40 protein-coding genes and 1 pseudogene (1 of these 41 running past the window's edge) are annotated in these 57,671 nt (G+C 68.5%); 14 read left to right on the top strand and 27 right to left on the bottom strand.

The features are described 5' to 3' along the window. Positions 1–190, bottom strand: partial view of an NPCBM/NEW2 domain-containing protein gene (locus IEY96_RS24265; protein WP_189197134.1) — the 5' end (the start) only. Its footprint begins 2,312 nt before the window's first position; the window shows 190 of its 2,502 coding nt (coding positions 1–190); its start codon is at positions 188–190; its stop codon lies off the left edge, out of view. 181 nt (positions 191–371) lie between these two features. On the opposite strand from IEY96_RS24265, the gene IEY96_RS24260 reads away from it, so the two are divergent. Next, positions 372–1,211, top strand: coding sequence for an SDR family NAD(P)-dependent oxidoreductase (locus IEY96_RS24260; protein WP_189197133.1), 840 nt, complete (start codon positions 372–374; stop codon positions 1,209–1,211). Between the two features lie 966 nt (positions 1,212–2,177). After that, positions 2,178–2,495 (top strand): cold-shock protein, encoded by a 318-nt coding sequence (locus IEY96_RS24255; RefSeq protein WP_189197132.1) that lies wholly within the window; start codon positions 2,178–2,180, stop codon positions 2,493–2,495. A 669-nt stretch (positions 2,496–3,164) separates the two neighbouring features. Here IEY96_RS24255 and IEY96_RS24250 read toward each other — a convergent pair. Then, positions 3,165–3,530, bottom strand: coding sequence for a DMP19 family protein (locus IEY96_RS24250; RefSeq protein ID WP_189197131.1), 366 nt, complete (start codon positions 3,528–3,530; stop codon positions 3,165–3,167). Between the two features lie 14 nt (positions 3,531–3,544). Further along, positions 3,545–14,581, bottom strand: a complete 11,037-nt coding sequence (locus IEY96_RS24245) for a LamG-like jellyroll fold domain-containing protein (RefSeq protein WP_189197130.1) — start codon at positions 14,579–14,581, stop codon at positions 3,545–3,547. Between the two features lie 107 nt (positions 14,582–14,688). Between IEY96_RS24245 and IEY96_RS24240 the strand changes: the two genes are divergently transcribed. The 8 genes from IEY96_RS24240 to IEY96_RS24210 all read left to right on the top strand — a co-directional run bounded on the left by IEY96_RS24240 (position 14,689) and on the right by IEY96_RS24210 (position 20,813). After that, positions 14,689–15,279: a type 1 periplasmic-binding domain-containing protein gene (locus tag IEY96_RS24240; protein WP_189197129.1), complete on the top strand. Its 591-nt coding sequence runs from the start codon at positions 14,689–14,691 to the stop codon at positions 15,277–15,279. Between the two features lie 110 nt (positions 15,280–15,389). After that, positions 15,390–16,049, top strand: a complete 660-nt coding sequence (locus IEY96_RS24235; RefSeq protein WP_189197128.1) for a hypothetical protein — start codon at positions 15,390–15,392, stop codon at positions 16,047–16,049. Positions 16,050–16,232: 183 nt separating this feature from the next. Further along, a complete protein-coding gene (locus tag IEY96_RS24230) occupies positions 16,233–16,775 on the top strand; it encodes a hypothetical protein (protein ID WP_229791852.1) in 543 nt (180 codons plus the stop codon). Between the two features lie 943 nt (positions 16,776–17,718). Further along, a complete protein-coding gene (locus tag IEY96_RS24225) occupies positions 17,719–18,300 on the top strand; it encodes a DUF5317 family protein (protein ID WP_189197127.1) in 582 nt (193 codons plus the stop codon). Between the two features lie 100 nt (positions 18,301–18,400). Further along, positions 18,401–18,679, top strand: coding sequence for an RICIN domain-containing protein (locus tag IEY96_RS33405; protein ID WP_373293643.1), 279 nt, complete (start codon positions 18,401–18,403; stop codon positions 18,677–18,679). Between the two features lie 137 nt (positions 18,680–18,816). Further along, the gene (locus tag IEY96_RS33400) at positions 18,817–18,951 is read left to right on the top strand and encodes a CbrC family protein (protein ID WP_373293635.1); all 135 of its coding nucleotides are present in this window, start codon (positions 18,817–18,819) and stop codon (positions 18,949–18,951) included. Positions 18,952–18,961: 10 nt separating this feature from the next. Beyond that, the gene (locus IEY96_RS24215; protein ID WP_373293642.1) at positions 18,962–19,387 is read left to right on the top strand and encodes a CbrC family protein; all 426 of its coding nucleotides are present in this window, start codon (positions 18,962–18,964) and stop codon (positions 19,385–19,387) included. A gap of 364 nt (positions 19,388–19,751) precedes the next feature. Beyond that, positions 19,752–20,813, top strand: coding sequence for a hypothetical protein (locus IEY96_RS24210; protein WP_189197125.1), 1,062 nt, complete (start codon positions 19,752–19,754; stop codon positions 20,811–20,813). A gap of 132 nt (positions 20,814–20,945) precedes the next feature. Here IEY96_RS24210 and IEY96_RS24205 read toward each other — a convergent pair whose 3' ends face one another. The 3 genes from IEY96_RS24205 to IEY96_RS24195 all read right to left on the bottom strand — a co-directional run bounded on the left by IEY96_RS24205 (position 20,946) and on the right by IEY96_RS24195 (position 24,732). After that, complete coding sequence (locus IEY96_RS24205; RefSeq protein WP_189197124.1) at positions 20,946–21,944, bottom strand: hypothetical protein; 999 nt, start codon at positions 21,942–21,944, stop codon at positions 20,946–20,948. Positions 21,945–22,997: 1,053 nt separating this feature from the next. Next, positions 22,998–23,369 carry a DUF4145 domain-containing protein gene (locus IEY96_RS24200; protein ID WP_189197123.1) on the bottom strand — a complete coding sequence of 124 codons (372 nt, stop codon included), beginning with the start codon at positions 23,367–23,369 and terminating at the stop codon, positions 22,998–23,000. Positions 23,370–24,477: 1,108 nt separating this feature from the next. Further along, positions 24,478–24,732 carry a hypothetical protein gene (locus tag IEY96_RS24195; RefSeq protein WP_189197122.1) on the bottom strand — a complete coding sequence of 85 codons (255 nt, stop codon included), beginning with the start codon at positions 24,730–24,732 and terminating at the stop codon, positions 24,478–24,480. A gap of 930 nt (positions 24,733–25,662) precedes the next feature. Here IEY96_RS24195 and IEY96_RS24190 point away from each other — a divergent pair. The 3 genes and pseudogenes from IEY96_RS24190 to IEY96_RS24185 form a co-directional block, all read left to right on the top strand. After that, a pseudogene (locus IEY96_RS24190) lies at positions 25,663–26,151 on the top strand (helix-turn-helix domain-containing protein); the annotation flags it as partial. A 674-nt stretch (positions 26,152–26,825) separates the two neighbouring features. Beyond that, positions 26,826–26,927, top strand: coding sequence for a hypothetical protein (locus tag IEY96_RS33280; RefSeq protein ID WP_194500083.1), 102 nt, complete (start codon positions 26,826–26,828; stop codon positions 26,925–26,927). Then, the gene (locus tag IEY96_RS24185; RefSeq protein WP_194500082.1) at positions 26,896–27,747 is read left to right on the top strand and encodes an IS630 family transposase; all 852 of its coding nucleotides are present in this window, start codon (positions 26,896–26,898) and stop codon (positions 27,745–27,747) included. The genes IEY96_RS33280 and IEY96_RS24185 overlap by 32 nt, the downstream gene beginning before the upstream one ends. A 40-nt stretch (positions 27,748–27,787) precedes the next feature. On the opposite strand, the gene IEY96_RS24180 is transcribed toward IEY96_RS24185, so the two are convergent. From IEY96_RS24180 to IEY96_RS24080, 21 genes are all read right to left on the bottom strand, one after another. Beyond that, positions 27,788–29,302 (bottom strand): hypothetical protein, encoded by a 1,515-nt coding sequence (locus IEY96_RS24180; protein ID WP_189197121.1) that lies wholly within the window; start codon positions 29,300–29,302, stop codon positions 27,788–27,790. Next, a complete protein-coding gene (locus tag IEY96_RS24175; RefSeq protein ID WP_189197120.1) occupies positions 29,299–32,745 on the bottom strand; it encodes a hypothetical protein in 3,447 nt (1,148 codons plus the stop codon). Before IEY96_RS24175 ends, IEY96_RS24180 begins: the two co-directional genes overlap by 4 nt. Beyond that, the gene (locus IEY96_RS24170) at positions 32,742–34,049 is read right to left on the bottom strand and encodes a hypothetical protein (protein WP_189197119.1); all 1,308 of its coding nucleotides are present in this window, start codon (positions 34,047–34,049) and stop codon (positions 32,742–32,744) included. The genes IEY96_RS24175 and IEY96_RS24170 overlap by 4 nt, the downstream gene beginning before the upstream one ends. Continuing rightward, positions 34,046–35,410, bottom strand: coding sequence for a hypothetical protein (locus IEY96_RS24165; protein ID WP_189197118.1), 1,365 nt, complete (start codon positions 35,408–35,410; stop codon positions 34,046–34,048). The genes IEY96_RS24170 and IEY96_RS24165 overlap by 4 nt, the downstream gene beginning before the upstream one ends. Then, positions 35,389–37,467 (bottom strand): ATP-binding protein, encoded by a 2,079-nt coding sequence (locus IEY96_RS24160; RefSeq protein WP_189197117.1) that lies wholly within the window; start codon positions 37,465–37,467, stop codon positions 35,389–35,391. The genes IEY96_RS24165 and IEY96_RS24160 overlap by 22 nt, the downstream gene beginning before the upstream one ends. Next, positions 37,460–39,049 carry a hypothetical protein gene (locus tag IEY96_RS24155; RefSeq protein ID WP_189197116.1) on the bottom strand — a complete coding sequence of 530 codons (1,590 nt, stop codon included), beginning with the start codon at positions 39,047–39,049 and terminating at the stop codon, positions 37,460–37,462. The genes IEY96_RS24160 and IEY96_RS24155 overlap by 8 nt, the downstream gene beginning before the upstream one ends. After that, on the bottom strand, positions 39,046–41,235 hold the full coding sequence (locus tag IEY96_RS24150; protein ID WP_189197115.1) for a phage tail protein: 2,190 nt from the start codon (positions 41,233–41,235) through the stop codon (positions 39,046–39,048). The genes IEY96_RS24155 and IEY96_RS24150 overlap by 4 nt, the downstream gene beginning before the upstream one ends. Further along, entirely contained in the window at positions 41,229–43,424 is a 2,196-nt protein-coding gene (locus IEY96_RS24145) for a putative baseplate assembly protein (protein ID WP_189197114.1), read from the bottom strand. The genes IEY96_RS24150 and IEY96_RS24145 overlap by 7 nt, the downstream gene beginning before the upstream one ends. 1 nt (position 43,425) lies before the next feature. After that, positions 43,426–43,830 carry a GPW/gp25 family protein gene (locus IEY96_RS24140; protein ID WP_189197113.1) on the bottom strand — a complete coding sequence of 135 codons (405 nt, stop codon included), beginning with the start codon at positions 43,828–43,830 and terminating at the stop codon, positions 43,426–43,428. Continuing rightward, positions 43,827–45,548 carry a hypothetical protein gene (locus IEY96_RS24135; protein WP_189197112.1) on the bottom strand — a complete coding sequence of 574 codons (1,722 nt, stop codon included), beginning with the start codon at positions 45,546–45,548 and terminating at the stop codon, positions 43,827–43,829. The genes IEY96_RS24140 and IEY96_RS24135 overlap by 4 nt, the downstream gene beginning before the upstream one ends. Next, positions 45,545–46,189, bottom strand: a complete 645-nt coding sequence (locus tag IEY96_RS24130; RefSeq protein WP_268247164.1) for a phage baseplate assembly protein V — start codon at positions 46,187–46,189, stop codon at positions 45,545–45,547. Before IEY96_RS24130 ends, IEY96_RS24135 begins: the two co-directional genes overlap by 4 nt. A gap of 17 nt (positions 46,190–46,206) precedes the next feature. Beyond that, the gene (locus tag IEY96_RS24125) at positions 46,207–47,292 is read right to left on the bottom strand and encodes a phage late control D family protein (RefSeq protein ID WP_189197111.1); all 1,086 of its coding nucleotides are present in this window, start codon (positions 47,290–47,292) and stop codon (positions 46,207–46,209) included. After that, complete coding sequence (locus tag IEY96_RS24120) at positions 47,285–47,461, bottom strand: hypothetical protein (RefSeq protein ID WP_189197110.1); 177 nt, start codon at positions 47,459–47,461, stop codon at positions 47,285–47,287. The genes IEY96_RS24125 and IEY96_RS24120 overlap by 8 nt, the downstream gene beginning before the upstream one ends. After that, positions 47,461–48,726: a CIS tube protein gene (locus IEY96_RS24115; RefSeq protein WP_189197109.1), complete on the bottom strand. Its 1,266-nt coding sequence runs from the start codon at positions 48,724–48,726 to the stop codon at positions 47,461–47,463. The genes IEY96_RS24120 and IEY96_RS24115 overlap by 1 nt, the downstream gene beginning before the upstream one ends. Then, positions 48,726–49,214, bottom strand: coding sequence for a phage tail protein (locus IEY96_RS24110; protein ID WP_189197108.1), 489 nt, complete (start codon positions 49,212–49,214; stop codon positions 48,726–48,728). The genes IEY96_RS24115 and IEY96_RS24110 overlap by 1 nt, the downstream gene beginning before the upstream one ends. Beyond that, positions 49,207–51,276: a phage tail sheath subtilisin-like domain-containing protein gene (locus IEY96_RS24105; protein ID WP_189197107.1), complete on the bottom strand. Its 2,070-nt coding sequence runs from the start codon at positions 51,274–51,276 to the stop codon at positions 49,207–49,209. The genes IEY96_RS24110 and IEY96_RS24105 overlap by 8 nt, the downstream gene beginning before the upstream one ends. A 13-nt stretch (positions 51,277–51,289) precedes the next feature. Further along, complete coding sequence (locus tag IEY96_RS24100; protein WP_189197106.1) at positions 51,290–51,742, bottom strand: phage tail protein; 453 nt, start codon at positions 51,740–51,742, stop codon at positions 51,290–51,292. 16 nt (positions 51,743–51,758) lie between these two features. Then, positions 51,759–53,591, bottom strand: a complete 1,833-nt coding sequence (locus tag IEY96_RS24095) for a phage tail sheath family protein (protein WP_189197105.1) — start codon at positions 53,589–53,591, stop codon at positions 51,759–51,761. 10 nt (positions 53,592–53,601) lie between these two features. After that, a complete protein-coding gene (locus IEY96_RS24090; RefSeq protein ID WP_189197104.1) occupies positions 53,602–54,480 on the bottom strand; it encodes a hypothetical protein in 879 nt (292 codons plus the stop codon). After that, positions 54,477–55,097 (bottom strand): Pvc16 family protein, encoded by a 621-nt coding sequence (locus IEY96_RS24085; RefSeq protein ID WP_189197103.1) that lies wholly within the window; start codon positions 55,095–55,097, stop codon positions 54,477–54,479. Before IEY96_RS24085 ends, IEY96_RS24090 begins: the two co-directional genes overlap by 4 nt. 448 nt (positions 55,098–55,545) lie before the next feature. Further along, positions 55,546–56,442 (bottom strand): helix-turn-helix domain-containing protein, encoded by an 897-nt coding sequence (locus tag IEY96_RS24080; protein ID WP_189197102.1) that lies wholly within the window; start codon positions 56,440–56,442, stop codon positions 55,546–55,548. 185 nt (positions 56,443–56,627) lie between these two features. On the opposite strand from IEY96_RS24080, the gene IEY96_RS24075 reads away from it, so the two are divergent. Further along, positions 56,628–57,296 (top strand): hypothetical protein, encoded by a 669-nt coding sequence (locus tag IEY96_RS24075; RefSeq protein WP_189197101.1) that lies wholly within the window; start codon positions 56,628–56,630, stop codon positions 57,294–57,296. The last annotated feature ends 375 nt before the right edge of the window (positions 57,297–57,671 follow it).

The raw sequence follows: 57,671 nt of genomic DNA, 5'->3' as shown, positions 1-57,671 counted from the left end.
GCGTCGATGCGCGCACGAAGCGGCTCTCGGCGGCGAGGTCGCGGCCACCGACGGTCACCCCCAGGCGGATCCGCAGGACGGTGCGGGAGCCGCGGAGGGTGGTGAGTCTCAACCCCGCGTCATTGGCCGCGACCAGGACGCGGAGCCCGCTCGCGACCAGCTCGGCAAGCGGCAGGGTGTCAGTGACCACATCGTCTCCATCCATGCTCGGGTGCCTGGCGCCGGGTGGCCTGGCCCAGAGACTTCGCTGGTCGAGACTAGGGTGTGTCGGACCTGCACGGTATGACGCTTCGCTCTGCCGACCTGGATGTTTCGACAGTCCTTGTGCGTCCTACATCCACTAAAATCGCTATTCTGCCTATCCCTGATGGATGAATCGTCACTCCGCCCGATCGGCGGCGCGGCACTCCAGCCGACGTCCAGGGCACGTCCAGGGGCATCCAGCGGAGGCGGAAATTAAGGCAACCGCCCGTCGCGGCTGGAACGTCGCTGCGACCCTGCGCGATCCGCCGAAGGCCGACCCGTCCTTCGCCGAACTCCCCGGTGTGCTCGTGCTTCCCCTCGACGTCACGAAGCCGGAGACGATCCGCGCCGCCATCAGCGCGGCCACCGAACGGTTCGGCCAGCTCGACGCCGTGGTCAACAACGCCGGGTACGCGCAGCTGGGGACGGTGGAGGAGGTCTCCCTCGACCAGTGGCGCGACCAGTACGAGACCAACGTTTTCGGCGTGGTGGCCGTCATCCAGGCGATCCTGCCCCAGATGCGTCAACGGCGGGCCGGCCACATCCTCATCACCTCGTCGATGGGCGGCCAGGTCAGCCTGCCGACCATGTCCAGCTACACCAGCTCGAAGTTCGCCGTCGAGGGCATCGGTGAGGGCCTGGCGAAGGAGGTCGCCCCGCTCGGCATCGACGTGACCATCGTCGAACCGGCCGGGTTCACCACCCCGTTCTTCCAGAACCTGCGCCAAGCCGCGACGCCCCTGGACGACTACGACCCGGCCCGGGACGCTATGGCGGCGTTCGGCAAGACCTCGGTGCGCGCCGACGTCGAGAAGTCGATGTCCGCGATCGCCGACATCACCGGCATCGAGAACCCGCCATTGCGCTTGGCCCTCGGCAGCTTCGGCCTCACCATGGTCCGCGGCAAGCTCGCCGAGCTGGCGGAGAACTACGCGGCCTACGAGGAAATCACCCGCGCCGTCGACTGAGCCGCCGGCACGGGAAGGCGACTATCCGATTAGTGGATCAGTAGCGCGGCGGCGGGGACACCAGCCCGGCCCTCGGTCCCGCGACCTGGCCAAGCTGATTCCTTCGGGCGCGCCGAAGAGGTCACCGGAGTGGAATCCCTGGCCAGGAGGTTGCCGGTGGGATTCGTGTCTCAGCCCCCGGGATGTATACCGGCGCCGCCACGGCGGATGCCAGAGCCGTAGGTCGATGCAGCACGACCTCGCGAGCGGCGTCAACGAGCCCCCGGCCGACAGCGGGCACTAGCGAGACCGGGAGCAGCGAACCTTGACCACTTCGGTGTTCTCTGGGAGGTCACGCCGCACCGCTCGACCGCATCACCGCAGGTCAAAGCCTCGCCCCTGTCCGGTGTCGGTGAGCACTTCGGGCGCGGTGACCGCTTCACCGGCCTGCACCCAATCTGCTCCCAAGCGCAAGGCCAGGCCGTCCAGCCGCTCCTTACTGCTGCGACCTGCGCATACTCCCCTGCCAGGCAACATAGGACGCCGTCGACTGCTGCGCGAAACCGCTGAGCACTCCGTGTGAAGCAGGACGCCGCACCCACTCTGACCTGCAAAAACGCGAAGCCGCAGGCAGAGGTGGGTGCAGTTGCGTGCCGTCCGGTGCCGTTCGGTGCGGTTGAGGGCCGTTCAGTACACCCTGTTGCTCCCAACCTGCTCCCCGAGCCAGGGCTTACCCGGCTGCTGCGGCCAAGCTGAGACGGACCGTCCTGCAGGTCGTTCGTTAGAGATCGTGGCCCCTTGCCCGAGCGGCACTGGCTAACGCCGACGCCCGCCCAGCAACCCGTTAGGCTCAGTCGCTCCCGCCCCGCTCCCAGGGCCCGATCGTCGACCGGACGTGCTCATGAATGCCGCGCCTTATCAGCGGCAGTTGATGATGCCGGCGGGGCATTGCTCTTCGCGAATGTCGGCTCGAGACAGAATCAAGGGATGGCAAGCTCGGGAGTCGTACGGACCTATCACAGCGACGAGGGATGGGGCATCATCGACGGTCCGGGTGTGCCCGGCGGGTGTTGGGTCCACTTCTCGGTGATCGCCGTGAACGGGCTTAGGCAGCTCGCCGCCGGGCAGAGGGTCTCGTTCCTGGCCGAGGCTGAGACCCAGGATGGGTTCGCGCACCGGGCGGTGAAGGTGTGGACGGGCAACACTGAGCCAGACGGCAAACGACGAGAAGGCACCCAATCCTCCGCCTTCCACAGCACCCTGACGCTGACCTTCGACGAGCCGCCGGAGCCCAGCGGGCGCTGACAGCGAGAGCCCCTTTCTGGCTCCGCCCTTGGCTACGTGCAGACCAGTCCGGTGACCTGCCGAGCGCTTCGCGGCATGTGCGTGCGCCCGCAGGGCTGGGCCGTTCCGTCTGAGGCTAGGGCCAGCATCCACTCCACGCCGTCGCGGGCGGCGGCAATGCCTGGCTCGCGGGACTGCGGTTGCCGGGCGCGGGCGTGGCCTTTGGCGAGCCAGGTTTGGTAGAGGGCGGTTTCGCGGGTGCGACTGTGGTCGTAGCCGGCCGGTGCGCGGCGCAGTAAGGGTTCGGCGGCGTCCTGGGTGCCGAGTCGGGTGTGGGTCGAGGGTGCGGCGGGTGATGTCGACGTCGTGACAGCGGTCGGGCGGCCCAGGGGAGGCATTCCAGCAGCAGCGCGCGTACGACGGGGGTGGCATCGATTGCGACGGTGACGGCGGACGCAACCCTTGTCGCCTCGCTTGCCGGCAACCCTGATGGCAACATGGACGGAACTCCGCACACCGCAGCAGGCGAAGGCATCGCCTCAACACGGAGCGCGTTCACCGAGAAGGGGACAGACCCACCGCATCGACGGCCCGGACGGTGGATCACTCATCGCGGCCCCCTTGCACCTCCAAGCAACTGTCGGATTGCAGAAGCGGTCCACACAACCAGCCAAACACGGGGTCGAGGCATCAAAGCCCAAAGTCGGATGGTTCTTCGGCCGCCTTTCGTCGATAGGCATCCAGAACCAAGGCGCTCTGGTTGATTAACGCATCAAAGGACTCTTCCTTGCGCTCGTCGTAGCTGGATTCGCCATAGCTCCTAACTAATTCAGCTAGCAGGTCCGCAACCTCGACGAGGTTCAGGTACCGGAAACCGTCAATCGCGCGTTCGAACTCATCGGGTTCGATGACTTCCATCGCAAAGCCGAAGCCACCGCCCATAATTGCATTGAAGACCCGATGGACATGGGCAAGCTTGGCAACCCCGAGTGGCGCGTCGGCCGGCACCACGCCTTCAACTCCATAGTCAACTGCCAGGTTGTATACGCTGTCCATAGATCTCATGATTTCTACACATCTCCCACTAGACCCGATTTCCCACGTGTCCTGAGCGTGTTATTTACGTACATCCCAAAGTCCCATTGCTGATGGAAAGGCATATCCGCAAGCATATCCCGGATCGGCTTTCCACCCGTCCAGTTGAAGGTTTTCGCATAGTACCCATTCTTGGCAAAATTTATGCTTTGATCTTGAAGGAACATATTATCAGCGTTATTGATCCACTCCTGCGGAAAGTTGGACCTCCCTGGCCCCTGCTTTCCTTGACTTTGCTCAACGACGTGCTCCCAGTTCAATTTAGGCCCGCCCGGCGTCGCGTAGTTTCTGGCCGGCCCATGCACCTGCAACCAGCCACCAGCTTTGTCATAGCTGGAGTACCCGTCAGCAGAATTCGGCGTCCATGAATTCGCGCCACGGCCGACTGGGCATGACTCGCCACCGGAGACGCCGAGGTTGATAAAGCCGGGGTCGTTGTTATGTACCAGGACCGGAGCACTGCCAGCGATCACATAGTACGTGTGGGTGGTGGCGACGGTGAGGTCGCGCATCACCTCGGCGCCGGTGAAGTTGCGGACGGCGGTAACGTACTGGATCTGTCCGTCGGGACCGACCAGCATCGATTCGCCGGGAGTCAGATCGGCAGCGTCGACCCACTGACCGGTGCTGGCGTCCCAAAACGGGTGGTGCGCGGTGGTGTGCAGCACCGACCGGGTCGGTCCGCGGGTGCTGCGTTCCCCGTCGCCCTCACCGGTGGGTCGCGCCGCCTGGTCGACAGGCACGACAGGCACGACAGAAACGGTCACGTCGGTCAGCTCGGTGTCCCGGTTGGCGTGCAGCAGGGTCACCTGCTGGTCGCTGTGCTTGCCCGTCGACGGGTCTGTGGTAGCCACGGTGTCACCGACGTTGACCTCGGAGATCGGCCGCGTGCTGCCGTCGGCCATCAACACCCGCGTGTTCGGGTCGAAGCTGTGCGTCCGCAGGTCCCCACTGCATGACGTCGGTTCAGGCTCCTTGTCCTGAGCCGGATCAGAGTCACGACGCCGCTCCGGCCGGTTCTGCTCGGGCCGGTTCTGCTTCGGCGCGGTCCTGTCCGGCTTCTCCTGCCGCTTCGGCGACTGCTTCGCCTTCGGTGGTGTGGCTGGCTTGGACGGTTTGGGCTTGGGCTTGGGCTTGGGCTTCGGCTTGGGCTTGGGCTTGACCGGCGGCTTGGGCTTCTTCTTGGGCGGTTTGGGCTTCTTCGGAAGCTTCTGCATGAGGTCGTTGAGGTGCTTGCGCGCCTGATTCATCAGGTCCTGCGCCCGGCGCATGATTGTGCGGGCGCCCTCGACGATCCGTTTCCACATTCGGTACCCGCTGAAGGCGCGGTCGACAGCCCGATACAGCGACTTGCCGATCTTGAGTGCCTTGATTGGTCCGAGGAAGTTGGTGGCGAGGTCGATGCAGTCCCAGACGCCTCCGTCGAGGCATCCCATCAGCGACGTCCAGCCGATCATGTCGAGGAGCATCCCGACGCCGACCTGGAGCAGGATGTCGAACAGCGAGGTTTGGCTCTCCCGCTCCGCCCGCTGGTACTCGGCTTCCTGCCGGGCGATCTCCTCGCCGGCGAACTTGACGTCTCGCTGGTGCTGCGTGAGGTCACGGGTGTATTGGGCGATCGCGGCGTCGTACTTCTTCAGCTCGCACGCGTAGTCGTACTCGCCGCACTTGCCGTCCACCGCATGCCCGGTGGTGTCGGTGTTGCCCACCGGGTCCGCCTCGGCGTACGCGAACCTGTTCGCCGCCCCCGACGTGGGGGTGGGGTTGAGCGTGACATCGTCACGGGTGTCGAATGCGCCCGTCTCCGGGTCGTACCACCGTGCCCACATGTTGACCCGGCCGGTGCCCTGGTCGGTCCACTCCGACTGGTAGCCGAGCTTGCCGATCATCCCGGTGCTGGACAGCACCTTGCCCCACGGGTCGTAGGCCACCGATGCGGTCAGCGCCGTGCCCGTGCCGCTGAACTCGCCCACCACGTCGGTGTGCAGATCGGTCCAGGCGTAACGCTGCGTACCGCCGGATGCGACACCCACGAGCCCGTCCGCGGCGTCCCGCACGTACACGGCGCCACCGTCGCCGGCCACCGTGTTGCCCAAACCGGTGTACGTCAGGTTTGGCTGGATCAGCCGACCCAAGCCGTCGTAGGTGTAGGTAGACGCCACACCACCGGCCGCGCCCTGAGACTCCACCTGGTTGAACGCGTCCGTGACGGTGTCAGTGTCCTGGCCGCCGGACCTGGTGCGCGCGAGCGTGCCCCGCGGCGTGTATTCGTAGCTCGCGCCGTCCGACGATGACAGCAACTGGTTGCGGGCGTCATAGGCGAACGTCTTGCTGCCCGCCTGCACCCGGTTGCCGGACTTGTCGTACGCGTACACCACCGGGGTGGTGCCGTTGTTCCAGCCGATCAGCCGGTCGGCCAGGTCGTAGGTGTAGGTGTTGGCCGCCGCGCCGGTGAGCCCGGTGGTCGTCTTCGAGGTGACGTTGTCGTTGAGGTCCCACCCGTACTGGATCTTGGCGATGCTGGTGCCGCCGCTGGTCTTCAGCTCGTCGGACGTCACCCGGTGCAGCTCGTCGTAGCCGAACGACCGGACGTTACCGCCCGCGCCGTACGTGATCGACGACACCTGTGACAGGGTGTTGTACCCGTAGGACAGGTTCGTCCCCGCGGTCGGGTTGACCACCGTGGCGGGGCGGCCAGCGGTGTCGTAGGTGTACGACGTCGTCCCGGCCGCATCCGTACGGGAGGTCAGCGACCCGTCGCCGTTGTAGGCATACGACGAGGCCCCGGATACGCCACCGATCGTCACAGGCAGGCTGCGGTCGTCGTACTCGACGGTGGTCTCGCCCGCCGAGCCGACGAACGACGTCATCCGGCCCGCCGCGTCGTAGCCGAACGTGCGGTCCACCGTCGTCGCCTGCGCGCCGGCGCCGGAGCTGCGCACCAGCCGGCCCAGGTCGTCGTACTCCGAGGTGACGCTCACCCCGCCCGGCGAGTCCAGCCGTACCAGCTGACCCGCCGCGTCGTACGACATGGTGAACGTGCGGTCGGCGAGCGTCGGGTAGGCGGTCGTGGCGGGCTCGATCTGCGACTCGACCAGGCCCCACGGGTTGTAGGTTGTGATGAACCTGTTGCCGCGGCCGTCGGTGAACCGGGTCTGCCGGCCGGCTAGGTCGTAGCCGAACGTCGTGACGATCTGGTCGGATCCGCTGATCGGCTCGGTCTGCGACACCAGCTGCCCGGCCGCGTCGAAGGCGAACGTCTTCGTCGTGCCCCGCGCGTCGGTGGCCGCCACCAGGTTGCCGGCCGTGTCGTACTGGCTGGACACCGTACGCAACAGCACGTCGTCGGCCGGCGCGCTGGTCGCGCCGGGCGAGTACGACTTGGCGCTGATCGCCCGCCCGGCCAGGTCGTAGGCCATGGTCTGGTAAGTCTGGTCGGGAGCGGTGACCCTGACCGGACGGCCGGCGCCGTCGTACTGCGTGGTGGTGGTGTTGCGGGCCGCGTCGGTCACCGAGGTCTGCTCACCGGCGGTGTTGTAGTCCTGCCTCGTGACCACGCCGGTCGGCGAGGTGATCGACGTCGGCCACGGGGAAGACACGTACCCGAATGTGGTTGTGTGCGCCTGCCCGGTTTGGCGCACCACCTCGGTGGAGGTCAGCGTCCGGCCCAGGTAGTCGTAGGTGGCGGTGCCCTTCGCCCCGGTCGGGTCGGTCTGTGAAAGCAGGTCGCCGTTGAGGTTGTACTCGAAGCGGCTCACGCCTCCGTCGGGTGCGGTGACCTTCGCGGCGCGACCCAGCTGGTCGTAGACGATCGAGGTTTCCGCGCCGAGCGGGTCGGAGGTGGACACCACCTGTCCCACGGCGTTGTACACGTTGGTTGTCTTCGCCGCGATCGGGTTGGAGGAGCCCGGCGGGGTGTACGCGGGCAGTTGCGTCTCTACCGGCTGGCCGGCGGCGTCATAGCGGACGACGGTGACGTTGCCATTGGGGTCCTGCTGTTCGGTCAGCTCGCCGAAGGTGTTGTAGCCGAGCCGAACCGTCGACACCGCGGTGACCGGTGCCTGCTCTCCCACCACGGTGCTCACCGCCGGGGAGGTGGTCACCACGGCGCGGCCCACCTCGTCGTTGGTCACGTAGGTGGTGTTGCCCCTCGGGTCCGTCGTCGACGTGATGGAGCCGTCCACGTCCAGGGTGTAGCTCGTGCGGATGACCCGAGCATCCGCGGCAGGCAGGGCGCCGGAGTGCACCTGGCCCACCTCGCTGCCGTTCAGCGGCCGCGAGTAAATCTGCACGTCGTCGACCCGGCCCTGCCAGAAGTTCTCCAGCACGCCGTTCCAGGTGCCGGCGCCGATGAGCACAGACTTGCGCGGCGTCAACGCCGCGGTCGCGGTGGCGGTGTGCTTGAGCACCCCGTTGACGTACAGGCTCATCGTGCCGGAGGCGGGATCGTAGGTGCCCGCCAGGTGGGTCCAGGTGTTCAGCTGCCCCGACGCCGATGTCTTGGCGGCCTTGCCCGCCGATCCGGTGGTGTCGGAGTCCTTCATGTTGAACCGCCACTCGGTGGTGGCGTCGTCGAAGCCGAGCGAGAAGGCGTCCTGCAGCGCGCCGCGTGCGGCGACGGCTTTGTGCTTGGCGGTGCCGTCGGTCAGGTAGACCCATGCGGCGACGGTGAAGCCCGCAGTGGCGTCCACCGCCGGGCCCGCCGTCTCGATGGCGGTGGTGCCGGTGAACTGCGCCGATCCGCCGTGGTCGGTGGACCAGCTGACCCCGCTGGCCGGCAGCGTGCCGGCGTTGTTGCCGGTGGAGTCCACGGCCGTGCCGCCGGTGGTCTCGTCAAGTTTCCACCGGCCAACCGGGGTCGCTCCGCCGCCGGTGTACGTCGTGCTCGACAAGACCCGGCCTAGCGGGTCATACAGTGCCTCCGAGGCGCCTACCAGGGTGCCGCCCTGGGTCAGGGTCGTGGACAGCACGTCGTCGTTTGCCGAGTAGGTGTGGCTGGTGGTGCGGTTGAGTCCGTTCGGGTCGAGGGTCGCGGTCCGGCCGCGGCCGACCGCGTCGTACGTACGGTCGGTCCGCGTCAAACCGTTGTTCGTGGTCTGCGAGACCAGGTTGCCCGCGGCGTCGTAGCTGTTGTTCTCCTGCACGAAGGACGCGCCGGTGCTGGGGTCGCGCCGGGTCACCGTGGCGAGCAGGTTGTTGTCGGTGTAGGTGTACTCCGTCTTCCAGCCCATCGCGTCGGTCACCGACGCCAGGCGGCCGCCCGGGTCGTACGCCATCGACTTGACGACCAGGTCCGTCGGCGCCGAGGGATTGTTCGGGTCCCCGGTGTAGTCCTCCACCACCACGGCGAGCTCGTTACCAAGGGCGTCGTAGTCGGTGCGCACGATGCTGCCGTCGGCGTGGGTCTGTCGGTCCACCCGGCCATACGGGTCGTAGCCGAGGGTCAGCGTCTTGCCCCTGGCGTCGGTCTCGGTCACCCGCCGCCCGTGGCTGTCGTAGCCGTAGGTCACGGTGCGCGGCGCGTCCCCGCCGGTGCTGTCCGACACGGTCTCCGATACCGGCAGGCCGTCCTCGTTGTAGGCGACGGCGGTGACCGGGGTATGCGTCGCGCCGGTGACCTGGTTGGTGGTCGCCGGGTCCGTCCGCTCGACCACCCGGTCCAGCGCGTCGTGCTTGAAGGCGGTCGTCGAGCTGGGCACGCCTCCGACGACGTCGATTTCCTTGGTGGTGCGGCCCAGCTGGTCGTACTCGTACCGAGTGACCAAGCCTGCCGGGTCGGTCACCTCCGCGATGTCGCCGTTCGCGAAGTAGACGATGCGTACCACGCCGCCGCCCGGCTTGGTGATCGTCGATGGCAGGCCGGGCGGGGCGAAGCCCCCGCCGAACGCCGCGACGGTGGTGCCGTCGGTGTAGGCGATGGTTGTCCTGCGCCCCAGGGGGTCGGTGGTCGCGGTGCGGTTGCCGGTGACGGGGTCGTACGTGTAGGTGGTCAGGTAGGTGTTGTCAGACGCCGACGTCGACCCTGCTTCCCGCTTCTCGAGCAACCGGTCGTTGAGCACGTTCGCCGGCGGGGTCTGAGTGGTGGCATCCGGGTAGTAGGTGGAGTAGCTCGTTGAGCACTTGTTCGCCGACCGGTCCTGGCAGGTGGTGGTGGAGACCACGTTGCCGCGCACGTCGTGCTCGTTGATGGTCATGTTGCCGTTGGGGTCAGTGACCGTGCGCAGGTAGCCCTTGCTGCTGTAGCCGAATCGGGTCGTGAAGCCGCGGACGTCGATCTCGGCGACCTTGCGCCCGGCCTGCAGGTCGTGCACGTCCTTGCTCTGGGCGTCGTCCGGGTGCACCACGGTGTAGGTAACCCCCGGCACGGCCGCGGCCTTCACCGCGTCCCGGGCCTTGAACTGCGCCTCGACGTGCTTCGCGTCCAGTGACGAGCGGTAGAACGCGACCTCGGCGATCTGCCCGTTGAAGTAACCGTTGAGGTTCGTCGGCGTGGACGGCCAATGGGTGCTGACCTTGCCCGCGCCAATGTAGCCGTAGTCCAGGGTGCGGGTCTCCGTCGACGTGGTCGTCTTGGTGCCGATCTGCTTGCCGTCCAGGTACAGGGCCTGGCCGGTGGCCGTGCGGGTCAGCACCGCCGAGTGCCATTTGCCGTCGTTGACCGTGGTGGTCGAGGTCATCGCACCGGCGCCGGTGCAGTAGCAGAAGGTCCCGCGCAGCTTTCCGTCGACACCGATGTACAGCGCGGGAAGCCACTGGAGGTCCCCACTCTGCCCGAGCGCGTAGGTCTGGAACCCGGCCAGGACCCCACCTGCTGAACTGCTGGTCTTGAACCACAGACCGACCGAACGGTCATCGGCCGTCGCCGGCGGGATCTCCGCGCCCGGCAACCTCAGGTAAGAGGACGTGCCGTTGAACGATGCCGCCGGAGCGGACGGTCCGAACGGGCCGGGCGTCCCGCCGAGCGTTACTGAGCTGTAGCTGGCGATGTCCCCGTTGACCTCATTGACGGCGTCCACCGTGCCGGTCTCCGCCAGCCGCCAGTAGTTCGACGGCGCGCCGCCCAGCACCGTGCTCTCGTAAATTTTCGTGGTGCCGGCCACGGACGCGGGGAGCGGACGCCACACTCCTCCGTTGCCGTCGGTCATCTGGCTGACCCGGCCGGTCACGCCGTCGTAGGCGACCTGTGCGGTCGCGTTGCCGGACGGGCGCCGAACCGTTGTCAGCGGTGTCACCGGGGTCCTGGCCCGGTAAATGTCGCCGACCATCTGGTCGGTGACCGGCGTGTCGAACAGCGCGACCTCGGCCACCGATCCCGTGAAGTGGTCCCGGGCGCCAAGATTGCTGATCGTGCTGCCGTGCGACTGGTTCGGCCAGCCTCCGCCGAGGAAGCCGGTTCCGATATAGGAGTAGACCGGGCTCATGTCCTGGACGGCGACGCCGGTCTGCTGCGCCACCTGGACGCCGTCGACGAACATCTGCTGCTTGTTGCCCGATGCCGACAGCACGACGTGGTGCCACTGGTTGTCCGCGACGCTGGCCGCTGATTGCATCGGGTTGTGCGCTCGCGCCACGAACGACTGGTCGGTTTGGTTCGCCCGGCCGCATGCCCAGATTTGCATCTCCGCGCCGTTTTGCGAGCCGTCACCGACCGAATCCAGGCACTTGGTGGAGTTGTCGTTGATGATCTGGCCGTTGGCTCGCACGTCCCACTTCTGGTCGACCGCACCGGTGCAGGACCAGGTCACGACGTCCACGCCGTTAGCGATGCCGCCGCCAGAAACGCCCGCGCACTTGACCGCGCCTCCGCTGGTTACCCGCAACTCCCGGTCCGCTGTCCATGTCCACTGCTGGTTTGCCGCCCCGGTGCAGGGGCCCAGCGCCAGGATCACCCCGTTCGCCGAGGAGTTCCCGGGTACCTCCAAGCACTGTCCCTGCCCGTAGGCGATCAGGCTTCCGATGGAGGTGCCCAGGGTCGGGGCGGTGGGAAATCCTCCCACGAGCTTCCCGTTGGAGCCGATGTACAACGTCGGGTTGTAAGCCCCCTTGGCGGTGCTCGCCGTGGCCGATTCCCAGGACTGGCCGTAGAGCACACCGTCGCCGCCGGAGGTCTTGAACCACATGCTGATCGCCTGTTGGGAGGCGTCCCCGACCAGCTTGGCCGGCACCGACACCTGCGACGAGGTGCCGTTGAAACCGGCTGCCGTGGCCGCAGAGGCGGCCAGCGGGCCAGGCTGCCCCAGGGTCACATTGCTGTAGATGCCGTTGTCGGCGCCGGCGTTCTCGAGCACCGAGCTGGCGGCGGTGGTGCCGCTGGTCTCGGTCAGCCGCCAATACGAGTGAGGAAGGGCGTTGCTCACCGCGGTCTGGTACAGCGAGCCATTGGTGTAGGTGTAGGTGTGGCACTGCGTGCTGGACGTCGGCGGGCAGGCCTGGGTCAGCGCGTCGCCAGCGTAACTGTAGGTCCAGGTGTTCTGCGTTGTCTGGCCGTCGACGGTGACGGGATCGGTGCTGACCGATGCGACGTGCGCCGCGCTGGCACCCGGTGGGGTGGCCCAGCCCAGCGTCAGGGTCCGTCCCGACGCGGCGGTCATCTTGGTCATCAGGCCGCTGGTGTAGGTGAACGTCAACGCTCGGCCGGAGACGTCCTTGACCTTGGTCACCGCGTACCGACCCGAGCCCTGAGAGGTCAGGAACTCGTAGCTGGTGCCGTCCTTCTCCAACAGCTTGTAACCGCCGGTGACCGTCGAGAGCGTGACCGTACGCCCGGCTGGTGAGGAGAACGTGCCGTTGCCGTTGCGACCGAAGGCCATCTCGCGGCCGTTCGGGTAGGTCACCACCACGGTGTTGACGACGGTGGTCCCGCTGGCGTACCGCTCGGTCGCCCGTGCGTCGGCCATGGTCGACCAGCCAGCGCCGAACGCGTGGCCGCTGCGCGGATCGATGCTGTTGTACGACCGTGTGATCTCCAGCGGCGGACCGACCGTGTTGACCATCGCGTCCCTGGTGGCAGTGGTGTAGTTGCCGATGCTCGGGTCAAACCCGCGTCCCGAGTTCTGCGACAGCCCAGACGTGATCGACGGCTGCGGCACCGGTGTGACCAGCAGGTACTTCGGTGGGGCAGCATTGTCGACGAGGAGGCCGTCGGAGACCTGCACCGTCCAGTAGTAGGACTCACCCCAGGTCAGCACGCCGGATGGGAGGGTCCACGACTTCTTGGTGATCCAGTTTGAGGTGGCGATCTGGGTCTTGCTGTCACTGCCGTAGACGGTGAACTTGTATTGCAGCGACTTCGGGAACTTGTCCGGGTCGTGCGCGTCAGCCAGCAGTTCTGGCGTCAACGTCTGCACGGCCTGCCCGTAACCCGGGTACTGCTCGTTGACCTGCGGATATTCGTTCAAGTCGTAGGTGAGCTGCAGGTACGGCTTGTAGGCCGCGCCATAGTTGGCGGAGGTGAACCGCTTGAAGCCGGTGGAACTGGTCTCCGATGCGGTGAGCGCCAGACCGTTGTTGCCGATGTCCCGGGTCGACCAGGCGTTGAAGGTCGTCAGCGAGAGCGGCACCGACCACCACTTGCCGACGCTGCGATCGCCCGACGTGTTCCCGCACGCAGGAGAGTTGTTCGTGATCGTCAATGAGCCGATCGCGACTCCGAAGGTAGGGCCTGCGGCCAGGCCCGCGTTGTTGGTCAGCGAATCGACGGTCCACGGTTCGTGGATCTGCCGCACGAAGAAGGGTGTGTTGTCGCCGCAGTTCCATGACCAGGTGTGGTAGAGGAACAGCTTCGCTGCTTTGATCTGCGTGCCTACTAGGCCGTCGTTGTCGAACTCGTCGAAGTGGATGAAGGATCGCGAGATCGACGTGCCGTTGTTCCAGGTGCCGACCGGCAGGTCGTCGGTGTTGTGGTTGGTCGTACTCGAGTCGTTGTCGACAAAAACGTCACCGGTGTCGACGGTGTCCATCGTCGAAGGGTCGACCCGAACCGGGAAACGTCGAGCAGGGTCGGCCAACCACGCTGCGTCGGCTGTCACCCGCAGCGCGGGCCCACCGTTGACGGTGATCAACTCATAGGTGACCGCGGACGACTGTGCCGGCGCGCCGGACTTGGGGTGGACGTTGGAGTCCTCCATGTAGCCCTGCGGCACCCGCAGCGCCAACTCGCCCTTCGCATCGAGCAACGCGATCGACCCGTCACTGCGCAGCTGCGGGGTCAGCCCGTCCAGCCGTAGCGGGAAAACCCACTGATTGCCCGCCGCCGGAGACTTGAGGACGATGGTCTCCTTGAGGCCGTCAGCGAAGGCAGCCAGCTCGATGTCCGTGCCGGGCAGGATTTCCGGGTACGTTGCCGTGGAGCCTTCGACCACGGCTGTCACCTGCGCTGCTCCTTGCAGGCCGTATGCCAGCGAATGACCCGAGGCGGTTGTGACCGACGCCAGCGGATCTGCGGCTCCAGCGGAGCCGCGGGTGGCCAGGTTCACGTCGATGGAGTTCGCGCCCATTGCCCACCGGCCGCCGCGGCGGATCAATGCAGTGTCAATCGGCTGGTATTCCCCGCCAGCGCCCTTGAAGTTGACCCGTGAGCCGTACAGCCGGCGGGTGAACGAGCCGTCGGCGTTCTGAAACTCGTCGTACCGGGCGCTCGACCGCTGGGGCACCCGCTTGCTGGTCTGCTCGTTGAAGCTGTTCTCCCCGGACAGTGGCGGGGCCGTCCAGGTCTTCGTCGGTGGCGGTGCGGGATTCTCGGCATCGACCGCGCCGCGCCCCCGGCCAGGCGCCTGACCCTGTCCGCCGTCGGCCCGGGTCTGCTCCGCCGAAACGTAGTGATCACGGTTCTTGGCGCCGCCAGCGGACTTCTGCACCGGCACGCCCCGCACGTCCGCCCACGCCGGCAACTGCCGGAACCACGACGACAGCGACGGCAGCGGAAAACCACCATCCTCGGGTACCGCCCCCTGCGGCACTCCCAACGACAGCGCCAACGCCAACGTGGTGACGACAGCGATCCGGCGCCTCATGGGCTCCTCCGAGACTGGGATTGATCAACAGCCCGGGGAGTCTCGCGTGGGTGGTGGCATCTGCACAAGATCTTGTTATCCAGCCGCGGCTCACTTAGGGTGCGCCGGTGTCCAATCACGTACGGCCGCGCCCGGTGGCAGCAGACCGGCGCCGCCGGCTCCAGAAGCTGCCGTCCCGACGGCGCCCGGCCCTGCGGCTCGCGCCCGGGCGGCCGAGGCGTCTCGCCCTGGCCGCACTCGGTCTCCTCCTCGTGGCCGTCACGGCGGTCTGGGTGCTGTGGCCCGAACCCGAACCGCGTCAGCGCGAATACCTGAACGTCACCGCATGCCTGCTGACCGACCGCTCCGGGATCAGTGGCGATTCAGCGAAGCCGGTCTGGGCTGCCATGCAGGAGGCCTCGGTCTCCAGCCTCGTCAAAGTCCAGTACCTGGCGGTCAACGGCCCACAGACAGTCGACAACGCCCGTAGCCACGTGGCGTCCCTAGCGGGCAGCCAATGCGGCCTCGTCATAGCCGCCGGTCCTGCCCAGATCGACGCCGTTGTGGCCGCCGCTCCCACCTTTCCCCAGGTGCGATTCATCACCGTCGGTGGAAGCGCCGCGGCAGCCAACGTCACCGCCATCGATGCCAAGGACGCAGGTGGTCTGCGTAAGATGCTCAAGCAGGAAGTGATCGCGCTCGCCGACGCCGCATCCTGACCGAGCCGGGCTCCGGAGGTCGTGTCCCGGCTGATGCTTGACACTCGCGTCCCACCACATGCTTGACGGACGGGGCAATGCTCAACTGTTGAGGCCGGTACCCTGCGCCGGTGCCGGTCCCCCACAGCCTCCGCGAGCGATTCCGTGATCCGGCCTTCTGGCAGACGTTCTTCTTCGACGCGGACGGCGCCACCCGAGTCCCGAATGCCACCGTTGAGCTTTCCGTAGGTGGCGATTGCCAGCTGGTGCTTGAGGTGCAGGGCCGGTACGACTGCTACGAGCTCGGTATCCGCACCCCGACGTCGGACGGAGTTCGCAGCATCGGCTGGGACGACATGGCTCACTGGCACCCGTTCGCGCTCCGGTGGTGGGAACTCGACCTCATCTGCCGCGCGGCATCTGCCCTCGACCCGCTGATGCCACACCCGGGTCCCACGCTGGTCCTGCTCTGCCGCTTCGTCAGCGTCCAGGACGACGATGACATCCAGCAGATCACCTCCACCATGCACACGGCGTTCGAGTCGCTGCGCCCGGCCGGCTGGGTCGGTTACTGGCCGAACGTCACCGACTGGCTGGCACGCCGCGACTTCCGCGGACGCGGCGTCTCCTGGACCCGTGACCAGTCGGGCAACCTCTACGCCGTCCAGGACGAAGACAGCGACTACCCCTTCTACAGCATGCGCGGCGAGCCCACCGACGACCCGGCAGGCTTCCCGTACGAGGAATGGCGGAGCCTCCTCGTAGCAGCTGGCAACACACTCGGCGTCTAGGCCAAACGTCAAGCAAGTCCGGGACGCAGGCGACTCGGTGCGGGTCCGGCCTGGCGATGGGCAGACCTGGCTCCGCCCGAGTGAGTGGCAGCCTTCATGACCAAAAGCCGCGGACAGCAACCTAGACCAACGGTCAAGCGTCAGGTGGGACCAGACAGTAGGCAGGAGGGGGAGACTGCATCGGTGGCCAGCGGATGGATGCGAACCCAGATTAACGAGTTCTTGGCGCTAAAGGATCAGGTCATCCAGTCCTGGAGTGGCGTGGAGATGGCGGTGCGGGGCGGCGATGGGCCGACACCCGAGTTCGCCGGCCAGGACGTACCCTGCCTACCACTGTGGGCTCTGCACGCACGGACCGACATCGGCGACACGGTCACCATCGCCACCTACCAACACGATGACCCGTTCGGAGTGAGGATCGAGCGGAGTGCCGGGTCTGACAGCGATGACGTCAGCCATGGTTATCGACGCCGCGCCCTGCCAGAGCTGCCCACGGGCCTGGTCCGAAGGGTGTCTATCGACTTGGACGGCGACGTTCTCGCCGAAGTCCGGCTTCAAGTTGAACGCCGCGATCTGCTGCTGGTGGCCGGCGAAGCGGAGGAGAACTTTGACGGCCGGCTCGTATGGCGCCGCCTTGACGAGTCCGTCCTCGCGTTCACAGACCCGAACACGGTCGAACAGATGAAGTGGGTACCCGCTCGTAGGCAGCTACAACGAATCACCTGATGCCCTGCTGCGTCGCTCGAGCACGCGTCTGCATCGGTGACGTTGGACGTGTACGCGGGCCCGTTCGGTGACGACCTCAACGCGACCGCCAACCGGCTCGACAAGGCGGTCACGGCGCGGGACGCGGACTATCTGCGGACTGACACCACGGACCGCGGCGTGACCGACCGCGGGAAACGGCGAAGCCCAGGTCGATGACCTGCGCTTCTTCACAGAGCCGCCTGACGGAATCGAACCCGCAGCCATCCGCAGCTTCGCCCGTGGCCTACGCCAAGACCTCGCCGCCGTCACCGCCGGACTGTCCATGTCCTGGAACTCCGGCCCCTTCGAAGGGCACGTCAACCGGATCAAGATGCTCAAACGACAGATGTACGGCCGCCGGTGGGGGTTCGAGTCGCCGGCCAGCGACTTGGCGCCAATGTTGCCTGACCTGCGATGTGGGGCCTGGGGCTAATCGGGGGGCGACAAGAACCATTGCCCCACCACCGATGGTGGTCGCCAAGATCCTGAAGCCCACACAACTCTAGGTGCTGCGGTGACCCCTTCGGGCCCGCCGAAGAGGTCACCGTCCAGTAAGTCCGGGCCAGAGGGGCTGCCGGTGGGATGCGAGTCTTTAATCGTCCGGACTCCTAACCACTGCACCAAGCAGGGCTCCAAAGCCGTACGTCGATGCGGCACGGTACCGGCGCCTCACCGTACAACCAGCCCTTCCCCGCCGCCCCGTCCGTCGGGTGAGGATGGCGCCTCAGGTTCCCGTCTACTTCTTGCTCGACGCCCCCAGCTCCCACGCGTGAAGCCCGATCATCAGTGAACCGATGGACGGAAGAACCATGCCGCGATCAGGTCCGGCATTCCACACTGGACTTAGTCTATTGAGGAAAACTCCACGAGAGGGACCGCAAATGACCGGGCCCAGGGCCGTCGAGGCCCACACGGTGGCGCCATGTCGATCCACAGTCTGATCTTGCTCATCGCACCGCCGACGGTGGGTGTCATTGTCGGCTACGCCAGCGGGGGTCGAATCGCCGGCTTGCGGAGCATCCGACTCTCGGCCGTGTGGCTCCTGTGGCTGGCCGCCGTCGTCCAGGCGGCGCAGTACCACGTGGCTGCCCTGCGGCATCCCGGCAGGCTGGTCGTCGTATTCGGCCTGGTCCTGTCGTGGCTGGCCATGAACCTTCCCAGATGGCCGCTCGCGATCCGCGTCGCTGGTATCGCCATCACGGTAGGTGCGCTCGCCAACGGAGTGACTGTTGCCCTCAACGGACGCATGCCATATCAGCCGAGCGGGGCTGAGGCGGTCGGCCTACGGCCGGATCTCACCACGCCCAAGAACGAACCCGCGGACGATGCGACCCGGTTCGCGTTCCTCGGTGACACGATCCCCGTCACGCCGTTGAAGAAGCTCGTCAGTCCCGGCGACGTGCTCATCGGCGCCGGGACCGTCGCGCTGACGGCGCTCGCGATGCGCCGCCGCCACGACCAACCCGATCCGGTACCCCAGCACATCACGGGAGGTGAAACATGACCATGTCCACCGTCTGGCGCCAGGCCGCCTACGCGATGCTCACGTTGGCGTCGCTGGCCCTGCTGCTCTACACCGTCGGCGCACCAATGACAGAAGGAAGCTGAGGGGCCGGCATGAGAATCCGCATTATTGTGGCGCTCCTGTCGCTCGCCACACTGCTCTACACGGTCGGTGCACCACACGAGCACGGAGGCTGAAGCGCGCGATTCCGCAGGAATGGATCGCGGCTCCGGCGACGCCGGGTGACCCCTGGCTGCAACTCGTCAGCATGACGAGCAAGAAGTGCCTCGGCGTCAAGGATGTCAGCTACGACAACGGCGCACCACTGCAGGTATGGACCTGCAGCATGAACCGGAACCAGCGCTGGAACATTTCCTAGCCGCGTGACGCAGCGGCCGGGCCTGGTGCGGTGTCGACCACGCCCGGCCGTTGCGCAACCGGGGTCAGCAATCCTGAACGCGGCCCACTCGCTGCCACCAGCACCTGTAGCTGACCAACGATTGGCATGATGGGCTCGTGACCGAGCCGGTGTTTCGATACCACCCTGATCCGTTGGCCACGGGCTCGGCGGTGCGGATTCAGCACGAGTGCAGCGTCTGCGCCCGACTTCGGCACTTTCGCTACCGGGGACCGATACGGCGGACAGCCTGAGAGTCTTTGCCTGCACTGCATCCACTCCGGGGAGGCTTCCAGGGCACTCGGCGTCGTTGTCGCCGCAACGGATGGCAGCGACATCCTGGACCTGCCTGCCGAGTTCAGCGACGCAGTCGACGTGCCTGACGACGTGCCGCACCACGTCATCGAGGAGATCACCCGTCGGACCCCTGGCTTCACCGGCTGGCAGCAAGGATCATGGCTCTACCACTGCGGCGATGGCGCGGCTTTTCTCGGACCGGCTGGCTACCGCGATGTCGAACCTCATCCGGACGCCCTGAACATGCTTCGCGCGAGCCACCGGCAACTCGGCTGGTCGCCCGAGGAGACCGAGGAGTTTCTGCACCGGCTCGACCGCAACGATGAGCCCACCGCATATCTGTTCCAATGCCTGCACTGCGGGACATATCTCGCGTCCTGGGATATCAGCTAACCGCGGCTCATCGCCGAGAGGCAGGCGCACTCCTGTCGCCATGAGGGGACGCCGCCAGACTGCCAGCCGGGGACGCGGCGACGGGTGACGGTCGGCGGGGTGCGTTGCGGATGCCGGCGATGTGGGGCTCGCGTCAAAGGGGTCGGGCAAGCTCCGGAGCAGGATCTGTCGCCGCTCATCGTCGTCGCGTCTGCCGGATTTGTCCCCGACGATCTCGCGCCGGCACGCACCCCCCGTGCTGCACGATGCTACCCCCAGTCTGGGCCGATAGAGGTGCACAGAGATCTTGATCAACAAGCGACCGAGGACTAGCGTGCTGCGCGCGCAGATGTTGCGTATGCGAACCATCCCTGAGGGAGACCCTATGACCGCGCGCCGAACGGCTCGCCACCTCCTACCCTGGGCCACTACCGCCCTGCTCACCGCCGCCGTCACAATCCCAGCCACCGCAGCACACGCCTCCACTGGCAGGCACAAGGCGTCGGTGACAACGGCTACGGCCGCCGCCGACAGAGACCTCAACGGCGATGGCATCCCGGATCTCCTCACGGTCGGCGGGACGTCCGGTCTCGCCTCCGGGCTGTGGCAGGCCACCGGCGTCATGGGCGACGACAGCGCCACCGGGACCGGACGGGTGAGCACGCCCGCGCTGAACATCGGAGCCAACGGCAACAACATCTTCCGCGACAACGTGCCATCCGACTTCGACGGCGCACAGGTCATCACCGGAACCTTCACCGGTCGCGGAGTCCAGGACGTGCTGGCCTACTACCCCTCCGGCAACAGTGCCGGCGGCGCGGTGATCCTTAAGGGCACCGGCGACGGCTCGGTTCTGCAAAGCCATCTCGACGAGAACGCGGACCCGATAAACCCCGGCACGTTCACCGACAACAACGGCGACAACCCGCTGCAGTTGGCCAACGCCTACAACGCCTCCGGGCACAACTACCTCTACCCCGACCTCATCGGAATCAGCGGGGACGCCGCCAACGACTACTACCTGGACTACTACCCCAACTTCAACGGCACCGGCGGCTACGGGTATGTCGCCCAACTCAACACGGCCACACCGACCGGCGGCCACGACTGGAACACCTGGACGATCGCGTCCACCCAGCTCTCGTCCGGTACGGCCATGTTCCTTTGGAACCAGTCGACCGGGCAGCTGCACCTGTGGGAGGGCGTTACCTTCACCGACAACGGCGACTTCACCGGCACGCTCGCGTACACCCAGTACCAGATCTCGACCAACTGGAACCGGGACACCACGCTGTCCACTCTTGAAGCCGCCGACATCAACGGTGACGGCGTACCGGACCTGTGGGCCGTCACCCCAGCCGGCGCCGTCACGGCCTATTTGATCTCCGACCTGTCAACCACCCGGGCCGCGACCGTACGAATCAGGAAGCCGCAGAACTTGTCATAACCCGCCGCGCGAGGACCACATGGGACGGATGTGGTCCTCGCGTCGCCTATGGAAGTTCTCACGCCGTTGGCGTTCTTTCCAGCAATCGGCCGCTGGCAACCGTCCTTCCCCAGGCCCGGAGGCCAGTTCAATCTATGTCTCGTATGGGTCCCAGTGAGCGGCGTAGCGCAGCAGCGAGCGGGCCAGGTCGGGGTGGGCCGCCGCCCACCGGGTGTCGAAGAGGAACCACTGATCGAACCCGAAGAAGCTGTCGATGTACCGGGCGACCTGCGCGATGTGCGCATCCAGCCGGATCAGCGACTCGGTGGGGCGCTCCTCGGGCCGCAGTTCCAGCATCTCCCGGTGGACTGCGTCGTGCGCGGGCACTCGGTCGAGGCCGGCGGGTGATGGGGCGTATCCGGGCAGCCGGGCGTAGCGCTCCAGCGCCGGGCCGGCGTCGTTCTCTCCGGGGGCGACGAGGGCCCGCAGCAGCCGGGCGTCGTGCGGCCAGCGGTGAGCGCCGGGGTCGTCGACGCCGAGCAGGTGGGCGGCGAGGTCCGGCAGGGTCAGGCCGGGGAAGACGGTGGCGCCGGCCAGGTCCAGGTTTCGATAGGTATCGGGCGATGCCCAGCACAGGCGGACCGAGAAGACGGACTCCGGTCCGGGCGGGGCCAGCCGGACGGTACGGACCGGTACTCCATGGCTGAAGGCCGCGCCTGGCGCGGCCGTGCTGGCTGGCAGGGGCCAGGTGTCGTGCAGTATGAACGCAAGCCGGTCGGGCGACGCAGCGGCGGCCTCGTCGTCGACGAAGTAGTATGCCAGGTCCACCTCGTCGTCATCGGTACGCACTCTCAGGGCGTGCTCGCCGAGCCGGATGAAGGTGCCCTCGTCGTCACCCTCCACCCACAGATGTTCGTTCAGCAGCTCGCGCAGTTCGTCAACGGTCTCCGGCCGGGGCAGGTTCCGCCCCTGGACCTCCTCGAAGATCGACTCCAGGCCGTAGACGTTGCCGCCCAACTCGCTGTCGATCCATGCGTCCGGGTCGTCGTGCTCCCAGCCGCGGCGGAACCAGTCGAGCACGGTCGCTTCGGGCAGGGCGACCACCCGCTTGCTGAACGGCGAGTCCTCCCGCCAACGACACACGAAGTACATGCGGCCGACTGTAGGCCGACGGGTACCTGCGGTGGCGACGGCGCTACAGCCGCGTTCTGTAGTGGGATTGCCCACGCCCGAAGGGGATCGCGTCCTGCCCTGATGGGGTCGGACTGGATCTGGGAGCTGCGAGCGGCGCGGCGCTTCTTCGTCGGTCATCACTCCGTTCACTCTGCTGCTGACTCCGGTTTCGCTACCAAGCGCAGCCAACATGATTGCCCGACCGTCCGGACGGCGACGTCCGCTATTCGCAATGAGCGGACTTCGGCCCCTGTACCTGGGCCATCGGTACTGACACTTCGCGCGCGCCGAAGAGGTCGCCATGCAGGAAGCGCTGGCCAGAACGTTGCCCGTGGGATTCCGGTCCCAGCTGCCGGAATGCCGACCGACTCCGCCACGGCGGATCTAAAGCCATCCGCCGATGGAAGAAGGCCGCGGTAGCTGGCGTCAGCGGGCCAGGACGACACGCCATGGCAGCCAGGCGGGGGGCAGCAAACGCTGACCACTTCGGTGTTCTCTGGGAGGTCACTCCGGATTACTCGACCACATCACCGCAGGTCAAAGTCCTCGCCCCCGTCCGGTGTCGGTGAGCACTTCGGGCGCGGTGACCACTTCGCCGACCTGCACCCAATCTGCTCCCACCTGCAAGGTCAGGCCATCCAGCGGCTCCTTACCGCCACGACCTGCGCACACTCCCCTGCCAGGCGACATAGAGCCTTGTCGACTGTTGCGCAAAACCGCTGAGCACTCCGTGTGAACGCGGGCACGCTGCACCGTTGCATGCCATCCAACGCCGCCTTGCACCGTCGAGCAGGCTCCCTCTGCTGCCTACACTCGTCTGCTGCCGCCCGTTGCTGGACGTCTCGCTGCCTATTGGCTGCCTCGCCTCCGAGACGGACCACCGGATTAAGAGGCAGGGCTGCCCATGTGATCACGAGGCTCCGACCTCGCGGCGGCCGGCAGGGAGCACCTGGCCAGGTCAGAAGGCGAGTGGGTGGCTGCTGTCAACGTTGCTGTCGCTCAGCCCGCCTGCCCGGCCAATCAAGGCCCCGATTAGTTACCCGTGGAGCTGATTCGCTTCTTGAACTCCTCAAACCTCTTCCGAAGGACGTAGATTTGGTCCAAGAAGGCTTCCGCGAAGGCGAGAGCGTCTTCTGCGTCACCCCTTGCTACGCGGGTTCCTGTGAAGTGCGCACCCTGATTTCCCAAGACTCGAAGGCCATCAGCCCATTCGGCAAGGGTGGTGTCGATAAGGCCTAAACCTTTCAGTCTTTCCAAGCCTTTAGCAAGGGCCCGTTCATTGATACCGTTCTCCTTGCAAACACCTTCAAGAGTTCGGCGGACCATAACCACAGTCGCCGTGTAGGCCTTTGCGTCGAAGCAAATTTGAGCCTCGTCAAACTCTTTCCTAATCTCTTCCGGCACGCTCGCGCTTAACGGTCGACGTGCCGGATATATGAAGGTTGCGCTATTCCAAGCGTGTGCAGCCATCTCCCTGGCCCGCAGTGACGCTCGACCACACTCTCCACACCGAAGCAGTGAGTAGGCAACATCTGGATCTAGCGATTCGTCTGGGTCACTCTCTTCTAACACCGTACCGCAGACTACTTGTATTGACGGTCGCTCACAATGCGGGCAAACCAACAACAACCTGTCCGGCCCATCCAAGCGAGCGTTCGGCGGGGGTATCACGTCTGGGCTGGCGGGTTCGTCGCGCACTGATACATCTTCCCATCGAGATGCCCTGGTCCGCGACCGCAAGCCGCGTCGGATCGAGCTATCGGTGGTTCAGGGGTGCGATCATTGGAGTCCGAGGCCCCTCAGCAGGCCAAGTCACCAACGGAGCATCTAGGTTGCCGCGATGAACAAACCTACGGGCCGGCGCGATCGACGCTGGGCGTTGCCCTTGTGCCCCGTCAAGTGGTTCTTGCACCCTGCCCCACCCTCCGCAACTTCCCGTGTAGCGGCTTTGGGGCCTCATCGCCGCCCGCCGTCTTTTTTGGACAGAACCCTGTTTCGGCATGCCGTCTCCTTGGCCTACAACCGCTGGCCAGAGCCTACGTAGCCGTGACAATCGATGCGTTCAGCGGCCGACTGTCGGTGCCCGGGCGATTGCCAACCGCCCTCGTCCGTGACCTTCGCGCGCTCGCGCGGTTCCTGCTGCTGTCGGCGCTGGCGGCTGGCGGCCACCCGCTGACGAGGTGCTCGTCGGGCCACAGTCACCCTCCGCCGTCGCCACCATCCGGGCCCATCCTGCCCGACTACTGTGAGCTTGGGAATCGTGTTGATCTATACCGAGGGTAACTGCCCTACTTGGCAGGCAAGCACGCAGCGTTGAGCTATCCGCTGCCAGCGTGCCGCTGGGAGCCTGTGTTGACCGTTGCGTCGGGCACGGATCGGGCACGGTCATTGGTTCGGCGTAAAGGAAATACTTCGCCCGGCAATCGACACATGCCACCTACCCCTAACTCTGGTCCGGCGGTCCTCGGCCACCGAAGTACACACTAACCAGAGACATCGCTCCTTGCCGAAGCTAGGAGGCCTGGCGCTTAAAGGTCCAACTGAGGCTGACCGGCATGCCGGCGTTCTGGAAGCCCGCGCGGTTGGTGGAAACCACGGTGTCAAGTACCGATACTGTCGAAAGCTCCCACCCCTCGGCCCCGAGTTCGTTAAGCAGGTCCGGATACCGCTTCTCGACGGGAAACACCTCCGGCTTTTCTTGTCCCGGTCGGTTTACTTCATACTTGCCTTGCCAGTAAGGCTCAGCAGGTCGCCAAGTGAAGGTCATAACTAGGTACTCCCACCGCGTTCTCATCGGCGCAGCAGAAGCAAGTGGCGGGAAATCCTGTTCATTCCGGCCCGCGCAGCCGCGATAGCTGCGGCCTGGGCTTGAAGAGCTGCAATTTGCGCAGGATGAGGCCCGCCCGGCCATGCCTGAATCGGTCGAATCACGTCTTCTCCTTTAGGAGAGCCACCGGTTGGGGTACGTCGGATTCACTATATGATCAAAGGGTGAGGAAGACTACGGACAGCAGAATGAGCTGTCCTAGATCTGACTGAGTCGGCCGTCCGTGGCTCGCAGCCAGCGAGGTGGACCTGCCCGTCTGAGGGCGGGGCCGCTGGCCAGCACGCGCCATCTCAAGCGGACCTTGACGCCCTGGGTGAGCGGTGACGAGTCGGGGCCGGAGTTGGCGGCGCGCACCTTGTAAGGGCAGGCCATCGGCCTGCCCCCGACTCCTGCGAGAGGTTCGCAGAGGCTCCGAGGTCAAGGGCGGCCCGCAGGGCCGTCGCTTGCGACGCGCAGCGCCCTTGAGCTTGGAGGAGCGGCCCGGCACACTCGCGCCGCCGACTCCGGTCCCGACGGCCGCGACCCGCCGCGCGGATCCGGCGTGCCCTTCCCTGCGCCGCATCGCTCGGGCGCGGCGCGGCCGGCTGCCGGCGACGAGCCGCCACCACTTCCACGCCCAGCCCGTCTGCGGCGGTCCCTGGGCTTCCCGCTCTCCGCGCCAGCCGACGGGCGTTCTGCGTGGCCGGCGTGGAGCGACAGCGGAGCGTCGGACGCGCGCCCAGGCGGCGGCGCGTGCGGCCCGTCTCGGGCTGCCTTGATAGACGTAAGGAAAGTCCTCGCACACGGCCGGCAGCCGGCTGTCCGGTCTCGGGACCTGCGTGACACATCGGTATCAGGACCTGGGTGACACTCCGCCGAGTGTTGGTGGAGATGAGCGTGATGGAACAGCGGTATCGAGCCGTCCAGGACGTGCTTGCCGGATCCACGGTCACGGACGTCGCCGAACGATTTGGAGTCTCCCGCCAGGCCGTGCATCGCTGGTTGGCCTGGTATGCCGACGAGGGTCTGGAAGGGCTGGCCGATCGGTCCAGCCGGCCGCACTCGTCACCTGGGCAGATTCCGCCGGAGGTGGAGGCGCTGATCTGTGAGCTGCGGCGGAATCATCCTCGCTGGGGTGCCCGTCGTCTGGTCTTCGAGCTCGGCCGCCGGGACTGCCCTGGCCCAATCCCGTCGCGGATCACGGTGCATCGGGTGCTGATCCGGCACAGGCTGATCAACCCGACGCCTCGCCGCAGGCGGCGGGAGGACTATAAGCGGTGGGAACGTGCCCGGCCGATGGAGCTGTGGCAGCTGGACATCGTCGGCGGCATTCGGCTGGCTGACGGTGGTGAGGCGAAGGTCGTCACCGGCGTCGACGACCGATACTCCCCTTCCAGGCGACATAGATTGCTGTCGACCGCTGCCTCAAACGGCGGAGCACTCCGTGTGAAGCAGGACGCTCCGCCGACTCTGAACTGCGAAAACGCAGAACCCGAGGCCAAGCGGGTGCCGTTGAAAGCCGTTCGGTGTCGTTGAATGCAATTCAACGTCGTTCACCGCACCCGACTGCTCCCACCCCGCTCCCCGATCCTGATCCCACGGCAGGAGCCACCAAGGGTCGCAGCCGCGCAGGTCGTACGCGAGAGAACCCTCGCGGTCCCGGTAACGCCCTCCACCATCCGAGACCGCCCGGCCACGACACGCACTGGCTCAACTGGCGACGCCGTCACCAGGCCCGCGCACGCTGATGCCACCAACGCACACGGCTGAACCGGGACTACGCCCTGGTCAGCTAGTGCCTCGTCTTTGAACGTTGATCGTGTAATCCGTCGGTTCTGAGGACTCGTCCGGCAGGCTGTCTCTCATCGTTCACGGTGGGAGGTGGTAGCCGGTGGGCAGACGCCCGGAGGTGTTCGTCCGGCAGGTCTCGATGGCCGAGGGTCAGCGGTTGCAGCGGATCACCCGGACGGCGAAGGACCCGGTGAAGCTGCGCCGGGCGATCGTGGTGTTGATGCCAGGGGCAGCCGGCGCCGGACATCGCCCACCTGCTCAAGGTGACCGAGGACTACGTCCGCGATGTGATCCACGCGTTCAACGAGCGGGGGTTCGACGCGTTGGACCCAAATGGAGCGGGGGCGCACCGAGACGATCGATGAGCAGGCCCGCGACTGGATCTGCGTCATCGCCCGGTGCGACCCCCGCTTCCTCGGCAAACCGTTCTCCTGCTGGTCACTGTCGAAGCTGCGCGACTACCTGATCGAGGCTGGCTACGTCACGACGATCAGCGCCGAGACCGTCCGGCGGATCCTGCACGAGCGCGGGGTGTCCTGGCAGGCCACCAAGGCCTGGAAGGCCAGCACCGACCCCGACTTCACGTTGAAGATGCGCCGGATCCTGGACCTCTACGACCACCCGCCCGCCAACGGGCGGGTGATCTGCGTCGACGAGTTCGGGCCGCTGAACCTGCAACCCCGCCCCGGCCGCGCCTGGCGATCCCAGGGCCAGCCGGTGCGGCTGCGGGCCACCTACACCTGCGACCAAGGCGTCCGGCACATGATCGCCGCCTTGGACCTGGCCACCGGGAAGATGCATTACCGCATCCGTGACCGCAAACGCAGGCGCGAGTTCCTGGCCTTCCTCAAGACCTTGCGTCGCCGCTGGCCCGGCGAGACCTTGTACGTGATTCTGGATAACTTCTCCCCGCACAAGCACCCCGAGGTCCGCGCCTGGTGCTCCGCCAACGAGGTGGAGCTGGTGTTCCTGCCGACGTACGCGTCGTGGCTGAACTGGATCGAGGCCGAGTTCGCCGCCGTTCGCTACTTCGCCCTCAACGGCACCGACCACCGCACCCACGCCGAGCAGGACACCGCCATCGGCGACTACATCCGCTGGCGCAACCACCGAGCCAAACCCAAAACCGCATTCGCCGCCGGCTCCAAGATACGCCACCCGGATTACCCGTTCAAGGCTGCATGACGAGGCACTAGCAATTGGCGGCTGCCGTACTAAGCGTGTCCTATTTGAGATACCGCTCCACTTCGGCGATCCACTCCGGCACGCCCTTGTAGACCTTCCGGTATAAATCGAGAATCTCCTTCTTGGTCATGTGCTCCAATTCGTCCTTAGGGATCTTCTTAGCCAGCGCGGTAGAAATCGGCGAATGCTGACCTGCTGTCAGAATGATCGACGGGGCCTTTTGGACGTCGTGCCCAAGATGCTTGAGAACGGACTGTTCAATGATGTGGTGGGCCTGGTACGCGCCGCCGTGGCCTCTGGTGAATACCGAGAAAGAATCGAATGGCCCGATGATGCCGCGCTTGTTCATTTCGGCTGCGATGATTGGCATGCCCTTATCGAATTTCTTCGCGAGAGACTCGGCCGCCTCGACGGACAATGTGCGGCTGACTCGTTTCCCGGATCGTACTGCCTGAATGAAAGCCTTTCCTTCCGCGTTGGGCGAAATCGCTTTCTTGGCGACAGCCTTGGCGACATTCCTCATTTTCAGTATGGCGCCTAGCGTCACCTTGCCGCCAGAGGCTGCTCCCTTCTTCAGCGCGCCTTTGACAAGCAGTTTCGCGCCGACGCCAGCGGCGCCCTTGCCGACGCCGGACGGTGTCGGAACGTAGTCCAGCGGACCGAGCCCTTCGGATTCGACGCCGACCGCAGCCCCGGCATCCACGACAAAGTTACCCTCGCGATCGACGAGTCGGGAGATTCCGTCGGCATGAAACGTCCGGTACCCGATGATTTCTTTTGTTTCCGGGTCCAGCACAACGCCGCTGATGCGGCTACGATTCTCGGGCAGGTCTTCTTCGAAATCGCTGATGCCTTGCGGGCCGGACTCGTCGTCCACGGTGATGCCGCCGTCGCCAGCGCGCGCCGCCTCGCCCGGGAGTCGGACACTGGCCGGTGGCGCGATTATCGGATCCATTCCCAAATCCGTGTTCACGAGCGCGGTACTCGTGCCGACGTTCGGTCCCCACAGAAAGTTGACAATGTCCGCGATTTGATCCCGGGGAAGTGTCTCGACCCGCCTCTTTTCTCTGAGAAGAAATTCCAGATCCCGCTGCATTTTGGCGCGCACGGTCTGCATGGCGAGCACGAGCCTGGGTCCGCCGACCAACCCGCCAGCCTCCTCATCACTGAGAACCTTCTCTGCGAGCTTGGCCAATCGAGGCAACAGGTCGTACATCGGCAGACCCTGGATCTCCGCGAGCGGGGCGTTGTTCTCCTCCCTGCGCTGCACGACCTCACCGAGCGGCCCGGAAGGCCCGGCCGGTGCCTGACCGGGTAGTGCCTGACCGGGTAGTGCCGCCGCGGGTGCGCCGGCCGGGCCGATCGCGGCGTTGCCCACGGCCGCCTTTGCTTGGACGGCACGCGCTCCGAGGCTGCCGCCGGCGGTCGCGGCGGCGGCAGCCGTCGGGGTCGCCGACGCGCTAGCTGGTGTCTGCTCGGCGGCCTTCGGGCGGGTGTCGTTGTCGGGTTTCCTCTCCGTGTCGGCTGACGAAACGCCGGCGGCCACGTTGATCAACCGATCTGGGTCGGTGTCAGCAGGACGTACAGTCTGGTCGGGCAACCCTCGCCGGAAAAGTTGATCGCCATTGGTCTATCCGGTGGCCCCAACCACTCCACGTGGCTACCGCCGACGCTGCGGCGCAGGCCGCTATAGATGGTCGCACAGTGATCGGCTGCCACGGCCTGCTGGTCACGCGGGACCCGCGTCCAGGCAATCGATTCCAGGCCCACGGGGGATGAGATGTCGCACCGCTGGCGCACTTCCCACGCGTACTCGTTCAGCGCTCCTCCGATTTGCCCGATGAGATCGCGACGGTCCGAGTCACTGTTGAAGTGGATGTCTGCGAGCACGTGGAACTGTTCTCCGGACTGGTCAACGTCGTCTACGTTGCCCGACCGCACCGCATCAGCCAGGGCCTGCCCGCCGTCGCCGCAGGCGTCGACCGCGATCACCTGGACGCAGTCGCTCACCTCCTCATACGTGATCAAGAATATCGACGCGTCCGTGCCGGCTTCCAGTTGGTCGGCGGGCGGGTTGACTATGAGGTCTCCGTCGCCGTCGTTGGCGAGCGTGGCCACGCCGGCGCACGCGTAGACGAGGGCCAGTGCCCGGCCCTGGCCGACCTTGACCGGTGCGGTGGCCGATCCCGGGACGACGCCGTAGCCGGCGAACCGGATGGTGTTCGCGCCGCCAGCCTGCTTGTAGTGCCTCTGCCACGCTGCTGACTTGGTGAGCAGGTTGGTGGTCCCCGGCTCGAACTCCACCACGTCGACCTTCTTCCACGGGATTTCCTCCCCCGCGTTGCCACGCAGCAGCGCCTCCAGATCCCGCGCCTGCCCCTCGTCCGCGGCGTGGAACAGCCACACCGCGACCCGGCTCGGTGCGACCGACGGCGCGTCTACCGGGCCCTCGCACTGCTCGTGAAGGCGCCGGCGGAAAAGGACCCAGTCCTTCGTCGCCCGAACTTCAGCCGAAGTCGTGGCGCGAGGCGGGAACAGCCGCCGCACGCCGCGCTTGACGTACAGGGCGCCGTCAGCGTGCAATGTCGACAGGATCTTCAACGCTGCGACGGCCGCATCGTGGTACGCATTCCCCGGCTGCAGAATCGTCGGGTCCTCCGTGCCGTCAACGGCCAATATCCGCTTTGTTCCTTTGGGGAGCTGCTCTCGCAGCGCCGCTCTGAGCGCCGCGAGCAGGGCGTCAGCGTCAGGCACATCCACCTGAAAGAGGTCGAGCAGCAGCCCCCTCGCACGCACCGGAGAGCCCTTCCAGGCCACAGCGGCGACCCACCTGAAACTGTCGTCGGTGATCCAGATGGCCTCGTACCCCTCCAGCATCATCCGGCGCGCGATGAACGTGTGGCTAAACGACCAATTCAGCTTGAGGTGATCGGGGTCGTAGGTGGCTTCGGCGCAGCCGCTCAGCTCTAGCACCACCTCTGTCTCCGGGGCGTCGGCTCGATCTAGGCCACGTTGGATCTGGCCGTCGAAGCGCTGCGTCATGGACATTCGATCGGAGCCCGGAAGGACGATCTCGAACGTGGCGTTGAACGGGGCGGTGCCCCCCTGGGGCATAGCGAACGGGTCCACCGGGATCCACAGCGACAACAGCGTCGCGACGACCTGCTCGCCTGGCGCCTGCGGCGCTGAGGCCACCCGCGTGGCGCACCGCTTGACGCGGTGGGCGACGTCGCGGACCTTGGCCATACACGGCGCAGTGGTGCCGATATTCAGGCCGTCCAGACCGGTGATGGTTTCGGCCAGGCTGGCGGGCGGCCGGGTGGGCGGACGGATCCGCCGACGGATCAGGTACTCCACTCGTTCTTCGACCGCACCGAAGGCGACGACTGTAGCTTGGATCGCCGGGCCCGGTTCGATCCGGGCTGCGCCGTAGAGTGACGGCTGCCGGTCGATCTGCGCGGCCGGGTGGGTCAGCCGTTCGCCGGAGCGCTGCTGGCCGTTGCGCCTGCCCACGGCGATGTCGATGTCGACCGCGAGGCTCACCCCGGTGCGAGTCGCGCCAGCCGGGTGGAGGGTGCCGTTGGGCACCAGTACGTCGACGGGTTCCTGGGCGTCGGGGTGCTCGATGCCGTGCAGCAGCGAGATGCGGCGCATGTGTGTCGCCAGTTCCAGTTCGTGCGCGATCTGGTCTTGGCGGACGGTGCACAGGCGCAGGTCGACGCCCGGTCCGAGGAGGTTCTCCAGCTGGCGGCGCAGTGGGATGCGGGTGGAGAGGTCGACGGGCAGGTAGCCCGCCGGCGGCAGCTCCACGAAGCCGTTGTCCACCAGGACCTGTGCGGATGTGGCCGCCGCTGGGACGGCCTCGACCGCCTCAGTCACCCGCGCCTTGAACAGGTCCGACGCCCGCGCGGCCGCCGACGGGCGCCCGGCCCGCGACAGCTCACCCGCGAGCTGCTCAATGACCTGGGCGGACCACTGGAGGAGGTCATGCGCGGGATTGTCTGGCCGGTCCGGGTCGACGGCGTGCCGCAGCGCCGCCGGGGAGGCCCGTTGCAGGTCGGCGAGCTGGCACTGGAACTGCAGCACCTGTGCCAGGAACACCGGCCAGGGCCGCAGCTCGAGCCGCCCGTCCCAATACGACCGGGGCGGGGTGGTCATTCGTTCGCGGCGGGCGGTCCAGCCGTCGAGCAGGGTGATCTGTGCCCCGTTCCAGCCCAGTACGGCGAGGGGCACCACGTCGGCGCCGGCCAGCGGCGCGCCGGCGGCCGGGGGTGCACCGGCACACCACCGGTGCAGTCCCAGCTCGGCTGCGGACAGCAGGCTGCCGCCCTGCTGCCACTCCTCGGCGAAGTATGCGGCCGCGACCTGTGAGCGCAGGTGGACCTCCGGTCGGGTGACCCGGGGCAGGGCTGGCAGCGCGGCGCTGAGCACGAGCGGCCTCAACGACAGCGTGACCCCGTCCACCAGATACGGGGCGTCGGTGGGGGTCGCGCAGGCGTCCGCGCACAGTCGCCCGAACACCTCGGTCTCCCCGCACATCTGCTGAGCCTGGCTCAGGCAGACCAGATACAGCGTGGTGGTGCCGACGACGGTGCCGGAGGTGGCCACCACCGAACGGGCACAGCACGTGAAGCCGACCGACGGTGTCTCCACCACTGGGCTGTCGGGGGCGGGCGTCAACAGCGCAGGGACGTCGGCCTCGACCGCCTCCGGCAGGTACAACATTCGGCCCTGCGGGTCGACGGCCAGACCGGCGGACAGGCCGAGCCGGGTGTCGCTCCGTTTGGAGACGTCGTAGCCGTGCACCACGCCCGGCCCGCCGGCTCGGTTGGCGAACTCCACGTACGCCCGCTGGGCGCGGCGCTCCTGGTTGAGATCGGCCGCGCGCAGGAACCGGCCGTCGAAGTAATTGAGGCCGACCAGCGGCGTGTCAGTGGGGACGAACGTGAGCCCCGCCGTGCCACCGGTGAACACGATTCCGGGTGGATTGGTGGTCATTGCCCCATTCCTTTGGCGAGGATCTCGACCACGTCATGGCCGTCGTTGGCGGGGGCCGCTGGATCGCCCACCCGGCCAGCGAGCGGGACTGGGCGTCGGTCCACCAAGCGGACCAGCGGTGTGGGACCGGTTCCCCGCAGCACTAGGCGGTACGACCGTTTGGCCGTTGGCGCGCTGGGCAGCGTGAACTTGATCCGGGCTGGCGTCGAAGGCTGCCCCATGGATTGGCGGGTGAAGGTTGGGTTCAACTTCAGCCGTGCCCACTTGGCCACATCGGTGTCGAAGGCGTGCAATTCGAGGGCTTGCTCCACGGTGCCTTCCTCCACGTCGTGGGTGAGTTCGATGGTGACGTGCTTGTCGGTCCGCTGGATACGGAGCACTTGGGGCGCGCGCGCGTGTTCCACCGGTCGCCGCCCCGCGGAACCAGCGAGCAGTTCTGCGATCAGCTCTTCGATGACCCACGTCGGCAGGTGCGCGCGGCGCACGGACAGGTCGATCGGGGCTTCGAGCCGCCAGCTGTCGCCGACGCGTACCAGGGCGAGGCCGGGCAGATCGGCCAGCAGGATCTCGCCGGGCTCGTCTTCTGGGTAGAGCCGGGTGCGTTCGGACAGTCGTGGCACGAGTCCGGGTGGGCCGAGACAGGCGCCGACCTCGGCCGCGACTTTGCGGAAGGCCTGCAGCCAGCCGTTCGGCGGCACGGATGTCCCGTCCGGGCACACGCGATCGCGGACCAGTGTGCGCAGCGGCTCGAACACCTTGTCTCGCTCGTCTGGCGGCGGCACAGGTGCGGATGGGTCGCGCGGCCGATCGTAGGGGCGCAGTTCAAGGTGCGCGAATTCGAGGATCCGGGAGTACTCGACGGCGGTGCTGGCCTGGCCGCAGGTGTCGCCGATGGACGGGACCGGGCGGGACAGGCAGGTCGCGTAGCAAAGGACCAGCCGGGCGTCGAACGTCTTCCGGTCGGCATCCCCGCCCGGCCGCACCGCGTGTTCCTTGACCTGCTCTTCCAGCCAGTCGTGGACGTTGAGACACATCGGGGCGCTGGAGTACACCTCCCGGCCGAGCCCGTCAACTGCGAGGCCTGGCCCAACCAGTAGCGTCGGTTCGTCCTCGGCGACCTTGACGTCGTAGCCCCATACCACGCCCTTGCCGTGCTGCCAGGCCTGGTGGAGTTGCAGTTTGCCTCGTGGGTTGGCGGCGAGCACCTGGAAGTCGGAGACGCCGAGCAGCATTCCGTAGTGCACGGCGAGCGACGTGAACGGGTCTGCGGCGGGCGCTGTGGCCGGCGGCGGATCGGTGATCATGGTGATTCACTCGGTCGGGGCAGCGCGGGTACGCGGAGGTCGCCGCCGTCCGGTATCGCCGCCGCCTCGTCGCGCCGGGCCCGCAAGTCCTCGGCGGCCGCGTCCTGGTGTAACTGAATGGTCAGCTGGGTGTACAGGGCGTCGGCGTAGGCGGCCTCGGCGGTGGTGAGGTCGTTGGCGAGCTTGTCCGGGTCGGTCAGAGTCGCCAGCCGCTTCACCGTGTCGGCCGCCTGCAGCGCTTGAACGGCGAGCGCAATAATGTCGGGCGGCACCGCCACCTCCCATGCATCGAGGATCTCCACCAGGTTTGGGGGCAATGCGGCCATAGCTTCGTCGAGCTTGGCAGCCGCCGCGGCTGCCGCCTCGCGTTCGGCTTTAACCTCGTCGTCGGTGGCCGGGTCGTACGCGGGGTCGAGGGCCTTCTTGAGGCCGGCCTTCGCGGCCAGCGCCGCGCGTGCCGACCTGTCGCAGATGAGAGCGTCGCGGACTGCGTGCTCCTTGGCGGCCGCGCCGGAGTCCACCGCTGCCTTGCCACGTTCGTCGATCCGGGTCTGAACTGCGGTCGTCGGCGCGGGCCATGCCACAACCTTCTGCAATACCAGCAGCGCGGCGGCGAAGTCTGCAGGCGCGCGCTGCGCAGCCGCCACGGCCGACCTGGCCCGGTTGTAGGCGTCGCCGGTCTGGGCGACCGCGCCGTCGATCAATGAGCGGGCGGCGGCGGTCGCGTTGACGGCAGCGGCGGCCCGCATCACGGCCTGCCGGCGCTCCTCGATGGTGGTCAGCGCGTCGGTCACCCGGGCCTGGACCAGGTCGTGCAGGGTGGCCCCGCCGAGCAGCGTCGTGAGCCGTCCGGTCACAGCGGTGGTCAGCGCGGTGACGGCCGGCCGACGTGCTTTGGCCACCGTCTCGACGACTTTGGTGGCCAGGGCGATGCGCCACACGTCCGCGGCCGCCGCGTCCTGCTTCGCCAGCACCAGTTCCGCCGCCGCCCGCTCGGTGTCGCCCTTCGCCTTCTCGCTCGCGGCGGTGACGCGCTTCACCTCGAGGGCCTTGGTTGCCGCCGCCTCTTGGGCCGCCGCGTACCGGATGGCCAGCGGTCGCTGGGCGAGTAGGTTCTCGTCGAGCTCTTGTTCGATGGCGTGACGGTCGGCGCCCATGGTGGCGGCGGCCAGTTTCTGCTGCAGCGTCGACGCGGCGGCCCGCAGGGCCGTCAGGTCGATCCCTGCCGACTTCTCCTCCGCCTCCGCCGCGGCCTGTTCAGCCCGGAGTCCGTTCAGCTTCGCGCTGAGTGTGGTGACGGTCTGCTCGAGCCGGGTTACCTGGACGGCGCGGAGATCTTTCACGGTGACCGGTGCAGCCATCGCGGCGACTCCTTTCTGGACGATGGATCGGTCGGAACGCCCGGCGGTAGACCGGGAAACGCCAGGCCGGCCTTGACGTACTCGCGGCGGATGGCGTGAACGAGGTGCGCGGGGTTGATCGCGGCACCGCCGTCGCCACCCGCGTCGGCATCGGCGGCGGCCAGGAAGGCCGCAGCGACGGCGGCGTTGCGGATCAGCGCGCCGGGCAGGTCGTACAGGGCGGCCAGTTCGCTCAGGTCCACCGCGGAGTCGACAGGCGCGGTAGCGGGAAGGTGCCGCCGCCACAGCGCCAGCCGGGCCTGCTCGTCTGGCGGGTCAAACGGGACGATGAACTCGATGCGGCGCGCGAAGGCGGCGTCGAGGTTCTGGCGCAGGTTGCTGGCGAGCACGGCGACGCCGTCGAGGCGTTCCAGCCGCGACAGCAGGTACGCGGTCTCCAGGTTGGCGTATCGGTCGCGGGCGTCACCAACCTCGGTGCGCTTGGCGAAGAGCGCGTCCGCCTCGTCGAACAGCAGTGCCGCGCCGCTGCGCTCGGCGGCGTCGAACACAGCGGCGAGGTTCTTCTCCGTCTCCCCGATCCACTTGGACACCAGTCGGGACAGGTCGACCACCAGCAGGTCGCGGCCGAGTTCGGCGGCGATGACCTCGGCGGCGAGCGTCTTGCCTGTGCCTGGCGGGCCGCAGAACAGCAGCCGCAGCCCCCGCGCCCCGTGCCGACCGGGCAGGAACCCCCACCGGTTGACGACCACTGGCTGGGCGCGCATCCGTTCGACCGCCTCGCGCAGTTGGCGCGTGCGGTCCGGCGGTAGTACCAGGTCGTCCCACGCCGCTTGGGGGTGCGTCAGCACCGCGCCCGGCGGAACGGCGTCGGCGGTGTGGGCGTCGACGGCAGCGGTGAGTTCGCGCCGCAGGTCGTCGGCTGCCAGCGGCCGGTCCAGCAGGGCGGCGCGCATCCGCACGTCGGCGGCCGCCACCGCGAGGTCACCGGGTTCGATCGAGGCGGGGCCGATGGGTCGGGCGGGGTTGCCGAGTTCTGGCAGGGCGGCGACGGCAGCGGCGTGCCGGTCCGCCCGGTCGAGGGCGCCCGCGGGTACGGTCAGCAATCGCCTCGGCCACGTGGCGGCGGCCGTCTCGCGGTTGACCACGAGCAGCGGCACCGACCGCTGCGGCACCGAGAGTTCGGGTGGGACGGTGAGGTCGAGCTGACCGACTGGGGCGTCGTCGGACCACAGCACTGGCACGACGTCACGGGCGAGGGCGAGGACCAGCGCGGCGGTGGCGAGGTCGGGGTCGGGCCGGCGGGTCCGCAGGACGACCGGTATGCGCCCGGAGGCTGACACCAGGGCGGCGAGGCGCCCGGCGAGCGGGCCGGGCCGGTCACCGGTGGCGAGGACGGTCACCGGCGCTTGACGTTCGACGGCCAGGCGGGCGGCCCGTACGGCTGGTAGTTCCAGCCAGTGGTCCAGCCCCCACGAGGGAGCCGGCCGGCGGTCGGGCACGGCGTCGGCCGGCCAGCCGTCGAGCCCGGCGAGCGCCTCGAACAGCAACGGCGCTGGCCTCAGCGTCCGGTCCGGGAAGGGCCCGGTGCCGTCGGCGGTGATCGCCCGTACCCGCGCCAGCGGACTGGCGGCGAGCGCGGTGCGCAGCCCCGCGCGGGTCGCGACGCCGGCGAGGAGGCCCTGCTCGGCCAGCGTGCCTGCGAGACCCACCGTGGGCCATGGCTGCCCCTCTGGGTGCAGGGCACGCAGAATTGCGCCCACCCCTTCGTGGTGGTGCCCGATCGGCGAGAGAACCATCAGATCACGGTCGAGCGGGCCTAGCGCCAGCCCTGCGACCAGGCGGTCCACCGGCTGCCAGCCACCGGCGGGCAGGTCGAGGCAGCTGCCGTCCACCGGGCCGGCGGCTGCCGCGCCGGGCAGCAACCGCAGGAACCGCGCCGCGGTCTCGTCGCCGAGCGCCTCCAGCGCGACGCTCAACCGGCCGGCCATCCGTGCGAGGGCGGCGTCTAGCCGGTCGGGACATGAGTCGCGGGTGGGAAGCACGGTCGCCTCAGCCATAGCGGAACCGCACGACGCAGCCCAGCCACGGCAGGTGGCCGGGATCGAGATCAAGGCCGGCGCGGCGCACCTCGATGCTCACCTCGTCCAGGTCCAGTCGCACCTCGATCCAGCCAGGGTCGGCTTCAACCTCGGCGCGCCGCCTGCAAGTGGCAAACAGCAGGGCACGCTCGGCGATGCTGTCGTCGACGACCAGGCGCCGCCGGAGCGCGGCGACAACCCCGTCGGCCTCGTCGTCGATTGGATCGTCGACAACCGGCACTGGGCGCGGAGGTTCCCGGTCGGGTGGCAGGCCGCAGAAAGCCAAGACAGCCGGATCGTCCGGGGCGGCGGGCCCGCCGTCGGGCACGGCCCGCGCGATGATGCGGCGGGCCAGCGCGTGCAGGACTGGCCGCAGCGCCGGACCGTACCGGTCCGGGTCGGTGGCCACCCGGTCGGGCAGGCCCACCTCGGCGACCAGCGGAAGCAGGAACAGCAATCCACCCCAGCCGGTTCGCCACGACTGCACGCGGTGGTACGTCGGCGCGGCGACCGCACCGGCTTGCGCTCCATCCGCCGGGGGCGCTGCGGCTCGCAGGTCGACCAGCGCCGCCACCGCCTCGGCCGCGGCGGCGGTACGGGCCGCCGCCGGCTCGACCTCGAGGACCGCAAGCGCCGCCAGTAACCGCGCCACGGCGATGTCCATGTCGGCGTCATCGAGCGTCGCGGCGTGGATCACCGACCGCTCTGCCACCACCTGGGCGAGCCGCGCCGAAGCGGTGCCGTAGGTGCCGGGTGCCGGCACGTCCGAGCCGGGTGCCAGGGCCTTCGGTGCGGTGTGTCCGTCCATGGCGGGTTGACCCGTGGCGCCGGGAGGCTGATCCACGGCGGCGGGTACTGGGCGCCGGGCCGCGGACGGTGGGCCGGCCGACATCAGGGAGGCACGGGACGCGGCCTGGCCCTCCCAGCCGAAAGGCGGCGGGGCCACTGCGCGGGACAGCTCGACCGACCCGCCGGCGGACAACCATGCCCGCTCGGTCAGGTCGGCCAGTGCCGCGGCGCCGGCGAGGGCGACGAAGCGGTCCAGCCGGCCGGTCGCGGCCGCCGCCACGACCAGTGCCACGACCGGTGCGGTCCCCTCGGCCTGGGCGTCGGCCAGGGCCAGCCGGAGAGCCTCGCCGTCGATGCTGCCGTCGACGGCGCCCCCCGACGGCCACAACCGCAGCATCTCCCACGCCCAGGCCCGGCCCCGGTCATCGGCGAGGACCGCGGTGACCAGGTCTCGACGGGCATGCGCCCGGCTTAGGAACCGCACCACGTCGGAGCCGCCCGCGGCGAGCGCGGCCGTGGCGGCGTCGGCGAGCGCCCGGCCCCAACCGGCGACCAGTTCGGCGTCGGCGAGAGCCCAGTTCATCCGGTGGTCGACAGCCAGCCGCCGTAGGCACACCAGCGTGTCGCGGCCGTCGGCCGTGCCGGTGAGGGCATCTTCGAGGGCGTCGTCGCGCAGCCGGGCGACAAGTCCGTCGAGGCGGCGACGGGCCGCGCCGTCGGGGTCGGTGTGGGGGTGCCAGCGCACGGTCAGGCGGTCGACGGTGACGCTCACGAATCGATCACCGTCCCCTCGCCAAGTCGGGCGCCTCCGGCACGGATGCCGGCCCGGCCGCGACCGAGGATCGTCGCGGGGCCGGCCGCGCTCGCGCCGACCACCGCCGGCACGAAGCCAGAGCTGGGGCCGACGATCGTGGACACCTCCAAATGCAGGCTCACGCCGACCCGCATGCCGACGCCCACCGTGCACACGCTCGCCACGGTGTGGGCTGGTCGGTGAAGGTCGAGCAGGTCGCGGACGACGGCGAGCCGGTCGCAGTCGAGGTCGCCAGCGATGAGCACGGCGAACCGGTGCGCGTGCAGGCGGAACGCGTCGGCCGGCGAGGTGTCCGGGTTCCGCGCCACCTCACCGCCGACGCGCAGCGTGCTGCCTACGACGGCTGAGGCCGGTCCCGGGTCGCCGGTGTCGCCGCCGACGAACGCACCGCCAGAGCCGCGCAGCCGAAACTCCTCGACGATCGCCACCGGGCACTGGAGGTAGATCTCGAGCAGGCGGCGCAGCCCCGCTACCGTCCCGCGCTTGCGGTAGAGGCAGACCGCCTCGGTCAGCAGCGTGCGCCGGGCGGCGGCCTGCCACCGCTCGTCCAGGGTCAGGCCGATCAGCGAGGCCAGCCACGGCAGCAGTTCGTCGGGGGCGCCGCGCGGGTCGAGCAGCAGGTCGCGTTCGCCGGCCCGCCGTTCCATGTCGGTGAGCAAGCCGTCGATCAGCGCCAGGTAGCGGCGCAGGAACGACGCCGCAGCCGGGTCGCGGCGGTAGCTGCGCGGCAGCTTTCGCAGCAGGTCGTGGCTGGGGAACTCGGCCCGAAGCGCCCGGATGCGAGGCGTGGCACGGCTGGTGCCGGCCAGGCCCAACCGCACCCACAGGTACCGTCCCGGCAGCGCCGACACCGGCGCCTCGTACACCTCGTAGCGGTCGTGTGGATCCAGTGGGGCCCACGGCAGTTCCCGGCCGGTCTCCCGGCGGTGCAGCGGCTGGGTGCGGGCGAGCAGGGTGGTCGCCGTGTCCGGCGGTGTGATCGGGCCGGTTGCGCCGTCGGGCGGGTCGTCGGTGGTGGCGAACCCGACGGTGAGGTCGGTGCCGGGTGGTACGCACGCCTCCACGAACACGCGTCCCCATGTCTGCTGGTAGGCCAGGCTGTCCAGGGTGTAGGTGTCGACGTACCCCCGGGGCAAGTACGCGACCCGCTCGGTGGACGCGACGCGTAGCGCGGTGCCGTTCCAGTACGCGATCCGCCCGTCAGGGGTGCGCACGATGCCCCGTCCGTCGTACCTGGGTGCGAGCAGCGGCACGTCCGCCTTGGCAGCGCCATCGACGACAGCCCAGGTTCGTAGTGGGCGGTCGGGCGGCCCGGCGGCAACCACCCGGTGCTCGCCGTCGAGTTCAAGGTCGGTTGCTCCCGTCACTGCGATCGGGGCGTGCAGGGTGGAGCCGGTGACCGAGGTGATCCAGGCGCCACCTCCGTCGCGCAGCAGCAGCCATACCGTCCCGTCCGGGCCTACGGTCACCCGTGATGGCACCGCTGCCGGCGGCACGCCCGCCAGTGCACCGGTGTCCAGCACCACCTCGCGTAGGGTGCCGAGGGCGTCGACCTCCGCCAGCGGGTGCCGCCGGGACGCGGTCACCACGAGCACCGACCGTCCAGCGGCGGCGAGGTCGACCGGCGGCCAGGGGAGGGTGATCGTGCGTAGCAGGCGGCCGTCGGCGAGGTCGACCACCGCGACTGTGCCGGTCGCACCGTCGAGAACGAACAGGTGCTCGTCGGCGTCGGTAGCCAGCGCTCGGGCCCGCAGCGGCCGTCCGAGTGCGGCGCCGACGGCGACGAAGCCGACCCCGCGTGGTGAGGCTGCGGGGGGCGGCTGCTGCGGGCCAAGCAGGTCGATCGGGCCGGCGCCGGCCGGGCGGGGCCAGGGGACTCGCTCGATCTGTCCGCGTTCGGGCGCGCCGTGGTACAGGTGGCCGCGGTCGAACGCCAGGCCGGCCGGCTCGATGTCGGGCTCGGCTGGTGGAGGCCACTGCTCGTCGGGCGGACGAGGCTGGTGGTCGAGCAGCACGTCGCCGGTGACATGGTCGACGACGGTGTTGTGGTGGAAGCAGCGCCGCCACTCGTCGGCGCCGACGACGGGCGCGATGCGGCGTCCGGCCGACGCCGGCGGCAGTGTCGGGACGGCGGTCATCAGCATTTGTCTCTGGGTACGGGCACCGGCACGGGGGCGGGGGCCGGTGGTGGTTGCGGGCCGCCGGTACCGGGGTCGGGGGCGGGGCCTACCACCACGGTGACCTCGGTCAGCTCCGGTACCTCCCAACCCGCCAGTTTGACGGTGCCGGGCGCCGGCTGGGCCGGTTGCAGGTCGGCGACCTTCAGCTCCTCGACGAACTCCACGCCCTCCACCTGAAGCACGGCTGCTTCTAGTTCCGGGCCGTGGACCCGGTGGCCGAGCGGCCAGCCCCGACCGTCCGGTCCGTACGGCGGCAGCGGCGCCAGGTACTGGCGTAGCACAAGTTCTACCCAGCGGCGTACGCCGATGGCGCTGTACCCCTTCTTCACCGCCAGCCCGACCGAGATCCCTACCCGGTGGTAGGTGGGCGGTATGACATACAGCTCGGTCGTCACCAGCCGCCGGGCGTCCAGGTGGCGGCAGACTGCGCGCAGCAGCGTCGCGTCGGCGCGCGGGGCGTTCGGGTGCCGGGGGTCCTCGGTGGGCCACACCACGACCGACACTACGCCGGCGGCGTCGAAACTGCGGCTGGTGGGTTCGAAGCGGGGGAGGCATTCGGCGCGGCCGACACCGGGGATGGTGGCCAGTTCGCGGAAGTCGTCGGCGGTCACCGCGCGGTCGTGGCGGACCAGTTCTCCGGGGATGCGTTCCAGCGCCCGGGAGATGGGTTCGGCGTCCTCGCCGCCCGTGGTGGACAGGGGGTTGGTGACGGTGACGTCGGGGCCGTCCAGCACGGTGTTGATGTCGCCGGGCTTGACCAGACCGCGCCGCCCGCCGCCGTAGCGGTAGGTCACGGCACGCACCGGCGCCTGGGCGGGCAGGACGCGCCCTCGCACGCTGTCGCCGCAGCGCAGGCGGCCGGCGCCGGGGTCGAGCAGCAGGTGGCAATCCGTTCGGGTGCTGGCGGCCAGCGTGTCGACGATCGTCCACTCCACCCACTTGTCGCCCTGGAAAACCTCCACCTGCAGCGTGCCGGGCACGACGGGCGCATTGGCGAGGGCCAGTTCCTGGCCGCTTAGCCCGACGCCCACCCCGAGCAGCTCCGGCGGCGCCTCGGCGACCTGTTCCACCTCGGCGGCGTTGACCCCGATCCAGCGCAGCCGTCCGAGTTCGGGCACTCCCTGACGGGGGAAGGCGCGCAGCCAGAACAGTACGGGTGGGCGGTCGGCCAGCGCGGGTGGCCGGTCGGCGATTCCAGCCAAGTCGTCGTCCGGCGGGGTGAGGCCGATCTCGTCCAGTTCGGCGGCCGGCAGTTGCAGGGCGATGACGCCATCGTGGCGCAGCCCGTCGGTGGTGTCGCGCACGACGTCGACCGGCAGGAAGATCGGCGTGCCGTCGGACGTGGTGGCGGTCGTGGTGACCTGCCAGATGAGCGTCGTATCGATCCGACCGGTGGGTCCCGGCTCCGGCGTGAGCTGCTGGGCCGACTCGTCGCACGGTTCGACCTCGTCGATCGTCGTGTACTCCGCGTCGGTGCCGACGCCGAGCACCAGCGGGGCCCGGCCGAGCGGTCCGTTCACGCTGAGCAGCGCCGCCGGGTCGAGGCCGGCCGGCCGGTCCAGGGCGTGCACCGCGACCCAGAGGCATCGGTCGACGGCCCTCGACACGTCCAGTGGCTGGAACCCGGCTGCGGCCTGGTCCTGGCCGAGCACCTGTTCCTCGTACGGCTCGGCCTGGTCGGGACTGAGGTCGGCCGCGTCGAGCACTCGCTGGTACTCGTCGATCAGGATCGGGTCGGTGGGGGCGGCCGCCACGGCTTTGATGGCGGCGGACACCTCGACCGGCAGTACGTTGACGTCGTTGAGCACGCGGAACGGCACCTCGCCGGCGGCCACTGCCGATCCGAGGGTGATCTGGGCCGGCTCGCCGGTGGCGCGTAGCGGGGTGAACGTGACTAGGCCGCGGGCGCTGCGCGGCGGGTACGGCGACACCTGCAGCAGCCGCAGCAGCCACAGTCGGGTCTGGTCGGGGATCTGGTTGAACCGGTACAGCAGGCTCTCGCCCAGGTGCGCGACGAGTTCCAGCAGGGTGATACCCGGGTCGCTGGGACCGCGGTCGGTCCACTCCGGTGCGTACACGGGGATGCGTGCCAGCAGTTCGTCCCGCAGCTGCTCGTAGCTGCGGTCGTCGAGCACGGGGGATGGCAGGGTCATCTCAGCCACCTCCAGTCGGGCCGGAGAGCCCGAGCGGTACCCGCAGACTGTCGGTGCTGCGGTCGCGGACGTGGGTGTAGCCGATCGACACGAGCACGACGGCCGGGTCGTCGGTAGGTGCAACGTCGACGTCGGTGACCACGATTCGGGGCTCGAAGGCCCGCAGCGCCGCATCGACATCCCGGGCGATGGCGGCCCGGGTGGCGGGCGTGTTGGGTTCCATCAAGTACTGGCGCAGGCCGCAGCCGAAGTCGGGGCGCATGACGCGTTCGCCGGGGTCGGTGTCGAGGATGAGCAGGATCGACTGGCGGATCAGTGCGGGGCCGCTCTGCCAGTCCAGCGTGCCGTCGCCGGCCGGTTCGGGCGGGAAGCGCCAGCCGGTGCCCAGCGGGTCGGAGACGATCACGGCCGCACCACCTTCGAACGGCTTATCCGGGGGGCGAACACGCGACCGGGCACGGCCGCCTTCGGACGCTGGGCAAGCGCGCTGCGGGCGAGGACTGCGTACATGCGGTCGTCAAGCTTTCCGTTCTTGTGCGCCTGCTTCACCGCGCCGGCCAGGGTTGTTCCCGCTGGCGTTCCGGTCGCCTGGTAGCTGGTGCCTCCGAGCAGCTTGGTCAGTGCCTCATCGACCTTCGCGTCCCTTGCGATGGTGGCGGCCACCGCGCCGTCGATCTCCAGGCCGCCGCCGAGTGCCTCGAACTTTCCGGCCAGGTCTGCGTCGATTTTCACGTCGGGTGGAATGCAGAAGCGCAGTAGCAGCAGGGACCACAGCTGGAAGACGAACACGAGGATCGGCAGGAACAGCCGGAACACGAAGAACGCCACGATCGTCAGCAGGGGGATGGCGAAGGAGCAGATCTGGATGGCGGTATTCTTCTTTGCTTCGGTTGCCTCCAGGTTCTTGGCGGTGAAGGCTAGCTCGGAGTTGACCGGTGACCGGAACCGTACGCCGCCGGTCCCTCCTGGGCCGAGCCGGATCGCGTCGGCGTGCAGTTGCCGCAGGTCGGGCATTTGCACAGTGACCGGTCGGTTGGCGGTGCCCTCCAGGTCGAAGTGGGCGGCGAGCTGGTATGCCGGGGTCGGTTGGGACCAGGTGACCGGACAGTGGCAGTGGGCGCCGTCGCGTGGGCATTGCGACCGGTGCCGGCGCACGAAGCAGCGGATTTCGTACACGGCATCTTCATCGAACCGGGCGGCGCCACGGGCATCCACATCCGAGGACCCGGTCGGGACGACTCCGAAGTAGATGGTCTCGCCGGTGGCCTCGTGGCCTGGCCTGGTGGGGTCGGCGACCAGCGGGGTAAGCGGGTACGTCGCCTCGGTGATCTGCTCGGGCACCTCCTCGACCGACGCCCACTCCCCGATGCCGGCCAGGGGTGTCACCTCCGGCGACCCGGTGCACGAGGGGCGGGGCACGAGCTTGCCGTCGCCGTCGACGCCGGTGGGGATCCAGCCCTGCAGCTGGCGGACCGCACCGGCGCTACGGGCCCAGGTTTGCACGACGGTGCGGGCCTCGAGTTCGGCCCGGTCTGCAAGCCGCAGGCGGGCCTCCAGCGTGGCGGCTCGCAGGCCGCCGGTCTTCTCGCCGGCCCGCAGCGCTGCCATCTGCTGCTCGATTACCTCGCGGCGGCGTCGGAGCGTGCTGTGGCGGCGCAGCGCGCGCTGTAGCTGCGGATCCGGCTGCCGTGGCAGGTCGGTGGTGCGGCGGCGGACCACGAACCCGGCCTCGCACACATCCGCTCGGCAGGCGGTCGGGAAGCCTGCGACGTCGCAGTGCAACGAGCACACGACGAGGTAATGGCGGTGGTGCGAGCCGAGGTACAGCTTGCGGCGGCCTGTGCCGCGCCGGGTCGGAATGCGGCCGTACCCGTTGCTGGACAGCGTGAAGACCTCGTCGGTGTCGGGCCGGAACTCCAATCGTCGTTGCGGGTCGGCCAGGAACATGTTGACCAGATCCGGTGAGTCGTACTTTTGCAGCACGGGTGCGGAGGTGCGGACCGCGCGCCGGTCCGCGGGGCGGCCGGGGCCGGTGGGGTCGGTCGGGTCCCGCAGCGGCCAGTGCCACCACGGCGCCACCAGGTGCCAGTCGTGGCCCACGTGGGTCTGCACCGTGGCGGTCACCAGACGTTCCCCGCGCCGGGGGTGTAGCTGGGTGACACCACGCCCACGCTGGCGATCATGTTGGTGCAGGTCACGATGCCGTCAAAGGCCGCGGTGGGCGCGTGAACGTTGAGCGCGGCTGCCGTCACCTCCACGGTCGCGTTCGCCCGCACCTGGATCTGACCGGCGGCGGTGAACGTGACCGTGGAGCCGTCCTGGTGGGTGATCGACAGTTGCCGGCTCGCCTCGTCGAGCACCACCTGGTGGCCGTTTTCGGTCTGCAGTGTGACCTTTGACCCGGCGGCGTTGTCGTCGAACTCTAGAAGGCTGCCCGACCGGGTTTTGATGACCCGTCGGTCGTTGGGGCGGGTCGGGGTGACCGGCATGGTTTCGCGGCCGTTCCAGCAGGAGCCCACTACGTAGGGCCGGCGCAGGGCTCCCGCCTCGAACCCGACGACGACCTGTGTGCCGACCTCCGGTAGCGCCAGGAATCCCTGGTTGTCGTCGGCGTACGGGGTCAGCAGCGTGGCCCAGGCCCGTACGTCGGCGTCGGCGTCGCCGAGCCACGGGTACCGCACCTGAATACGGCCGAGGCGGTCCGGGTCCACGATGTCGGTGACGATCGCCGGGTACAGGCCAAAGTAGGAGTTGTTGCTTTGCACGGCGGATCCTCCGTCTCTTATCCCTGGTTGACGGTGGGTCGTTCGGCCTCGAACCTGGTCCGCAGCCCTTTGGCCAGGTCGTAGCTGTGGTGTACGCGCGTCACGTAGTAGCCCGGACCGTCGAAGGGGCGGCCGCACCGGGTGAGGGTGAGCTTGCTGCCGACGACGAGTTGCGGTGTGCCGGTGGTTACCCCGTGCACCCGCACGAACCGGCGGGACCGGCGCAGCATCTCCGCCCGAGCCAACGCCCGCGCCTCGGACTCGACGAGCGGAACGTCGCGGACGCTGCGCCCCGGCAGCACTCCGAACGCCCGCTGCAGGGTCTGCGGGCCGGTGCGACCACCTGACACCTCGGCGTCAACGGTGGTTGCCGGGGCCTGGGTCTCGATGGGAGCCCGCGTCGCGGCGTTGTAGCCGGACACGTGCACAGCGCTGCACTGTTCGGCCAGGTCCGCCCGGACGGTCACGCTGATCAGGTCGCTGCCCCGCACCAGAGTCACTACAGTGCCGGGCCGCCGGTCGCGGGTGGCCAGGTGTAACGCGCCGTCCATGGCCCATACTTCGGCCTGGATACGTCGGGCCCGTTCCCTCAGGAACGCCAGGTCGCTCTGGTTGACCTGCTGCACCACGTCGTATGTGGGTCCGTCCGCGGCCACGTGGGGCGTGAGCCCGTGCCGGGCGGCGATGGTACGGGCCACGTCAGCATCCGAGACCCTCACGTAGGTTGCCGAACGCTGGGTCATCCGCAGCCGCATCAACTCGTCCTCGGCCAGCATGCTGACGTGCGGCACGTCACCCTCGGCGAAGTGGACCTCCAGCGCCGACACGGTGCCGGTGAACACCACCTTCTCGTTGCCGGGGGGGCCGAGCGACACGGACAGCCGCTTGCCGAAGTCGAGTGGCTGGCCGTCGAGGTATTCCACAACGTCGGTGGTTGGCCGCTCGCGTGGCGCGCTGGCGAGGACGTGGGCGCGCAGCGTGCGCAGGCCCTCGACGTCCTCCTCGACATCGAGGCGGACCAGGTCGCGGCCGAGGTCTGGTTCGCGGGCGCCGTTGACGGCGAACACGGGAGCTGTCGCCGCGTACGCGGGTGCCTCAACCATCGAAGCCCTCCCCCGCGACCCGCGCCCGGCGGCGCTCCTCCTCCTCCGCCTGGCGGCGGTATTGTTCGTGCCGCTCCCACACCGACGGCTGGTCGCCGCCTGCCGGCGGCTCTCCGGCCATTCCCTGGACCTCCACCTGCGAGGTGATCTCGCCGACGTGGACAGCCATCACCCACCTCCACAGCTGCGCCCGCATGCGCACCTGCATCCGCACACTGGCGCGGCCGCAGCCGCCGCCGGGACGGCTGCCAGTGCACGCCAGCCCGGCACCGTCGGGTCGTCGGTCTGCGGAGGTAGCGTGCCGCCCGAGGCGACCGTGCGTCCGCGCACGTGCACCAGCCCCGTCGAGGCGGGGCCGGCGGCGGCCAGCCGCGGCCGCAGCGGCACCCCGAACCCGAACGTAACGGCCCGGCGGTCGGCGACGGGCACGCCAGCCGGCAGCGGGGCGCGGTCGCCGGCGCGCACGGTCACGGCGGCGCCGGCTGCGGGGGCGTCGGCGGCAAAGGCGTTCCGGTTGCGCTCGGCCGCCGCCCCAGCATTGTGGGCCGCTGCCCGGTCGAGGGCGCGGGTGAGTCCGCCCGCCGCGGTCAGCGCGGGACCCCCCGCCGGGGCGCGGGCGGGCACCGCGCCCCCGCCGTCGCCCGGGCGGTCGTTCGCGCCCCGTCCGGACCGCCCTCTGAGGGCGATCTCCACGCCCAGCCCGGCGTCCAGCGACAGAGACGCGGAGAAGTCGATGCGCTGGCCGGCCTCTAGCCGTACCGGGTCGGTGATGCCCTGCAGCCCTTTCCAGGCGCGTGGGTCCAGGCCCATCCGGTTGGCGAAATCGGGTGCGCTCTCCCCCGCTAGTGCGGTACCGGTGCGGTCCGGCGGCGGGGGCGTTGGCGGAACCTGGGCACCGGCCCCACCGGCACCCGGTGGCACCGGCGGCGTCGCGCCCGCCCCGGTGTTCGTCCCGGCTCCGGCGAGATTCGCATCGAACTCAGGGTTCTGCACCTTGATGGTGACCGCGCACTTGGCCCGCAGCGGCGTACCGCTGGCGGCGAAAAAGTCGAAGTCGGTGTTGAGCGCTGTCATCACGCCGACCACCGAGAACGTGCCGTAGGTGAATCGCAGCCGCGGCGGCACCGACTTCGCCTGGGCCATCTGCGGCAGCACGAACCGTTCCAGCTGGCGGGTGCGGGTGCGCACGTCGACCGGCGCCTCCGTGGTGCCCTCGTCGGCGGTGTCGTAGACCAGGTCGAAGGTCAGCGTCGATGTCGACCCCTGGTACTGGGTCTTCTGCCGCCCGGCGTCCTTGCCGAAGTCGGCGGTGCTGGTCATCTGCACCCGTAGGGTCGCCGGGTTGATTTGCACCTCGATGGGGTTTCCCACGTTCTTGGGCGGGTTGGTTGGCTGTGGCGACACTTCCTGCAGAGACGCCTTCTTGAACTCCATCAACTCGCCTCCAAGCGCAGGCCCTCATGGGCGATCTGCAGCTCTTCGATAGCCACCTCGCCGGTGCGCGCGTTGAGCTGTGGTCCGACCACCTTCGCCGGCAGTCCGCGGGTGAAAGTCCAGACGGCGACGGGCTGTTCGTCCTCGTCGAGGACGGCGATGGTGCCGTCGTAGCGCCGCAGCGGGCGCACCCCATCGACCACGTCCTGGAACCACCGCCACAGGTCGCCGTCGACCCGGCCGGCGGCCGGATGGAGCATGCCGCGCCGCAGGACGATTCGGGTCACCTTGGCGCGCCCGGCTCGCTGGATGACGCCGTTGTTCCGGCCACCTTCGACGTACTCGGCGACGTCCATCTCCAGGTCCAGGCCGGAGCACTCCTGGAATGCGCCATCCCCCAGGGTCCCTCCGCCGGGCGGCGCACCGGGTTTCGGCGACGGCGACAGGGTCACGCGGAACCGGAACGCGCGGGCGAATAGGTCAGCCATGGCGGATCACCCCCGGCCCGACTGACAGGCTGGTCTCCGTGGCGCCCTCGGCATTGATCGCGACCCGCACCACGATGAACTCTGCGGGTTCGGACGGCGCGACTCCCACCTCGACCACCACCCGGCCCACACCGGGACCGGAAGCGACGTGCACGAACCAGGATGTCTCCGGTGTGGCACCGGCGAAGGCACCTTCGGCGGACAGGTCCGCGAGAAGCTGGTCGAGCTGGCGCTGCAGCCCGGCCCGCAGCTGGGTGCCGTCGGGTTCGAAGACGGTCCACTGCAGCTGCCGTCGCACCACCCGTTCGATGAGCAGCAGCAGTCGCCGGGCGGTGAGTTGCCGCCACGCCCGGTCTGTGGCCAGGGTCCGGCAGCCGGTCAGCCGCACCCCGTCCGGCTCGGGCAAGAACACATTGACGCCGAGACCATGCAGTTCGGTGTGCCGCTCGCCATCGACCCGTTCGGCCACGTCGACCACGCCGAACGCGGGCTCGTTGGCCGGACCGCGGCTGACGCCCTGACGCAGCTCACACCGGGCGATGATGCCGGCTGCCACCGCCGACGGCGGCAGGAGTAGCAATGGACCGGTTGGGTCGCGCCGAACAGGACGTCCGGCAACGCGTTGCGCACCGGCGGGCGCAGGCTCATCGGCGGGGGCGCGTAGCCACGGGTGGTAGGCCGCCGCGTGGGAGGAGTCGAACGAGCTCCGCCAGGCCAGTACCTGCCGTGCCAGCAGTCCCGGCGGCACGTCGAGCAGGGCGACCAGGTTCAGCCGCTCGGCGACGGCGACCAGCCGCTGCTGAAGCGCCACAATACGCTCGAGCACCTTGGGCGCGGTGGGGTCCAGCCGCAGGCTGGCCAGCCCGGGCCCGTGTGCACTGCCGGTCGCGCGTGAAGGGGTCGCCGGGCGGCACGGGCGGAACTGCGGGTCAGGCGCAGGCGTCGGGGCGGGCGGGGCGGGCGGCAGCCGCTCGGCGCGGTAAAGGTCAGGGACCACCACGGTCGCGGCCCCGGGCGCGCCGAGCAGGCAGTCCAGTCCCTCCACGCCGGTGTCATCGCCATCGGTCAGACGACCGAAGAAGTCCTCGGGCGTGATCAGGTGCCACCGGTCGGCTCCGCCGTAGCCACGAGCGATCACCTCGGTGGCCGCCGGGTCGACCAGTTCCACCTGCCCGCCGTCGTCGCCAAGCACGTCGACCAGGCGAGACTCCTGCCGCACTACATCGGGCAGGAACCGCGGGTGTGCGGGGTGCAGACCCAGCCCGGGGAAGTGCTCCTGGCGCAGCCGTGCCGGGTCCTCGTCAGTCACCAGGAGTTCGGCGGTGACCAGTTCGACCACGGCCGGTCCGGCCATCACAACCGGCCGGTCGAGCACGGCAACGAGATCGTGGCGCGGATCACCACGTCGGCCGACCCGGCGCAGGGCGGAGACGAACGCGACGGCGACGCGCCCAGCCGAGCGAATCCGCAGCAGCGCGCCGGCCGGCAGCGACCCGCCGGGGTCCAGGCGCAGCGTCGACTCGGTCAGCGGCTGGGCGTGCACCGGCCGGGACGGGAATGTCAACCGGACGACCAGCCGGTTGCCCCAGGAGCCCTCGTTGCGGGCCCGGAGGGCCAGCGGAGCGCCGCCGGTGATGCACACCGGTGAGGTGAGCTGCAGACGCGCGCATCCAGGGGGTGGTCGGCCGACGTCCGGCCGATCTGGTCCCCGATGGACGATCCGTACGATGTGGGCGCGCCGGCCGCCCTGGGCGAAAAAGGTGGCAACGGCGTGCGGGAGCAGGCCCTCGCCCTCGAAGCCACCGAAGCGCTCCAAGTATCCGTCCCAGCTGTCGACGGCGACTGCCACGGACCGTGCGTACGCGACGCCGGCCTCGACCAGGGTCGGATCGTCGACCGGCTCCCAGGCAGGGCCGCGCGGGGCGACACCGACGAATGCGACCTCGTCCATCGGCTCGACGACCAGCCGCGGCGCCCGCGCGGCCGACGCGAAGTACACGCCGGGCGCGCCCAGCGCGAACGGCGGCGCGCCTCCCGCCACGCCCGCGATGTCCACCGTCACCGGTCCGCCCCCGTCACTCGTACTCGATGCCCTCGTGCACCAGGTGCAGTTCCTCCAGCGCTACCTCGCCGCCGCCCTTGGCGGCGAGCGTCGGGCCGACCCACTTCTTCGGCTGGGCGTTGCGCAGGACGATGTTGAGCACCTCGTTGCGGGACTCGTCGAGCATCACGATGGTGACGGTGCGTGGCTGGTACCGGCCGTCGCGCACCGCCTTGATCCACTCGAAGATGTCGGTGGAGCCGACCAGGCCCCGCTTCAGCGTGACCTCGTCGAGCTTGAAGGTGTTCGCAACCTTGCGCATCGTGTTGAACTTGTCGACGCCGGTGCGGTATTCGGAGAAGTTGATCTCGTTGCCCAGGCCGGACACGTCGGAGAACCCGGCCTCGATGGGGCCCCCGCCGTCCACGTCGCCGAACTCCACCCGAAAGTTGAATGCCCCGTACGGGTTGTCACGCTTGGCTGCCACGGTCCGTCTCCTCTTGTCAGCCGCGGGCGTCCGCGGTGAACTGTCCGATCCGGAAGACCACGAACTCCGCCGGCTTCACCGGCGCCACCCCGATCAGACAGATGAGCCGGCCATTGTCGAGATCGTTCTGCGTCATGGTGGTGCGGTCGCAACGTACGAAGTACGCCTGGTCGGGAGTTGTGCCGAGCAGCGCTCCGTTTCGCCACTGGACCTCGAGGAAGTCCTTGACGGTGCGGGCGATGTTGCGCCACAGCGGCTCCCCGTTCGGTTCGAACACCGCCCACTGGGTCGCCTTGTCGATGGAGTGCTCCAGGTAGATGAACAGCCGCCGCACGTTGACGTACAGCCACTCAGGGTCCGAACTGAGCGTGCGAGCGCCCCACACGCGGTGACCACGACCGGGAAAGAGGCGCAGCGCATTGATGTGCTCAGGGTTCAGGACCTCGTTGCGGCCCTGGTTGATGTTCATCTCGAACCGCGTCAACCCGAACACGACCTCGTTCGCCGGCGCCTTGAAAACGCCACGCGCGACGTCGGTGCGCGCGTAGATCCCGGTGACGAAGCCTGACGGCGGCAGGCACAGCTTCTGCACCGGCACCCCGGGCACGGTCGGGCTGTTCGGGTCAAGCACCTCCACCCAGGGGTGGTAGAGCGCGGCGTACTTGGAGTCGAAGTTGCCGCGGAACGCGCGGATCTCGTTCATCGACGCGCCAAACGGCCCGTCCACCACCGCGATGCGGTACTTGCAGGCCTCTGCGTGGTCTATCAGATATTGAGTGGCAACCTGCCGCTGCTCCGGCGTGTCCAACGCACCGGCATCGGGCAGCGCGACAATGGCGATGTCGTCCACCTCCGCCAACGCTTCCAGGCCAGTGGCCTTACGCTCGGCCACATCAGGGTCGGCCGGCTTGCCCTGAAGGTCGTCCGGCCCCGGCGGCACCCCGTCCTTGCCACCCTCGAGCCGGAACGTCCTGCACGGCTTGCCGTCGCCCACCAGCCCCTTGAGCAGCCAGATCGGGTTCGTGCTGGTCGAGGTGAAGTCGTAGTCGAACCAGACGACGCAGTCCTCGTCCTCCGGGTCGTCCAGCGCGAGGATCTTTCCGATGGCGCGGGGTCCCGACGGGTCGAGGTCAAGCCGGGGGTAGTGGTCCTGCCGGTCGTCGTCGACCGCCACCGTCACCGACACTTGCACCGGAAGCAGCCATGCGGAGACCGCCGGCGGCGCCGGGTTGCCCTGGGCGTCGAGGAATGTCTGTGTCTTGTCCGGGTTCTTCCGAACGATACGCAGCCGGGTGAAATCGATTGGGGTGAGCGGCCCGGGCAGCTGGTCAGACTGTGGCACGACCTCGAGCACAGATCCGTCACCGACAAGGTTGGCGCACGCGGCACTGCCCGTGTGGAGGCCTACGTCGCCGCTGCGTACCGCCTGCACGGTAACCGCGACGTTGCCCGCGTAGCCCGGCCAGCGGGCCCGTAACCGCGCGACCGACGGTGTCGGCGACGGCACCGACACGTCGATGGACGCCAGACCGGCGTCTCCTGAGACGGGCCTGTAGACGCGGGAGATGTACAGGCGCCGTCCGCCGTTGAGGAAGAACGCGCGGGCCGCGTGGGCGACGTACGGCAGCCGGCTGGTATCGAGCGGCTGCAGCTTGCCGTAGACCCGTTCGAACTCGACGTAGCTGGTGACGAGCCTGGGTTCGGTCGCGCGCGGACCGCCGGGGTACTGGACCGGTCCGTACCGGGTGACCCCGGCGAAGCCTGTCGTCGAGGTGGGCACGCCCTCGATCGACTTCGACCGGAAGCTAGTCTCTTCGACGAACACGCCCGGAGCAAGGTACTCAGGCATGGTCTTCCTCTCAGGTAAGGACGAACGGCGGTGGCCGAGTAACACCGCCGCGCCAGCACCGCACCGTCTGCACGGCGATCTTTGTGTAACCGGCGGGGACGGCGGCGCCGGTGCTCACCCCGTCGGCCGGGTCCAGGTTTCCCACCGGTTCAATCGGCAGGTGCCACAGCGGGTCCTCCCGGCTGCCGGCCGGCGAGTCGACGGGCGTGCCCGACGGCGGCAAGGGCCGTGCGCGCACCACGACCTCGACATCGACCGTCCGGGCTGGCCGCTTGGCCAGTTGCAACGGCAGAGCGCCGATGACGAGCACGAACTCACCGCGGTCGTCGCCATGTCCGCGCCACCGCACCGGCCCGTGGCCGGCGGTCGGCCGTGCCTCCACCCTCACCCACGGCGCCGGTGGGCCGCCGGCTCCCCAGGTGACCCGGCCGCGCAGCACTGTAGCGCTGGGCAGGGCACCGTGGTCCGCTCCGGGAAATAGCACCGGGCGGCAGGCCCGGGCCGCCAACGGCCGCGTCGGGTCGATGTCGTGGCCTCGCTCAAAAGCCCGCACTGTAGCGAGGTGTGGTACCGGCACCGACAGGCGCCGGGGCACATATCGCCGGCGTGAGTCGACAATGCGCAGCACCAGGCGGGGCCGATCAGTGGACGGGCCCCCGAAGGCGATGGCGAACCGACCGGACGGGTTGGGGCGGATCCTCGGTAGCCCGATTGCGTCGTCGGCTGCCGCGATCGCCGACAACCGAACGGGATGCGGCCGCGGCACATCTTCCAGGTGCAAGTCGAGCCCGTCAAAGACGTCTCGCCCGCTCAACGCGTCGCGCGGTGCGATGCCGAGCCGAAGCCGCCTGACATGCTCGTCCCACACCGGTGAAAGGATCTCGTTCACCGCGTCGCCCCGACCGTGCGGGCCCCGGCATCGGCAAGGTCGGGGCGCAGGCCCTGAACGTGGGTCAGCACGTCAGACAGAGGCACCCCATCGCGGGTAGATACCACCACGACCCTGGCGACATACGGGATACTGAGCCGGAAGTCGCAGGTCAGGCTATCGAACGTGCGCATGAGGTCATCGGTCGAGATGTCCTCGAGATAGAGCTGTACCGCCTCGTTCGCAGTCCAGTCACCGTCCGGGTGCAGCAAGGGGCCACTCAGCGCTCCCAGCTCCTCCAGGAGCTGAATTGCCCGCCCGATGATCTGGTGCTCGTGTTCGGCGTTGTCGGCCCACGCCGTCAACAGGAAGTGCAGATCGACCGGTAGGTGCGCCCGCCCGTCCACCGCACCTACGGACGACCAACTAGCCCTCATCGTCTTGTTGAAATCCACCCGGTACAGGAGCACCGACAACGCCGGACGCACCAACGTCGGCGAAGCGGTGTCGAAGTCCTCGGTCCGCACCAGCCGAACCTGGGTGGCATGGGTCCTTACCGGCTCCTCAGCGGCGAAGCCAGCAGCGAGCGCAAACTCGATGCTCTTGCCGACCGCCGCAATGCTCCGGAAACCCGCCACGGGAAGAGACTGTATCTACGCCGTCTCGGCAATGTCGTCGCTTTCGCCGGTTTTGTCGCTTCCTCCTGTCGGCATCACTGGTGCCACCCGTCTACGGATGCCCAGGCGCGAGGGACAGCTTGAGGAGCATCGATCTCAGCAGGGCGAACACTTCGGGGCCGCCGAAGAGGTCACCGAGCAGGAAGCTGGTCGGGGCAGTGCTGAGATTGATCTTCCACTCCTGCTGCTTGTCACACTGACCGCCCACAGAGCCGTTGCACCGCCTGTCAAAATCCGCCGCGACGGTCCCGACGGGCACTGGTCACTAGCCAACCGCGGGGCTGAAGCCCTTCGCCCTCACAAGCACCTCCGCCTCAGCCAGAAGCTGGTCGATGTCCGCGTCGCTCCACGGTAGGACATCGCCAGAGGGTCAGTCTTCACCCGTCGCCGACACCCGACCGTCTGGACGTCATTGAAGGCTGTTTGTGGGTGTCTCCGGGCAGGCGGCAAGGCCGAGGCCTCCGCGATATGCGGCGGCGACGTAGACCTCAGACAGATAGCCCGCGGAACTGCCGGACGCCATCGTCCCTTTGTACCAAAGCGTCGAAGCTGCTCGATGTGGATTGGTGACATCCGGTGCGTTGAGGTTGTAGTTCACGACCTTCGGCCCGTGGGTGTAGCAAGTGGCGTGCACGAGCGCACCAGACCACATCTCGGTGCCTGGGATCTTGCAGCCGCGGCTCGCGCATCGGGTTCTTGGCACCGTCGACAGGTCTGACGGCGTCGTGTCCTCGATCATCGAGTCCGGTCCGACGGCGATCATGTTGCTGACGACGACGACCCTCATCGGGGGCGGCTGCTGGTCCGCCGTGGAGGGCGCTGCGGGCTGCGGAGCGGGCGCGAAGGCGATGGCTAGGACGGCCGCGATGCAGGCCGCGCTCACGATGCCGACGGCGAGGCGCATCCGCCGCGCCCGCAGGCGTCTGTTCGTCCCGGCGTCCGGGGTCGCGTCGGCCACCGAGGGGTCCGGCCCATCGTCGCGATGATCCGGAGCGAGCGGTTTGGCTGAAGGTGAGCCGCTGAGTCGAGCGACCTCCTCGCGCATCTCTTCCCACCGCGAATGCCATCGCGCGATGTCGTCCTCGCCGGTGAGGTCCACGGCTTGCAGGTACGACCGGACGGCTGGCCAGGTGGGCGGGCGGGTGCCGCCTGCGGCTTCTGACAATACGGTCTTCGAGATATGGACCTTCTTCGCCATTGCGGCATAGGTCGGCGCTCCGGCCGCATCGCGCAACTTGCGCAGCTCGGCGGCGAACGCGGCGACCGGACCTCGGGAAGGATCTATCGGGCGCTGTTGACGACCCATCGGTCTCCAATCCTCGCGCAGCGGCAGGCATCGTTGTCCGGCAATTGATTGTCCGGGTCCAGGACTGCTGCCGTACATCGTTCCCGGGAGTTAGGAACGCTGTTGGCGGACAGACCGCTGAGATGGACCGGCCCGGAAGGGGAACCGAAATGTGGATCAAGCCACGTATGAGGACGCTCGGGAGTGTGTTGCTCGTCGCGGCCTTCGCGCTCGTGGCCGTGCTGGTCTCCGGCAGTGCGCAGGCAGGTGAAAAGCGCACCGGGCAACCGGCGGCGGAGGCTGCGGCAAGTTCCAGTTGGTGGAGGGCGGTTGGTTCCGGGGATCTCCGGGCGAATCCGAATATGAACCGGGGGAGCAGCGGGACGTTCAGCCAGAATGACGAGATGTGGCTGCAGTGCTACTTCTTCGGCGGCCCGGCCGGACAGTACGGGAACAAGCTTTGGTACTGGGCGTACAACTACACCCGGGCGACGCAAGGATTCATCAACGACACAAACCTGAACACGCCGGGCACCGCCGCGAACCCACAGCCGCAGGCAGAACCGTGCCTGCCCGCCGGCTACGGCAGCGACTACCCCGGCTCCGTGTCGTTCAAGGTCATCAACGCGCCGAATCTGGTCGTCTGGGGCAACTCGCCCTCGACCATGTGGCCCGCAGGCCACGGGTTCGCGAACAACGAGACGATGCGGCTGCACTGCTACTTCTTCGGCGGCCCAGCCGGGCAGTACGGCAACGTGTTGTGGTACCTGGCCTACAACGTCAACCGCAACACGTACGGATGGATCAACGACACCAACCTGAACACCCCCGGCACCGCCGCGAACCCCCAGGTCCAGACGTCGCGATGCTGGTGACGGCTGAGGTGCTGCTCGCTTGAACCGCCGGTCGTGGAGTACGAAGCTCCACGACCGGCTCTCGGTCGCGTCACTGGCGGGCATCGCCGACTCCACCACAGCGGCTGCGCCGTCCTCTGGCTCGCACCCGACAGCGCAGGCGGCCCGTCCAGGGTCTACGACCACACCACCGTCACCGTCGACGACCCCACCACCTGAATCAACCTGATCGGCCAAGAAGCCACAGACGCCCTGACCAGGGCCTTAACCCGCGCCCAATCGCAGGGCCTCGTCGACGGCACAGCGGGGACCAATCAGTTATGAGACACCTTTTAGCTTGAGCTTTAACCTGCTGGGCGGCGGTATCGACCCCGGCTGATCATGGGGACAGCCCTT

The organism is Micromonospora fulviviridis, from assembly GCF_014648395.1.
GTDB lineage: Bacteria > Actinomycetota > Actinomycetes > Mycobacteriales > Micromonosporaceae > Micromonospora > Micromonospora fulviviridis.
Note: the sequence above shows the minus strand (reverse complement) of the source record. Positions and strands in the feature narration are given on the sequence as shown.

Bases quoted from the DNA above. Each gene is read 5' to 3' on its own strand.
- IEY96_RS24260 (WP_189197133.1), top strand. From the start codon at position 372: ATGAATCGTCACTCCGCCCGATCGGCGGCGCGGCACTCCAGCCGACGT.
- IEY96_RS24255 (WP_189197132.1), top strand. From the start codon at position 2,178: ATGGCAAGCTCGGGAGTCGTACGGACCTATCACAGCGACGAGGGATGG.
- IEY96_RS24250 (WP_189197131.1), bottom strand. From the start codon at position 3,530: ATGGACAGCGTATACAACCTGGCAGTTGACTATGGAGTTGAAGGCGTG.
- IEY96_RS24245 (WP_189197130.1), bottom strand. From the start codon at position 14,581: ATGAGGCGCCGGATCGCTGTCGTCACCACGTTGGCGTTGGCGCTGTCG.
- IEY96_RS24225 (WP_189197127.1), top strand. From the start codon at position 17,719: ATGTCGATCCACAGTCTGATCTTGCTCATCGCACCGCCGACGGTGGGT.
- IEY96_RS24210 (WP_189197125.1), top strand. From the start codon at position 19,752: ATGACCGCGCGCCGAACGGCTCGCCACCTCCTACCCTGGGCCACTACC.
- IEY96_RS24205 (WP_189197124.1), bottom strand. From the start codon at position 21,944: ATGTACTTCGTGTGTCGTTGGCGGGAGGACTCGCCGTTCAGCAAGCGG.
- IEY96_RS24195 (WP_189197122.1), bottom strand. From the start codon at position 24,732: ATGACCTTCACTTGGCGACCTGCTGAGCCTTACTGGCAAGGCAAGTAT.
- IEY96_RS24185 (WP_194500082.1), top strand. From the start codon at position 26,896: ATGGAGCGGGGGCGCACCGAGACGATCGATGAGCAGGCCCGCGACTGG.
- IEY96_RS24175 (WP_189197120.1), bottom strand. From the start codon at position 32,745: ATGACCACCAATCCACCCGGAATCGTGTTCACCGGTGGCACGGCGGGG.
- IEY96_RS24170 (WP_189197119.1), bottom strand. From the start codon at position 34,049: ATGATCACCGATCCGCCGCCGGCCACAGCGCCCGCCGCAGACCCGTTC.
- IEY96_RS24165 (WP_189197118.1), bottom strand. From the start codon at position 35,410: ATGGCTGCACCGGTCACCGTGAAAGATCTCCGCGCCGTCCAGGTAACC.
- IEY96_RS24160 (WP_189197117.1), bottom strand. From the start codon at position 37,467: ATGGCTGAGGCGACCGTGCTTCCCACCCGCGACTCATGTCCCGACCGG.
- IEY96_RS24150 (WP_189197115.1), bottom strand. From the start codon at position 41,235: ATGCTGATGACCGCCGTCCCGACACTGCCGCCGGCGTCGGCCGGACGC.
- IEY96_RS24145 (WP_189197114.1), bottom strand. From the start codon at position 43,424: ATGACCCTGCCATCCCCCGTGCTCGACGACCGCAGCTACGAGCAGCTG.
- IEY96_RS24125 (WP_189197111.1), bottom strand. From the start codon at position 47,292: ATGGTTGAGGCACCCGCGTACGCGGCGACAGCTCCCGTGTTCGCCGTC.
- IEY96_RS24120 (WP_189197110.1), bottom strand. From the start codon at position 47,461: ATGGCTGTCCACGTCGGCGAGATCACCTCGCAGGTGGAGGTCCAGGGA.
- IEY96_RS24115 (WP_189197109.1), bottom strand. From the start codon at position 48,726: ATGGAGTTCAAGAAGGCGTCTCTGCAGGAAGTGTCGCCACAGCCAACC.
- IEY96_RS24110 (WP_189197108.1), bottom strand. From the start codon at position 49,214: ATGGCTGACCTATTCGCCCGCGCGTTCCGGTTCCGCGTGACCCTGTCG.
- IEY96_RS24095 (WP_189197105.1), bottom strand. From the start codon at position 53,591: ATGCCTGAGTACCTTGCTCCGGGCGTGTTCGTCGAAGAGACTAGCTTC.
- IEY96_RS24080 (WP_189197102.1), bottom strand. From the start codon at position 56,442: ATGGGTCGTCAACAGCGCCCGATAGATCCTTCCCGAGGTCCGGTCGCC.